Raw genomic sequence first — 56,851 nt, 5'->3', positions numbered from 1 at the left:
TCCGGGATGCGGGAGGTCAGATCGAACTTCGGATCGTTGAGATACTTGGTCGCCCACTCGTTTTGCTGGAGCTTGTTGACCTGATCCTGCGCCAACTGGACGAGCTGCGGCACGCTGTCGATGAGACTGTCGATCTGATCGCGGATGATCGGGCCTACCAGCATGATGAAAAACGTGAACAATGCCGCCAGCGCCAAATACACGATCGCGATCGCCATCGGCTTGGTGAGCCCCCTTTTTTCCAGCAAACCGACGACCGGTCGCAGCAAGTAGTACATGATCGCGGACAGCAGCATCGGCAGCAGCAGCACTTCGAGCACCGTGACGAGCGGGTTAAAAATAAATTTGACCTTGGAAGCCAGGAAGATGATCACCAGCACGACAATGATGCCGTAGCCGATCCTGAAGTACTTGCCTTGAGGCATGCAGCCCACCGACCTTTAGAAAGTTATAATAAGATATAACCTTCGTCGGCCGGCGGGAAACTCCTTCTTACTCGGTCGGCATGCCGGCCGCTTTGCGAATCTCGTTGGCCAGTCGGTTGAATTCCGCCTTATCCGCCTTTGTCGTCGCCGTGAACCATGCAGCGGACAGGAACTTGATAATTTTTTCCGCGTCCTCGGGCTTCATCGTGATCTCCTCCTCGTCGGGCTCGGGCTTCTTGCCCGGATTCGTGTCCCACCAGCCCTCGTTGCCGTAGGACTCGTTCAGGTCCAGCGCGATGCCGGATACGGTCGTGTCGATCTTGTATTGGTAAATGTTCGCTTTAGCGCTGCGTTTGCCCCGGCTCCACGCGTACGTCTGCCAGAAATGCGCGCACGCGCCGCGCTTCGCCATCTCCTCGATGACCGCATACGAGCCGTAGACGCCCGTCTCGTAGCCCGTCGCCTGCTTGGCGGCGGCCTTCAGGTAGGCCTCGATGGCGTCAAAATCCTTGGACTGTGCGTCATAATCCACGGCGAAGTAAATCACGGTGCCCTTCGGCTGCCCGACGGCGAGCGCCTCCGCGTAGGCGGCGGCTCCGTCGTTGCGCCCCGCGTCCGCCCCGCTCGCAGCGCGGTTCGCCGTCGTCTCGTACACCGAGACGATCCGCATGCCCGCCGCCGTGATCAGCTTCGCCTCGTCCGCGGTCATCCGCTTCCAGGCGTACGACGACGGCACCAGGTAACGCGCGGCAAACGCGTACCCGGCAGCCGCAAGCGTCTTGGCCTGCGCGGACGTGACGGGCGTCGCTTTGTCGATGCCTTTGGCCATGGGGGTGGCTCCTTTCTTGTATTTCTAAAAGAATGTGAGAGAAGTGATGGGATCGTACAGGTTGTATTTTATTCGAGGGCCGGAACGGGAGGCACGGCCCTTGTCTTACATATAGTTGGAGAGGTTTAAACAGGTTCCACCACAATGCTGTTCCACTTCGCCGACAGCAGCGTAGGAGCGCCGCTCTTATTTAAAATCAAACCTGCGTTTTGACCGGCTCCGATACCTGCATATTCCGAGCTGCTCATCAAATGATCGATTGCGATGTTCCCGTTCAAGTAAATCAAAACGCGCTTGCCTTTGCATACGACTTTAAGCTCGTAGTACGTATCGTTCGCAAAATCGTAACGATAAGTTTGAGGCGTAGCAAAGACGCCTGCAATGCGCTTATTCAGCTTCAAGGTAGTCGCGTCGAAAGAGATCCAAAAATGGTTGTTGGCATCGATCCGCTTAAAGGTTAAGCCCGCCATGCGTAAGCCGCCTGTCAATTGCCCCTTTACCTTGGCGGAAATCGCAAAATCGGGCTCGGCGATGGTCAGCGTAGCGGCATGGCCGTCGGTATCCGACGTATTGGTAGCCTCATTGCTGACGATGGCCCACGCGCCGGTTGTCGACCATGTACCTCCAACATTTGCGCTGCCGAGCGCAGAAGCATCCGGACGGATAAACGTATCGTAGGCGAAGCCTGCAAACTGAGTGGAGATCGCTCCTGCATCATCTACCGAAAATTTAAAAGGAACATTCTTGGGAGACCGTGCCACTGGCTCCTTGTAACCGTTCAACCGGCCAATATAGTTGTCTGCCGCAATTTCTTCCTTCGTTTGAATACCTTTCTCGAAATAATGCTTGTCCGAGGGAGAGAACGGCGATACTTCGTCATAGGTAACCATGGCGCCGCAAAAGAAAGTCGGGGCGGTCGCAGGAAGATCCGAGACCGACAGTTGAATGTATTGGCCGTCCGATGTGCGGCTGCCTCTGCCCACCGACTGAATCCACTTCGTGTAGGCGCCGCCCAAAGCATAAGGATAAATCACTTCGTTTGCTGCTGCCCCGCCTGAGATTCGAGCCGAGTATGCGCTGTTTGTGGCCCCGCCTTGAATAAAAATACTGTAAGCTACGTCCCGATTGGGATCCAGTTGAACCGGACCTTGATCGACTAGACCGGTCGTGCCGCGGAATTTAATTTTTAAATTAGGCTTGTCCACTCCGTTAGGCGTAATCTTGAATACGGAAGGGTTTTCCCCGACCATTTGTTTCATTTCGGGCGACAAAGGAACGGGAAGGGTCGAGAGATCCTGAACTTGCTCGATGGTGGCGCCCGTGCCGGCAACTCTCCAATTTCGGATATCGCTCACATTCTGAAGTAAATTTATTCCAGGCGGACTAAATAAACGTTGCTGACGTTGGTCGAGCGTCGTTTTCAAATCGAGGTTTTTATATACGTCGTCGTTTTTGGCATTAATCGTTGCCTGGCTCAAGTTAATGCCTTTCAGATTGGCACTCGCCTGCAGTTGATGAATATAGGCGGAACCGATGGCACCGGCTGCTCCCGACTTTACCAAGGCGGCGCTTCCCGCATCCATCCGTACGTTGGCTCCGATACGTCCCAGGTATGCAGCGTATTTTTGCTTTTCAGCAAGCGGCTTAAGCGTATCGGGCAACGCGAAAAACCAGCCCGCGGAGCCGTTTTGGATGGGAGAAGACCACGAAAATCCAAAGCCGTTGATGTCCAATCCGTTCGAAGAGGCATTATTGAGCAATTTAATAGCGGCTTCCCCAATTACCTCGAACTGCAGGAAGTCGAACTCTCCACTGAGGCCCACAGGATCCGTTCGAACGCCGCCGTCATCAATGCATTGGTAAATACCGTAAGGACTGAAGCCCGTATGCACGTTCCAGAAGGCTCCGCCAAGCCCGCTATTGCCCGAGGTACCGATCAAAATACCGCAGAATGTGCCGTTGATGTTGCCGCGCTCGAACGTGTAGTCGTAATTGTTCGTCTTGACATACACGCCGGCAAGCCCGCTCCATGTGCAGTCGCGGGAAGTAATGTGACCGACATTGTTATTAAGCAGGAGGCCGACTTTAATATTGCGGGTTCTCACATTCTGGAAAATCGCAGTCGAGCCCCCATACACGCCAATCGCTGCGGGTCCCGTTGCAAACATTTCGTAACGATCCTGATCGAACCATGTCTTATCGACCCAGTTAGCCAGGTTAACCAGGCTGTAGGCCGTCGGCCCCCATACCATGATATCGCGCACAACTGCGTCGGTACCTCCCACGCGGAGACATGGCATCAGGTCCGTTGGATTTACCGGAAAGAAATTGATTGTCGTACCGCCGGACCCGCTGTCTACATAGGGAGCGTCGCCCCTGAACGATCGGCAGTTGACATCGAGCGTGTCCGTAATGACGTATGTGCCGGACGGGATGTACAAATTATGCTTCTTATCGCAAGCAAGCAAAGCTGTTTTAAAGGCGTTTGTGCTGTCCGTTGCACCGGTTGGATCCGCTCCGTAGTCAAGTACGTTAAATTCCATTTTCATTTCCTCCATTCAGAATAGTTTAATTCCAGAATATATGTTCACCTTACAACTATTGGTGGCAATCGTACGACAAACAAAAAATAGCCCGGAGATCAAAATCCCCGGGCCTGTCGTCTTCTCTAGTGTTTTCCATGGTCAGAATCATTGTTAGGAGTTACAGTCATATCATCTTCCTTTTGATTAAACTGTTCTAGTCTTTTGGTAATGGATGCAGGCAACGTGACACCGAGCGCGCCAAAGTTTTCAACCAGGCTGAGGCCTTCTCTTCCCACATAAAAATAGATGGCGGCTGTCCGAAACATGGGCACGCCCGGCTGTAGCCAATCGTCAAGTTGGGCCGCGAGCGCAATAACCGTAAGAACGACAATTTTTCGAATGCCGCCCCAATAGAGCTTGTCCGAATTCAAGTTATGGTTTTTTAACGCACTGGCGACGCCGCTGACGTAATCTAGGAAAATGAGCGTAAGCAACACTTCCAACGCTTTATCCCAGCCACCTAATATAGTTGTGAGAAGCATGCCGATCGCCGCCCCCATTCCGCCTGCGAATGCCTCTTTGCCGCCGGCGGCGGTGGCATACCAGGCGTTGGATAGTAAGAGTTTCAGTTGTAGCAGGTCGACCCCCTCCAAATAAATAAAACTAATATTAATTAAGAACGTCCTATTTATCTATTCTGAATCTTTTGTTGCATTAAACCGTCCTTTCAACCGATAGAGCGTCAACATCAAGATTAGCTTGAAATTCTGCCTTTTTGTTGCCTGGTTCATCGTCATTGTCTCGGTCCGCGACAAATGCTCTGTCAGTGGATATTGATATGCAGACAGCTACTAACGCTGTTTAGGACCGGGAACAAAAAAGCAGCGACGGCGGATCGCTGCTCACATCAACCTGATATAATAACAAGTCGGCAAAGTCTTGTTCGTACTGTCCATGCTCCAGTTGCATTACGCCTATTGTGTCCGGCACACGTCCAGCCAGCATTGCGTATGCGGCAAAGTCCTGCTCGGTTGTCGTTTCAATGACATCCCCGGATCGCTCGCCGGTATCGACGATTACGTTTCCCGTTACGAGATCGTAATAGAGTTTTCTTCCAATTTGCATATTGTTATCCTCCTATTCGAATGCGAACCAGTAATAAGTAACTCCACTTGTCCCACTGCCAACAGGCAGAGAGAACCCGCCGCTTACTAAAAGTGCAGGGTTGACTAATCGTATGAACGATCCGTCTGAGTACATTAAGACATATCCATTAGCCTGTGGAGCGCCTGCATGCACGGCCGTCATCACAGCACCGGATGCTGTGTAGATGAAAACTGCTTTAGGCGTAAAGTTTAAACCAGTTACCGTGAATCTATAACCTGGTTTACCATACCCATTATCCAATGCAAAAGTTGTGGCATCGACCCCCTGTACAGCAGAACCTGAAGCGAATCGCGTTCCAGTTATCGCTGTACCCGCCACACCAAAGATAGATTTGCCCGAAAGTATATTCGCAGCGAGTAAGTTTACATCACCTTTTACTGTAATCGCCCCGTCGTATATACCTGCTGCCATCACCTGATCGGTAGTCACTGGTGTGATCGTCTGCGCCGACGCCGCGCGCGTTACGAGTGTACCGCTAACGAGCCCCATGTCCGTACCGACCGTCCTAGCGGAGCGCACGTCGCCTGCCGCAGCTGTTCCATACTCCCCCCCTTCACCCTGTAAAATAAAAGCCGTACCGTTGTATCTGAGTGTATAAATTCCATTTGTCACCATTTTCCCCGAAGTCAATGCGGCCCCTTTGGAAGTCAAAATGCTCTTAGAGCCGAGTCCATTAACGTTGATTGTCGATGCACCTGTATTATCGATATTGATCTGAACTGCAAGCGCAAGACCAGCAACAAGAGAAGATGGAGCCGGGGAAAGCGTAACGACGTAGGCATTGGCGGAACCAGTAGCGGCTGCATAAGGAATATGTGAGTTGCTAGAAATGTGAGTGGTCAAATTGCTTTGAACAGTGTTTGACTTAGAGGTTGCATCGGAGGCAGCGGTAGCAATCGCCGCATCCACGGTGTCTTTACGCGCTACATCTGCAGCAGCAGAGGGAGCAGCTACTTGTGTTCTGCCCGCGCTATCGCGCACCATCATGGTAGATGCAGTGGGATCGGATACAGCACCATGTGCCGCAGTCGCATCCATATGCGCCTTGGCTGCCTCAAGCGTCGTCGCCGGAACCGTCCGCCAGCTCGACTTGCCTGTCACCGACTTGACCATATTGGCAAGTCCCCCGAACAAGGCCGTCACAGTCCCCGTATCCGTGGTCGGCGCTGTCGTATCGCTGATCGTGCGGTTGCCGATGACCGCATCCGTGGCTGTTCCCGCGCCGCCAGCCCCAGATGTCATACCATCGAGCTTCGTTTTATCCGCCGCTGACATAAATCCGGCTACAGACGTTGTTGCCGCCGCATGGGCCGCCCCTCCAGTGCCGATATGCGCAGTAAGGTTACTTTGAACCGAATTCGCCTTGGTTGTCGCATCCGTCGCCGCCGCAGAAATCGCAGCGGACTGGGCACTGTTGGACTTAGTCGTCGCATCCGTAGCAGCCGCTGCAATCGCCGCCGCCTGTGCCGAATTCGCCTTTGTCGTCGCATCGCTCGCCGCCGTCGCGATCGCCGCGTCCACCGTGTCCTTCCGCGCGATATCCGCCGCCGCGGACGGCGCCGCCACCTGTGCGCGTCCGGCGCTGTCGCGCGCCATCATCGTCGACGCGGTCGGTGCGGATACCGCGCCGTGCGCCAAACCTGCGTCTACGTGCGACTTCGTCGCTTCCAGTGTGATCGCCGGGCTGGTCAGAGCGCTGGACTTGCCGGTAATCCCCTTCACCAAGGTAAAGAGGCTGGACAGCACCCCCGTCAGCGTCCCGGACATCGCCGGCGTAACACTGTCGGTCGCCGTGCGGCTGCCGATCACCGTGTCGTCCGCCGCGCCTGCGCCGCTCATCTGAGCGAACGTCAACGCCGTCGTTCCCAGGGTCACCGCGCCCGCATTGCTGAGCACAAAGCTTTTGCCCCCGTTAACCGTGCCTTCCCGTACGTAGCCCCACAGCCCGGCCGCCAGCTTCGCGGACGAATCCGCATCCGCAGCACGCGCCCAAGCGCCAGAGGCCGCTACATAAATGCCGTTCTGGCTGCCCGTCGTCTGATTTTTCACCAGCACGCGATCGCCCGCGGCCAGCGATACGCCGTCCACCGTCTGCAAGCCGGACAGCGTCGTGTTGCTCGCCGTCGCCGCGCGGACGCTGCCGATCGCCCCTTTTAGCGCCATCGCCGCGTCGATCTTGTCCCAGTTGTCGTTCAGCATCGTCTGGATATTGAATGTATCCGCGCCGTCCGTCGCCGGATTTTTCTTAAGCAAGTTCAGAATGCTCGTAAAAATGGCCATGCGCTATGCCGCTCCCTTCCCTTATGCATCCAGAAACGGCGCGAAGTCCGTCAGCGGATGGCTCTGCATTTGATTGATCGTCAGCCCGTTAACCTCGTTAACGGTCAAGTATCTGAATGAATAGGACACGGCCAGATGCGCAGGCACGATCGCGTTCAATGCGTCCTTGATATCGTCCAGGTTGGGCGGCAGCCCGACCGTATCGACGAACCGGATCGTCACCGTATAAAGCGATGGCTGCTGCGTCACCTCGATCGCGCCGTTGTCGAACGATTCCGCCACGCTGCGCATCAATGCGACCGTCACCGTACCGGTGCCGCGCAGCTTGGACTTGACCAGACTGCGCCGCTGATCCAGGGGCTTGGAAGGATCCGTCGCGATGCCAAGGTCGCTCTCCCAGCGATCCAGGCCCCAAGTCGCCGTGTCTACGAAAAATTGCGCAAGCGTCTCGTCCAACGCCCGCTGGAGCAGGTCGAGCTCCGTCCCTTCCGATTCCATCAGCGAGCACATGACGCGCGAGGAAGCGTAGTAGCCCGGCAAATATCCGAGCATCCCCTGTCCCCGCACGCTAGTTAACGTTACTGCCTCAGACACTGGCGTTCACCGCCCCCGGCACCGCGACCTGACCGGTCCCGACCGTCACGTTCGACGCGCCTCCGTTCATCGTCAGATTCGACAAGTCTTCGATCGCCGGAACGTCGAGTAAGAGGCTGTTCACTTTGGAATAACGAACGACCGCATCGGCAAAAGCCAACGACTTCAGGTAATCGGTCATGATCGCCTGAATGCCCGAGACGGCCTGCGCCAGTGTCCAGCCGGCGCGAAGCGTCAATTTCACGCTGATCACGATGGGCAGCTCGGTCGGGGCAGCCACGACTACGTTCGCGCCGATCGGCGCTTTGCCCGCACCCGTGCCCGCCGCCCCCGGCGCGATCGCCTCCTGCACGGCAGCCACGATGGCCGCAGAAGCCGCACGCTTGTCCTGGTTCAGCACATACACTTTCACCGTGCCCGGACCGTTCCACAACGGCTGAACCTGTGCGCCGCCGACGCCGTCCGTTCCGAGCGCCCATTGCAAATAGTCCGCCCGATTGCCGCTCGTGCCGGGATTGCGAACTTTAAGCAGGTAGCGCTCCAGCAGCGACGCATCGCTCTCGGTCTCGTCGCCTCCGCCGATCGCCGCGGCGTTCGCGATACCCGTCACGCCCGGCACCTGCTCCACCAGCACAGCGATCGCTCCGGCCGCGATGTTGCCTGACACGCCAGCCTCGACGGCCCTTACGCTCGCTTCCACCAGCCCGAGGCCGCCAATCGTAACCGCCTCAACAGTCTCGAATTCCACCGACGGCGTCGAAGTGACGGCATCGGCCGCCGTGGCCACGCGAGTTCCCGCAGGTACGACGACGCCGTTCGCTCCCGCGAACGTCACCTTTCCCGTCGCCCGCTCCGCGGGGCGCCGCTCCACGCCATGTTCGCCGCACCTGAGATCCAGGTAGGCGCCAAATGCCGTCGTCGCAAATCCGCGCCGCAGCACCTCCTGCGCCCAGCCCGCCGACAAGAACAGCTCGTACGCCGCAGGCGCAAGCGCGTCCCATATATAAGAGCCTTCGGCCTTGTCTACGTCCGCCGGAATCCGGCCCAGCATGCGCGCCAGAATGCGCTCTTCCTTTTGCTCCGTCAAATAATCCGGCAATGCCGTCATCACAAGCTCACCACGCTTCCTTCAATCGTCCCCGCCTCATCGCGAACGCTGGTCACCGAACAGGAGAACCTGCAAGCGTCCGCCTCCCACGAAAATGAAAACGTCCCGACGCGCGCCGTCCGCGGGTCGGCCAGCAGCGTTTCCGAGGCGATGCGCGCAATCTCGCTCTCGACCGCCGCACGGGAGAGGCCAAGCCCGATCAACGACTCGAACTCCTGCCCGTACAACCGCGAATAGACGAGATGGCGATATCGCTCGGTCGCAAGCGCTTTGCGGCACCATTCGAGCCATGCGTCCGTATCCTGCGCCCCCGCGATCCTCCCCGTCGGCGTCCGCACGAATTCACCCGTTTCAAAATCGAACTTCCAGCTGCGACCGAACGATGCGCCCGAAGCCTCGGTCTCGTCCGGCAGCACTTCCGCACCGATCGTCGCCGTCGGAAATAAATCAGCCACCCGCGCTCACCACCTTGCATACGACGACAGCCTGACTGCCGCCGGCAACGGGCACCGCGAGCACGCGATCTCCAGGGGCAAGCAGCAAGCCCTCCGCCTGCAAATAATCCGGCATTTCGTATTTAAAAGAATCCAGCTTCAAGCCGGCCCCCGTCATCGTCCCAAGCTCCGCGGGCACGCCTGCGACTTGCTTGGCCGCCACCCGGTTCATGCGGCTCTCCAGCGCGGCGGCAAGCTGCTTGTAAGGATCAGCCACAATAATCCCTCCTCACTTTGGCTTCGCGAGCCAGCTCCAGCTGCATATGTCCGGGCTCGCCAAGCTGGTGCCGGACGGACGTCACGAACAGCCGCTGCCCGTCCAGCTCGACCAGATCCCCCGCCCGGATCAGGTTAATATCGAGCGCCGTCACCGACATCGTTTCCTGCAAGCCCAGCAGCAGCGGCTCCGCCGCCTTGCGCGCTTGGGCGGGCGTCTCGATCGCGCAGTCCTGCAGCACCTTTTGCAAAGTGCCGTACTTCTCGATCTCGCCTTTGACGATCGCCAGCACCGGAGACAGCTTCGTCTCGCTCCCCTCGCTGCCGAGCACCTTCACCTGCGTGACGGCCCCCTCGAGCGTCCGTTTCTGACTGACCGACTCCAGCGACTCCAACTGCCAGACCTTGTCGTTGCCGCCCAGCTTCACGAGCGTCAGTCCGTTTGGCGTCATGCGCGGGCGATACAGCTCCCCGCCCTTGTTCGCCGTCTCCTTCAAATCTTCCAGAATCATGCTGAAAATGGATTGGCTTCGCTTCACGCTGCGCTTCAGCTTGATGTCGGTGTCCGGCAGCACGGCCAGCGGGATGTTCCAACCTGCCGCATAGGACGCGAGCCGCTCCGCCGCCGTCTGTCCGCCCGGCATCAGCCGCTCGTCCTCGGACTTGGACAGATACAGCGTCCGGTCGTACGCCGTGACGTTCAGGTGCTTGCCGCTGCCTGCCGACCGCTCGCTCTCGCATTCCCAGACGATCGCCGGATGAAGCAGATAGGCCATTCCCGTTGAACCGTACGGTACGCCGGAAATGCGAATCTCCTGACCCGGCGCGATCGCCGGCAGGTCCGGACGGACCGTCAGGCGAATGTTCGCGCGGTAAGCGATCTCCTCCAACGAATCTTCCAGCGCGATCTCTTCCGCCAGGTCGCCCAAATAATACTTGCCATCCAAAACCACCTCATAGCTCATGGCATCACCAGCTTCTGTCCCGGAAGGATCAGGTTCGGGTCGCTGCCGATCAGCGCTTTGTTTTTCGCGTAAACCTCGTTCCATCTCGCACTGCTGCCGAGTTCCCGTTTGGCGATGGCATAAAGCGTATCTCCTTGGCGCACCACGTACGTTTTCGGAACCGGCTTCATGTCCGTGCGGACCGTGGCGCCGGACGCTGCCTTGGTCCTGACCTTCGGCTCCCGCCAGGTGCGAATTGCGATATCGAAATAGATGTCGCCGGGCTCGCCGCCCCGCAAGCTTGTCGAGTGGGAAGAGATGTAGCCGAGTATGTTAACGCCGGCTTCCGTAATCATGAAGTGAACCGGCTGCTTGCTGACCATGTAGCTCGTGAGCAGATTCATCGAGCCGATCGGATCCTTGTCCGCCGGGAAGAAGGAGGAGAACGAAATCTCCTTCAGCTTCTCCTCCTGCGCCATATCCACCTCGCCGAGCGAGAGAATGTTGACGGTTTCGAGCTGCTTTTCGCGCCGAATCGACACCTCTTCCGGATTAACGGGAAAATGGAAAATGTTTTTGGCGGACGCGTCTTTTAAAATGAATTCCACGCTTCTCCTCCTTCCGCCGCGCGGTAATCTATATTAAGGCCGGTTCTCCAGCGTCTGCCGGATCGAGGCCGTCAATCGGGTGCTCACCTGCGCCGTAATTGCGTTGTAGTCGATGTCGGTCTCCTTGACCGTCAGTTGGACGGCGCCTGCGGGGATGTTGATGTTGATGGTTGGCGCGGGTTGAGGGGCTCCCTGTCCGCGAGCCGTACCTGGACTTGCCGGGTTAAGAGGCACGGCAGGCGTCGGGAGAGCCTGTATTTGGGAAAGGGATCGCGTCATGATCTGTTTAACAGAACGCGGTACGGGAATGCCCAAGGAGAGCCGGGAAACCGCAGCGCCGCCAAGCAAGCCGCCCGCCAGGACGGATGTTAATCCCAGCCCTCGCGTTGCAGTTGAAGACGATGCGGGGTTGTTCGAGGGCAACAACTCACCGGTAGATGAGGTGTCGGGTTTCTTCTTTTTCTTGCCTAGCCAACCAAACGCTTTATTAGCGTAAGAGCCCAGCTTTTCGCCGATGGCGCTGCCTCCGAGACCGCCGATTGCGCCGCCGACCAAGCCGCCGATCGCGGTGCCGATTCCGGGGATGACCGATCCGATGGCGGCACCCATCGCTGCGCCTCCCGCCGCGCCGGCCCAGCCGCCGGCCGCACTGCCGATCGCTTTTGCTCGCTCGTCTCCGCCTTTTGCCGTGACGATGCCGGCTACGTCGGAGATCGCGCCAAGCGGACGCAATAGCTTGCCGCCGAATTTCCCAACCTTCAGCAAACGTTTGAATACCTTGCCGGAAGCAGGTGAAGAGATCATGTCGCCGGCCCTGTCAGCCAAACCTCCGCCGTTTCGCAATTTGCCGAAGAGCGCTTTGCCCACTCCCAGGGCGCTGCTTGCCGCGCTTTTCACAGCACCGGCGGCTCGGCCGGCGGCGCCCTTGCCTTTGTCCAGCGCTTGCCCAGCCAAAGACTTCCCGCCGCTCCACAACCGGCTGGCGCTACTTTCCCCCGTGCTCCAGGCAGTGCTTGCCGCGTTTTTAACGGCGCCTGCGGCACGGCTGACAGCACCATTGCCCTTGTCTAACGCTTGGCCCGCCAGTGTCTTTCCGCCGTTCCACAGTCGGCCTGCCACGCTTTTGCCTGCACCCCAGGCGCTGCTCGCTGCAGTTTTAACAGCGCCCGCAGCCTTCCCGGCGACAGCTTTGCTCTTTTCAATCGCCTGTCCAACAGCCGCTCTGCCCTTGCCTAGTACTTGGCCTGCTGCCGATCTGCCTTTTTCCAAAGCTTTGCCTGCAACCGATTTTCCGGCCGACCAAGCTTTCCCTGCGAGCGTCTTCCCTCCGCCGAGGAGCGTCTTGACGATCAGCCCTCTGCCTACTGTACGGATGAGCCCGCCAATTGCCCTGCCCAGTCCTCCGAACGCCCGTCCGAGCATTCCGCCGGCTCTGGCGCCTCGGCCTCCGCCTCGCGAGCCGCGTCCGCCACGTCCACCTCGTCCGCCACGACCTCCGCGCCCGCCATAAGACGTTCCTTTGCATTTGCATCGGCAGACACAATTGACCTTGACGGTAATGTTGTCTTTTCCTTTTTCTTCATCCTTCTTCTCTTCGGGAAGCAATATTTTAAGCCAACCCATCAAGGGTAAGCCGGAAAGTGCCTTGATGCCTTTGTCGATCATTCGGACTGCCCATTCCTTGAGGCGATCCTTGTACACGTCCAGAATTTCCTTGCCAAGGTCCTTCACGTAGTCGAGGATGCGTTCCCACAAGGACTTGTCCTTGCCTTTATCCGGAGGCCCTTGCCCGCCGCCGGCACCGGTTCCTGCCGTGGCCTCGACCAATGCCGTCACGCGAACTTTTACGTTCACGCTGGTTTTGACCACCGTCTTGACGACTGTTTTAATGACCGTTTTGACGACTGTCCTGACGACTGTTTTGACCGAAACCTTCATCGCGGCCTTCATTTTTTCAGTGAAGCTGGCCTGCATCCGAATTCGCCAATCCTTCTTCGTCAGCGATTCGAGATGCATGCGAATCTTCCTGATCGGCTCGCACAAACAATCGCTCAGCCGGATCGGAATCACGACCCGCATTCGCGACAGCCGGTCTACCCGCCGCTGGATGCTCTCCATATACCGGTCGACCGCGCGCAGTTGCGTCACCGTTTCCTTCAACCCGTCGGCATCGATAATGTAATCGTAGGGCACAGCGTTTTCCGCCATATGTCGCCTAACCTCCTTTCCCGCCGTTCTGGCCGCGCTCGGCCTCGAGCTCGAGCTCCATGCTCGCCATCAAAAAGAGCTGCTCCCCCCGGGGAAGCAGCCAGAACTGTCCGGGGCGCAGATGGTGCCGGACCCAGATGGCATGGAGCATGCCGGCCAGCGCCCCGGAGGCGATCAGTTTTTTACGTCTTCAAGCTCCGTGTTGAAGCCGGAGAGGTCGAGCACGACGTCGCCGAGCGCCGACAGCTCGCCTGCGAGCAGGATGCGCTTCACGACTTCTTCGGCGCTGCTCGCGCTGAACTTGGCGAGCAGCTTGCCGTCGCCCCAGGCGGGCGACACGGTAGCCGCCGCGATCAGCGACACGTTAAACAGTTCTTCGTCGAGCCGCTCGACAGTCTGGCCGCGTCTTTCCTTGCGTTCCGTGCAGCGCTCGCGGATACCGAATACCTGCTTGCCCGTCAGTCCCCGGATCTTCACCGGGATGCCGAGCCGCTCCAGCAGCACCGTGCGCTCGGGCAGCGTATCGGCGTCGAGCAGCCGCTGCAGCACTTGTTCTTCCGTCATTTGACCGATCTCGATCGTCATGCCTGCGCCTCCTTTTAGTTTGCCTTGATCGGATCGAGCAGCACGTAGCCCTCAAACGTGAATGCCGTCTCCTCCGCCACTTCCTCGCCCGCGGTCCAGTTGGCCAACTGCAGCTTGTCCGCCACGCAGTTGGTAAGCTGGATGCGCTCGAAGCCGTACGCCTCCGGATCGGACAGCTTGTTGATGATATTGAACTTGGCGAAGCCGCGCGAGATCATGTCGCTCGTCACCTTGTAGCCGCTCATCGTGCCGGTGCCTTTCTTGGCGCCGAGCTTGTGCTGCGTCCATTCCGAGCCGGCGAGCTTGAGCTCCCGCTTCTCCACCTCGACCGAAGCCTCCAGGTGGTTGATATTCGTCTGCCAGTTGCCGTCGATGAATACTTGTCCGTAAGTACCGAGAATCGCTCTGGTCGGATCCATCATGTGCTGTCGTCCCCCTCGTTATTGCACGATAAACGTGCCGAAAATTTGTTCGACCACATCGGTCAAGCGCGCTTCCCACTTCAAGAAAACCTGATCCGCAGCCGCGGGAACGGACGTATCGACCGCAACGTCGTATCCGGTCGCCTCGATGACGCCGGCCGACGCCAGCGCGTCCAAGTACTGCTTGCAGGCGCCGATCAGCGCAAGCCGGCCCTCTTCCGTGTTGTTCACCTTGCCGATGTACTGGTCCTCCGCGGTGCGCTGGAGATCGGCGTTCACGCTGTCGAGCACGCGGATCGTACGGATCTTCTTCCAGGCTGCGTTCTGGCCGGAAGCCAAGGTCACGCGGCTGTTCACGCCGCGCAGCGCCTTGACCATGCGGCCGTCGTGGACGTGGAGAAATACCCCGCCGCGCACGGCTTGCTCCTGCTCGGAGCGGGTCCAGCGGCGCACGACATCCTGGAAGGGTGAAGACGCATACGTCGTCGATCCGTTGAGCGACTGGCCGGCGATCAGGCCGGCGACATACGCCGCCACCTGTGCGGAGCTGTATTCGACGTCGGCCAGCACCGCGCCGGTGCCGACGTTCACGATGCCTTCGTGATTGAAAGAAGCGCTTCGCTGTGCGGCTTTGCCGACGGCATCCGCCGCCTTGTCGTCTGCGAGCGAGCCGCCGAGGACGGCGATCGCGCCATGTCCCTCGCCGCGGATTCGCGCCACCCATGCAACGAGACTTGCTTGCAGCTGCGGGTCGGATACGCCGTCCAGCGCGACCGCGTTAAACGTCTGCGTCTCGAAGGCGGACAGCGCGTTCACGTAGTCTGCGTTCGCGATGCCCGAGATGCCCGACGCGCCGCCTGTCAGCGCGACGCCGGAGACCGGTGCCAGCGAGCCGTTGCCGGCCGCGATCTTGGAAGCCGTCACCCATACGTTGGCCGCATCCTGATTCACGGCGTCGACGGCCGCTTGCACCGTGCCGTCGGCGAAGGTGAAGGTACGCAGGAGCGTATTGCCCTCGAACAGCTTGAGGTCCTTCAAGGCGGCATCCGCCGGATTGACCTGCACCGTCACCTTGAAGTTGTTGCCCCGCGCGCCGGTCTGCTTCGCCTCGAGCTTCAGCACGTCAGCCGGCGTGCCCGCCCCGTCCTTCAGTGTCTTGGACGCCTTCGACTCTGTCCCGTCCGACAGCCGGTAGGCCAATACCTTGCTTGCACCGCCGAGCAGCGCAAAGCGAAGCGACGTGTACGCCGTCGCGCCGCCCGTCTCGTCGATGGCGTACAGGCTCGCGATGTCGGCTTCGCTCGTCACCTCCGCGAATCGCTTGACCGGCCCCCAGTGGGCCTTGACGGGCATGATGACCACGCCTCGTTCTCCCGCTTGCACCGCGGCCGCAGCCGCCGAGCGAAATGCCATATAAAAGCCGGGCAATACCGGCAGATCCGTCTGATTCCAAGTGCCTCCAGCCATGCTCAGTTCACCTTCCTGTTCATAAATTTGTCGACGAGCGCTTTGGCGCTCCCGATGTCGAAGCGTTCCCCGCTGTCCGTACCGTACAGGGCGCCTTGCACCGCCTCCGGGCTGACGCCGAACAGCTCGCCTGCATAGGCGATCAGCTCATCCTTGCCGTACGTTGCGACCGTGTCGTCGCTTTGTTTTTTCCCCGCCATTCGCCGGCCACCTCTATCCTTCTTTTTGTTGAAACGCGACTTCTCGCATCAGCGGCGCCGTCTCGGACGGACGTCGGTTTTTCCGGCTCAGCGCCACGCTCAGCTGGCCCGTCGCGACCGCGTCCGCCTTAAGGTCGGCAACCGTCTCCCCGACCAGCAGATACCGCCGCTGCGCCGCGTCGAGCGGCAGCTTGATCGCAGCGCCGAGCGCGCCAGTCAGCCGTGCGACCGCGTCCGCTTCCTCCGCGGGGTCCCGCCCGAGCACATGCCCGGCGTAGCGCCGCGTTTCCTCGCCGTAGGCTGCGTTGCCTGTCTTCTTCTCAACGCCCGCCAGCCGCCACAGCATGGCAGGACGCTCATAATCGGCGGGCCAAGCATTCGCGTACACTTGCCACTCGACATCGTCAAGCGCCTGTACCGTCCAGCTCGCGAGCGCCTGCATCCAGCCTTCGTCTCCGCTCACCGAAGCACCCTCTCCTTCATGCCGCCGCGCCGAAGCGTCCTGCCGCATTCGTTATTTTCGAGAACGCATGTTCGCTTTCTCATCTATAGGTGGCATCCGTACGACAAGCTATCCGACGCTGCTGCCGCCGCCTTCGCGCAGGTTTGTTTCAATCTTGCGCCTGGCCCTTAACAGGTACGTGCCCGCACTGGACTTGCTGATCTTCAGCACGTCCGCCACCTCGGCAAGCGTGAAGCCCTCGGCCTGGGACAACCTGTAGCAATCGCGCTCCCTTTCCGTCAAGCCTCCGAGCGCGCGTTCGAGCGCCAGGCTTGGCGCCTCGCATCCGCCCGCCGCATCCGGCAGCGCAGCGTCGCGTCTCGCTTCCAGCACGGCCGACAGCACCGAGGGGTCGGTCGGAATCTCCCGCTGATAGCCGGCCCGCCTTTCGATGCCCCTGCGATTGCCTGGCATGCGTCCGGTGTCCAGCCATTCGATAATATAAGAGCAGCTTGCGATCATCTCGATTACCAGGCGACGCTGCCTGTCCAGCTCGGACCAAGCCATGCCCGTGACGCCCTTTTTCCCCGCATTCGCTTCAAGTTCTCCGATCTTCACGGTTAGCTTGTCTGCCGCGATCAGCAGCAGCCGACGCGTATGACGATAGCTATCACCAGTCGCTTGATTCGCTTCTAGCGTCATGAATAAACACCCCCGCTTTGCCATTTTGGCAAATTATTTTCTCAATTAGGCCTCTTGTTCTTCATTTCACGGCCATTTCCCCTTATATCAAGTCCATCCTGCACGAATCCAGCATCGCCGCACAAAGGAAACATATGTTCGCATTTCCGGCACAAAACCATCATATATTACCAATGCGGCAACTGTCAATTCCCATTTTAACGGTTTACTGGAAACAAATTTGCCAAAAAGGAAAACAAGTCGTATACTATAAGGAAGTTCTTACCGGAAGGAAGATGGGTAATGACGTTGGGAAGCCGGCTCAGAGAACGGCGCGAGCGTCTCGGCAAGACGCAGTTGACCGCCGCCAAGGAATTGGGGATCAGCAATGTCCAGCTGTCACGCTACGAATCCGACGATCGCAAACCCGAGCCCGACATGCTAGGCCGATTTGCCGAATATTACAAGACAACCGCCGATTACCTCCTTGGACTTACGAGCGATGCGACGCTGGAGGGACCGTCTCCTGCTGCCTCCGAAGCTGCGGCGTTCGAGGAATTCATACGCAACCCGGAGCACGGACTTTTTTTCAAAGATTACTTGGACGCGCCCGAAGCCCGGCAGGAGGAAATGCTGCGTTTCTGGACGTTTCTCAGGGAACAGGAACGTCTTCGCAAAGCGGATCGCAATAACGAATAGTCAGACAGCGCCTTAAAGGCGCTTTATTTTTCGCCGTTCATCCGAACGTACATTCTCATTCCGAGGTGCATGGATGCTCCAATATTATCAGCCGACGCCGCTCGAGCAATGGATCGAGGCGCTATGGCTCAGGGCCGGAATCGTGACACCCGACCAGTTGACCATCGAGGAAGTGTCGGACCGGTTGGACGTATGGGTTCATTATATGAGCCAGTCCAGCAAAGCGCTTGAGTGGATGGGTATACGTTCCGTGCTCATCGACCTGCGCCTGACGGCCGAGCAGCAATGGGAGGATTATTTGCACGAACTTTGTCACATTCTCCGGCACGCCGGCAATCAGACGGTGATGCCGCGGTCTTTTCTGGAACACCAGGAGGCTGAGGCCAAGCGGTTCGTTCTTTATGCTTCGATGCCCTTTTCGATGGTCAAGGATATGAAGCTCCCTTCTATTCGCGGCGAGGCGGTGCAGTTGCTGGCCAGCAAGTTCGGCGTTACCTGCGAACTGGCGGACGTGCGGCTCGACCAGTTTCAGCGCCGGGCGTTCGAGGCGGTTTTATGGGAGGAGATCGGCAGACTGAACCGGGAAGCGCCCAAGGCAGAAGGCGTTCACGAGAAAAATCAGTTGTTCGTTTCATGCGACGAATCGCTTCTCTGACGCAAAAAAGGATGCCTTCGGCTAGTCAGCCGAGCATCCTTCCCTTCTCCTTTATCCTCGCGTCAAGCTCAATAAGCCGACACGCCGATCTTCGCGATCGTCTCGCGGATAAAAGCCGGCTCGTCCTCAGGCTTGCGCGAAGTAATCAGGTTCCCGTCCACGACGACTTCCCGATCCACGAACACGCCGCCGGCGGCTTCGACCTCCTCTTGGATGGACGCGGTCGCCGTCAGCGTCTTGCCGCTTAGCACGCCTGCCTTCGCAAGCACCTGCGGACCATGGCAGATTGCCGCGATTGGAATGCCGGCGCCGTCCGCTTCGGCCACGAACGCAATGACGGCCGGATCCTCCCGGAGCTTGGCAGGCGAGCCGCCGCCCGGAATGACGATGGCTTCATAATCCTCGGCTTTCGCATCGCCTGCCGCCAAATGGGACGTATACGTCACCGTACCCTTCTTTCCCTTGAGCTCCTTGCCCTTTTCCGTGCTGATAATGTCGATATCGTTGCCGTTCTCGACTAGCGCGTCGTACGGGTTTTGCATTTCCGAGTCCTCGTAGCCTTCCTCGAGCAAAAATGCGACTTTGCGAAGGCCTTGCTTGACGGTTGCCATATCGGATCACCTCTTCTTCGACTCATTTATGTACGGAAGCAGACCGCGGCTTGCGTTGCCGCGATCTGCTCACTGACTTCTATAAGAATGGTCATCCTCGACAACAACAATTCGTACGTTCGCTTCGCGCGGGTGCCGGGAACACTTGAGACGGTTGCCCGATTGTAAAGCCCTGCCTCATTCGAACCGAGGATTGTTGCGGGCTGTGGCGGTGACCTAAGCAAGCGTCAACTCGAACCCTTGGCCGTGGTGCTGCGGAGCACTAATTGAACTCCGCGATTCCGCGCTGCATTTTCTGGTTCAACGGAATCACATCCTGTCCTTAGGCGATAGCAAGCATGCCATGCCATTCGTATCCGGGAATCACTGCCTGACATCTTCAGCGTTCGCTCGCGTACCGGCCGTGATCGTCACGAACCTGGTTCCCGATATTCGGCTGCAGCCCGGCCCTTTGATCCCATGATGCCCTTGATTCAGCATTTGCGCGTCCCAACTCTTCGTAGTCGTGTTCACGATCCGGAGATCTTGCCCTCGCTTCTCCGCCGTGCATGTTGGCTTTGCGCCTCGTGCTGACGTCTGGATCTGCTCGTGCCATTTGAATCACTCCTTCAAGGGTGGAATGGCCTTGCTCTTATTATTACCCCCAGGGACAGGTACGAACCGGATTTAACCGTTTTCAATCATTAAACAATTTTAATGCTCCGATAACAAAAGCGGCTCCCGTTTAAAGATTATAATCGTTAACTAACGATGTGGCTCCTTCGGGTCTAACTAACTTTTGCGGAAACGGGTAATCTTAATCAGAAGAAGACGATGACAAGGAGGAATTGGAACGATGAGAAAATGGTTCATGCCCGGCCTACTGACCGCATGCTGCTTGTTCGCCATTCTAATGGTGTATTTTTCCCTCAGAGCGGACGAACCGTCTACCGGTCCAAGCGAGGCCGCGCCTTCGGCTTCCGCTTCCGGCGAAGCCCCGGCTACAGTCGACGCCGAGGCGGCTACGGCCATTTACAAGAGCAATTGCCTGGCCTGCCACGGCGATCAATTGCAAGGCGGCATGGGTCCGGCGCTGGCGAAAGTCGGGGCGGATATGTCCGAAGCGGACATTCACAAGCAGATCCTGAACGGCGGCGGCGGCATGCCGGCCTTCAAGGGAACGCTGACGGACGAGCAAATTGCCACGCTCACCGCCTGGCTGGCTTCCAAGAAATAAGCTTTGCGAGTCGTGACCCCCAGCGGGTCACTTTTTTTTCGCGCAAAAATAAAACAGCCTCTCGCATTGCGACACGTGCCGCGGGCAAGAGGCTGAACGACTGCTTACGCCATCCCGGGGTAACGACCGCCGAATGCAGTCGGGCTGACGGCGTCGATTCGGAAGGGGATATTTAATGACATCAACGGCCGACTGTTGATTATGCAGGACGAGCTGCTGCGCGGCATGTTTAACGTAAAATATTTGATGACCCATCAATTGACGGTACAGCAGGTGCTGTCCGGCTACTATCAACTGAAAAAAATTCAGCTATTCAGGCCGGAAAAGCTGCCCGCAATCGACGATACCAAAATGGAACCGACCAGCTCGCATTTGACGCAGAAGATAACGAAAAACTCATTTTGAATGGAACACGCAGCGTGCTGCGTGTTTATTGATTTGGAGGGGCGCGCATGACGGCTGCCGATTCAACAGCAAACGAGAGAACAAAAAAGACGCGACCCCCAATCTCGGGAAGCCGCGCCGTTGCTGGCGTCTTATGGTGCTGATGAAGGGATTCGAACCCCCGACCTACGCATTACGAATGCGTTGCTCTACCAGCTGAGCTACATCAGCGAGCACTTTTACAGAATACCGAATTCGTCCTCCAGAGTCAAGCCTTTTTTTGTTTTTTTTGATTCCCCCCCGCGGGGGCTTCGATAAGGGTGAAATGTGCCTTATAATGAGGCTCAAAGGGAGTGAACGCGGGTGTATAGGATCTTAATCGCCGACGACCAGACGCTCATGCGTGATGGCCTGCAGACGATCATACAGCTCGAAAACGACATGGAGGTCGTCGGGACTGCCGAGAATGGCGAAGATGCTTGCGCGCTGGCGATTCGTCACAGGCCGGATCTGGTACTGATGGACATCCGCATGCCCGTGATGAACGGCATCGAGGCGGTCAAAAAGCTCCGGCAGGATGCTCCGGACGTCAGGGTTCTCATGCTGACCACCTTCGACGAGGATGACTACATTATCGAAGCACTCGCGAACGGCGCCGTCGGGTTCCTGCTCAAGGATATCCAGAGCGACAAGCTGCTCCAGGCGATTCGCGACGCGTCCCGCGGCGAGATGATGCTGCCCGCCGGGATCGCGGCCAAGCTGGCGGCACGCCTCTCTTCCCCGCATGCAGGCAAACCGTCGAGTTTGCGCGCACGCGGCCGGACGGACGGGCTCAAGTTCACGGACCGCGAGCTCAGCATTATTGCGCTGATGGTCGAGGGACGAACGAACCGCGAGATCGCCGGTCAGCTGTTTATGAGCGAAGGCACCGTTAAAAATTACGTCAGCACGATCTACGACAAGATCGGGACGAACGATCGCACGCAAGCGGTTATTTGGCTGAAAGAAATGGCCAACGGTTGAACCGGCCGAGCGGGATGCGACTGCGGCGTTCGTCAAGAAAGGAAAACGTATGAAATCCAACGTCCCACCTGCTGCCCCCGGCCGAACGGCGCGGGGGCTCATCGCGCTGATTACCGCACTGGCGGGCGGTACCCTGATGCATGTATTGAACTGGCCGCTGCCCTGGCTTCTCGGGCCGATGATCGGCGCATTGATCGGATCCTCGATTTGGAAGGGCAAGTATCACTGGCCGAGTCCCGTACGCAATGCAGGCATGATCGCCGTCGGGTATACGATCGGCTTGTCGCTCACCGGCGCCGCGCTGCGGGAGATGGGCGCGCAGCTGCCTACGATGCTGCTGATGACCGCGCTGCTGCTCCTGCTGTGCGCCACGCTCGCCGCCGTCGTTGCGAAGCTAGGCGGAATCCCTTATCTCACCGCGCTGATGGGCAGCATACCTGGTGGGCTCACGCAGGTACTCATTTTGGCGGAGGAGACCAAAGGCGTTAACTTGACCGTTGTCACGATTATCCAAGTCGTGCGACTGATGTTGATCGTGATCTGCATCCCGCTGCTGATCTTCAGCCCGATCTTCGGCTTTCAGGCCGGCGAAGCCGCAGGCGCGGTTGCGGCCCCTGGCGTGCATACGGATTGGGCCGGACTATGGCCGGCGCTTCCGATTTACGCGGCAGTGTGCACGTTGTTTGCAATCTTGGGCAACAAAGTCCGTTTCCCGACCGCTTTCCTGCTCGCTCCCGCGCTCGGTGCGGCGCTGCTTCAGGCGGCCGGCCTGCATGGACCTTCGCTGCCCGCGCCGATCATCGATGCGGCGCAGCTGGCCATCGGGACGTACGTCGGACTGCTGCTAAAGCCAGCGCAGCTCGAGCGTAAGCTGCGGACGTTAACGCTCGCGGCGCTGAGCGGAGTCGGCTTGCTTGTCTGCGCGATCGGCTTGAGCTTCCTGCTGACCAAGATCCATCCTTTATCGCTGCCCACAGCCTTGCTCAGTCTCGCGCCAGGCGGCATGGACCAAATGGGCATCGTCGCCCACGAGATCGGCGCGGATCTGTCGACCGTGGCGGGATACCAGCTTTTCCGCACGTTTTTTATTTTCTTCGCCGTCCCGCCGTTGCTCAGATGGATCATTCGACTCGCCTCACATCGCGCCAAGGACGACCAATCGGGGCAGAAGACGTCTTAGAGGCTTGCTTCCGGAAGCACTTTGCGGGCTGGCGAGCCTCCTGGCCGCAAGTGCTTTTCCTCGAAAGCACTCTGCGTCGGGACCCCCCACTCCGATCACAAGTGCTTTCCATCGAAAGCACGCTGCGTCGGGACACCTCACTCCGCTCACAAGTGCTTCCCCTCGAAAGCACTTTGCATCGGAATACCCCACTCCGTACACAAGTGCTTCCCTTCGAAAGCAAATTAACCCTCCTCTCCGCTCGCATATGTTCTTTTTCAAAAATCCGCATCTCCGCACTCCCCATACTGACCAACTGGTAACCATCCATTCTTTACTCCTCTCCCGAATTCTGTTATCCTAAAACAGGAACAAACGTTCTCCTTTCATTTAAAACACTTCCTCGGAGGAGGTCCCCAGGATGAATCCGACTCAATATTTGCCCATGCGGGCCAAGACGATCCTAAACGCGGTGACCGCCCACTCGATGCCCTTCGATTGGTCGATCAACCCGTATCGCGGCTGCCAACACGGGTGCAGCTTCTGCTACGCGCGAAGCACACACGCCTATCTCGGCGAGGCGGCGGACGACACGTTCCAGCATCGGATCTTCTACAAGGACGACGCGCCTGCCATCTTGCGCGCCCAGCTGCAGCGCATGCGCGCGCGGGGCAAGCTTCCGTCGCACGTCGCGATCGGCACCGCGACAGACCCTTACCAGCAGCTCGAGGCCAAGACCAAGCTGACGCGCGGATGCCTGGAGACGCTCGCCGAGTTCGGCGTAGGCGTCAGCATGACCACCCGCTCGCCGCTCGTGCTGCGGGATCTGGATCTGCTGCGCGAGCTGCCCGGCGCCTCGGTGAACATCAGCATCCATACGCTGGATGCCCGCATCTGGCGCACGTTTGAGCCGTCGACGCCGTCACCCGCGCGGCGTCTCGAATGCGCGCGCACGCTGAACGAGGCCGGCGTTCGCGTCCACGCCTTTGCTGCGCCGATTCTTCCGCTGCTTACCGACGGCGAATCCGACACCGAGGCGCTCGTCCAAGCGCTCGCAGACGCCGGCGTTCGCCATATGATGTCGTCGTTCCTGCGGCTGTCCACGCCGGAGGTCAAAAGCTGGTTTTTCTCGGTGCTGCGTACGGCCTACCCCGAGCTCGCCGAAGCTTACGGCAAGCTTTACTGGCATTCAGCGCGTCTCCCGGACAGCTACCGGCGGCCGGTCTACGCCCGAATCGCGGCGCAGATGAAGCGCCACGGCTTATCCGAGATTGGCGCACTGGAAGTGCCTAAGGGCGATGCCGCATATGCATTGGGCGCCGCTCCCTCCGCTGAACGAACAGCCTCGCCCTCTCGCCCGGAGACGACCGATTCGCCGTTCCCGAGCGTAGACGGCGCTTCGCCGTGCCACCCCGTGCAGTTGGCGCTTTTCTGACTAAAGGACCGCGCCTCCAACATCCGTGCCCGGCACCCCCACTTCCCCCGGCGCATAAGCTGTGAAGACAATCGCCTAGCGCAGGCAAAGGGGAATGAAAATGAACGTACAGACCTTAATGCTTCCGATCTCGATCGAGCGGACCGCGAAGCCCCCGCTCAAGCTCAGCACGCCCGTCATTACGGGCGGCACGGGCGAGGAAGCCCGCAAGACTATGAACGAGGCGATCAAGCGGGAAGAAGCTTCGCTGATGTCCACCCAAGGCTATCCGTCTCCCGACGTACAGGAGATGGACGGCACGTTCGAGTTGAAGACGAACCAGCGCGGCGTCCTCAGCCTATCGCTGCTTAATTATGTGTTCACGGGCGGCGCGCACGGCAATACGATTCAAAAGTCGCTGACCTTTGACGCGGACACGGGCCGTTCATACAAGCTTAAAGACTTGTTCAAAAAAGGCGCCGACTACGAAAAGAAGCTCAATGCGCTCATCGAAGCCCAGATCAAGGCGCGCAAGCTCCCGCTGCTGTCCTCCTATCCGGGGATCGCGCCGGACCAGGATTACTACATCGCGGACAAAGCGCTCGTCATTTATTTTCAGCTCTACGATCTGGTCCCTTACGCCTGGGGCTTTCCCTACTTCCCGATCTCCGTCTACGCCATCCAGGACATCATCGACGAGGACGGACCGCTCGGCGCCATGATGTATTGAGACCAATCGGCAGACATCCCGCCGCGAAAAAAGGAAGGCCGCCTTCGCCGCGGATGCGGTTCGGCAGCCTTCCTTTCAAAGCTGTCCGGCGCAATAGCCGCCCCCAACATCACGAGGCTTGTATGCGCCGATCCATTACCATCTACTTGGATCGATATCCTGCGGCGTCAGGCCGGCCCAGACGTTCGGCACGTCCACCGAAGCCGGATCGTTGAATACCAGGAAAGCCGTCGGCAAGTATCTCCCGCCTTCCCCCTTGGACGAAGGCTTATTTACAAGCTCGCCGCCCTCCTTGACCAGCACGGTGGACGAGCCGCCGTCGAGATTAGCCGCGATGACCGCCCCGTGCTCCAGCATGATCTGCTGGCAATCGTACAAGTCGGCGCCGATGCTGTAGCCGATCTGCCGGCCGTCGATGATGAGGAACAGAATCTTGCCGTCAGCCCGCTGGCCCATGACCGACCGCGGCGCGATGCCCCAGCCGTTCGCGTGGTTTTTGATCAGCCCTTTGCCGTTGACGATGATCCGGGGCTCGAAGCTGACCGCCTCGGAGATGCCGAGATCCATCAGCTCCTTGACCGAATAATGCCCGGCGATCATCTTGCCGTTCTTGTCCAGCCCTACGATCTGCGTGCTGCCGTTCTTGCTGTCCAGCCCGTTGTAATAAATCTTGCCCTGCGTAATGACGAGGCCGATCGGCTGGAAGCCGTTGCCCTGCCAGTTAGGATCCGCGAAGCCGCCGGCATTGACGCCCGCAATCGCGCCGGTCCGCTTGACCATACTCGGCACCTTCTCGCCTTTGCCCGCCTTCGCCGGCACCACGAGCCGGATCTTGGTCGGATCCGATACGGTCAGCAGATAGCCATGGAAGCCCTTCCCGTCCACTTCTTCAATGGACGTGAGCGGCTCCGTCGCAGATGACTCGTTCTCATGGGCGTCGTCCGCGGGAAGCGCGATCTCATGGGTATCTTTTTCTTCGCCCATGTCCTTAAACTGCTCGGCATAGGCGGCTACACGCTCCTTGAGCCCTGCATCGCCGATCAGATACTTCGCGTATTCGCGGTGCTGCGTGGTGATGATGACGTCCGCCATCCGATAGCGAACCGAAGTGCCCGAAGGCGTCACGAAAAACCAAACGGCAAACGACAGCGCAAGAAACGCCATCGTCCAGAAAAAAGCGACGAAACGCCGCCATGCTTTATTTTTCTTGCGGCGCGGGCTTGGACCCGACCGCGTTGACTTGTTGGCATAAACCTCCGCCCGGGAACGCCCTCCTGGCGAACCTCCCGGTGTCGATACATGAGGATTAGGAATGATGACACGCTCCTGTCTGTTGGCGAATCTACCGAAGTAGACGATTCATGCGTACGAAGTGTTGCATTTCGCGACAAATTGGGTATACGGTCCGACCATTCCGCCGGCGTCCGACACCATTGCCCAGGAAATGACAGTCTAAAATGTCGTTCAACCTTCGCATTTGCCGTCATATTCGGTTACCATAAGGCGGACGAACTTGTTATAATGGACCGAAAGCCGCCATGCAGGACTGCTGCGGCACACGGGATCGGAGGCCTGCTCAATGAGCGACAACATTCAAACGAAAACCTACGGAATATCAAACCGCACCGATACATATGTCGTCTACGAACTGACCGACAGCGCGACGGACTCCCAAGTCACCATATGCCCGCAGCGAGGGGGAATCGTCATCGGCTGCCGCCTGAACGGCGAAGAGCTGCTTTATCTGGACCGCGATACGTTTATCGACCCGGCCGCGAACATTAGGGGCGGGATTCCCGTGCTGTTCCCCATTTGCGGACAGCTCCAAGGCGGCGCCTACGAATGGGAAGGACAAACCTACCGCATGCGCAACCACGGCGTCGCCCGCACTTCCGCCTGGGGAGTCGTGAACGCCTACGCGGACGAAGACGAAGCTGCGCTGACGCTCGAGCTACATAGCAATGAAGAGACGCTCGCGTCTTATCCCTTCGAGTTCGAGCTTCACTTCACCTACCGGCTGAAGGCTGGCAAGCTCTATATCGAGCAATCCTACAACAACCTGTCCGATCGCGACATGCCGGTCCATGCCGGGTTCCATCCTTATTTTATATCGGCCGACAAGCAGCTCAATTACACCTCCGATGCAACCAAGACGCTCGATTACAATGACGGCCAAGTCAAGCCGTTCGAAGGTACGATCGATCTCGCCGGTCTGGTCGAATCGATCGCGCTTCTTGATCCGAAGACGCCGGAAATTGCTTTTCCGTCGCCATCCGGCCGCAAGATCAAGCTGAGCTACAGCGATGTTTTCGGCGTCGTGGTGCTCTGGTCCGTCGAAGGCAAGCCTTTCGTCTGCGTCGAGCCTTGGACCGCGACTAACGAAGCGTTGAACCGTAAAGAAGGTCTCATCCTAGTGCCGCCCGGCGACAGCCTGGACGCCGACTTCACGATCGAGACCGAAGCCTGATCCCAGACTTGCGAGCCTGATCCAAAATTGCGAACCTGCGCCCGCACTGCAAAGCGGCCTGCCGCGCCTGATCATCCCGGGGGATGACGAGGGCGGCAGGCCGCTTTTTTTACGGTTCGAGCTTGAGCATGGCGCCCGCCGCTTCAAGACGGGCGAGCCATGCCGGCAGACAAAGCGCCTTTAGATAGGCGTATAAACTGCGCGCGATAATCCGGTCCGGGATCGGCTGGCCGATCTCCTCGATCAGCCTGCCGGCCGCCTCGAGCAAATCGGAGCGCCGTTCGGGTTCAAGCTCGTCCGGGCCGCTTTGATCTACGATGCGAACGAACTCGCGCAGCGCAGCGACGTACTCGCCGTCCAGTCCGCGCTTCTTCCCCTCGTCGTCCATAAGCGGCGTTGCGCCGCGTCCGGCAAATCCGGCCATCACGTCGTCGAGCCGGTCAAGCAGATAGTCCCCGAGCCGATCGCCTTTTATATTCCGCTTTTCCAGCAGGCAGGTATGCATGATCTCGTTCAGCATGCCGCTGAGCAGGTGCGCGCCGTCCCGGCCGTATGCAGCCGCAGTCTCGCCATAGATCGCAACGATGTACTGACGCTTCCACATCAGCAGCCGATCGCGCAGCTCGTGCAGCAGCTTGGATTTTTGCTCCTGCCCGATATTGACCTGCGGCTCCTGCATAAGCATCATGAGGAATTCCCAGTTGTTCTGAAAATACTCGAAATGTCGAATGAGCTGCCGCCTGAACTGCTCGCGCGGACCGAGCTGCCGTTCGTCCGGCAGCACGGCGAGCTCGGCCATCATCCGTTCGACGAAGTGCCAGATGACGGCCAGCAGCAGCTCTTCCTTGCCCTTGAAGTAAAAGTAAATCGAACCTTTCGCCATCCCGAGCTCGTCGACGATCTCCTGAATGGACGTCGCGTGGAATCCCTTCCGCGCGAAGCAGCGCATGGCCGCTTCTATAATCTGAAGCTTGCGGGCACTCATGTCTGATCCTCCCTAGCGGAAGAAGCTTGCTTAGAAGCTGCTGGCCTTGGACTTGCGACTCAGCTTCGCGCGCAGCTTCATCAGCGTCTCGTAGGCAATCGGCACGATTAGCAGCGTGAGCAGCGTGGAGCTGACCAGACCGCCGATGACGGTGACCCCGAGTCCCTTGGAGATGATGCCCGCGCTCTCGAAGCCGAACGCCAGCGGCAGCAGCGCGCCGATTGTGGCGAGCGCGGTCATGAGGATCGGACGCAGACGCGTGCCCGCCGCTTCCAGGATAGCTTCCCTCGTGGAGAGGCCTTCGTTTTCCTTATGAATGACCCGGTCGATCAAGACGATCGCGTTGGTGACGACGATGCCGATCAGCATGAGCGCACCCATCAGCGCGGATACGCTGAGCGTCTCCCCGGTCAGCCAGAGGGCGACCAGACCGCCGATGATCGCAAACGGCAGCGAGAACATGATAGCGAACGGCGCCAGACCGCCGCCGAACGTCAGGACGAGTACCAGATAAACGATCGCGATCGCCGCGGCCATAGCCAGGCCGAGCTGCGTGAACGTCTCGTTGATTTGCTCCGTGACGCCGCCGTAACTGACCTCTACGCCTTTAGGCAGCTTCAGCTCGTCTACTTTGTCTTGCAGGTCGGACGATACCTTGGCGACGTTGGACGCCGTAATCTCGGCGCTGACCGTTGCGACCAGGCGTCCGTTCTCCCGGGCGATCGAGTTCGGCGCCGTGCCTTCCTTAACGTCCACTACATCCTTGATCGGCACCTGGATGCCGAGCGGAGACTGCAGCTTGACGTTGCCGATATCCTCGATGCCGCCGTAAGTCGCGGTTTCCTTTTCCACGAAGACGTCGTACTTCTTGCCGTCCTCCTGGATCCGGGCCAGCGCCTGGGATTGCTGCTGCGGCATAAGCGCCATCGCGACTTGGCCCGCCGTCAGGCCGTATTGGCTCAGCTTCTGCTGATTCGCCGCGAGCGTGTACTGCTCGTACGTCTTGGACAAGCTCGTATCGACTTTCTTGAAGTTGCTGTCCTGCTTCATGAGTTCGGCCACCTGGTTAGCGGCCGTGCCGACGGCCGTCAGGTCGTCGCCGTAGATGCTCATGCTGAACGTGCTGCCGCCGACGCCGCCGGAGAAGTCCATCTCGGACCAGGTTCCTTCCGGCACGAGCGCCTGCAGATCGGTTATCATCTTTTCCTTTTTGTCCGCAAAATGCTTTGTTTCGTTCTTGAATTGCAGGTAGAACAGACCGCCCTTGGAAGGGCCCGGCGACAGCGGATTGCTGCCTCCGATCGAGTACTGCATATTCGTAATATCCGAATCCTTGAGCAGCGCCTCTTCGACCTTGAGCGCGCGAGCCTCGACGTCGGACAGCAACGCGCCCGGTTCCGGAGAGTAAGTGATCATCGTATACTTCTCTTCCTCCGCCGGGAGGAAGCTCGCGCCGATGACCGGGATCAGGAACAAGCTTGCAACGAGGATAACGAGCGAGATAACGACCGTGATTACCTTGTGGCGCAGCGCAGCCGACAGAATCCGGCGGTAGCCCAGCGCCATCTTGCCCGGCTTGTCTTCATGATCATGTCCCTTGCCTGGCTTCACGCCGTTCTTGAACAAAGTGTGCGCCAGCATCGGCACGACCGTGATCGCCACGAGCAGCGAAGCGAGCAGAGCGAATACGATCGTTAGCGCGAAGGGCAGGAACAACTGTCCGACCATCCCGCTGACCGTGCCGAGCGGCAGGAATACCGCAATCGTAACGATGGTCGACGACATAATCGGCATAAACATCTCGCGCGTCGCCTCCAGCACGAGCTCCTTGCCTCTCAGTTTCTCCCCCGTAAGCGACATCCGTCTGTATATGTTTTCGATAACGACAATGGAATCGTCTACGACCCGGCCGATCGCGACGGTCATCGCGCCCAGCGTCATGATGTTAAGCGTGATGTCGAACTGCTTGAGCAGCAGCACGCCGATAATGAGCGACAGCGGGATCGACAAGATGGAGATCAGCGTCGTGCGGATATTGCGCAGGAACAGCAGGATGATGATGACCGCGAACAGCGCGCCGAACAGCGCCTTGCTCAGCATCGTCTCGACCGACTTCTCGATCGGCTTGCCTTGGTCGAGCAGCGTCGTCAGCGACAATTCCGGATGGTCGGCCTTGATTTGCTCGGCCTTGTCCTTGACGGCATTAACGACATCCACCGTGTTGGCGTCGTTCGACTTGACGATCTGGATCCCGATCGAGTCCTTGCCGTTGGTGCGGGATATAGACTCGGATTGGGACACGAGCTCCACGTTGGCAAGCTCGCTCAGCTTGACGGTCGGAATACCCGTCGCTGCGCCGCCGGCCCCATTAGCCGTGCCTGCAGCGCCGTTAGCGCCTGTGCCGCCCGCAGCCGCACCGCCCTGACCGCCTTGTCCTGCGCCGGTTGCGCCTGCGCCAGCCGAAGCGGGTACCGCCGGGATCGCCAGGTTTTTCAGGTCGTCCAGCGTCACGACACCGCCGTCAACCAGGATCGACTTTTCCGTTTTGCCCATCGTAAAGATGCCGAGCGGCACTTCGACGGCATTCGCTTGGATCATTTGCTCGACCGACGCTTCAGTCAGGCCGTATTGCGCGAGCTTGGCTTGGTCGAAGGCCAGCTTGACCTCTTTGACCGATTGACCCGAGATCTGGACGGACGCTACGCCCGAGATGTCCTCAAGAGCGGGCTGCACCACATCGCTCACGATCTTGGTCAGGTCCTCCAGACTGCCTTCGCCCGACGCACTGAGCGACATGACTGGGAACGTATTGATCGAAAACTTGGAAATGGTCGGCGTCTGTGCGCCTTCCGGCAGCGTCGTCGCCGCGATCGCTTCGCGGACGTCGCTCATCGCTCTGTCCATATTTTGGCCGAAGTCGAATTCCAGCGTAATGTTGGATACGTTCGACATCGACGTGGACGTAACGTTTTTAACGTTTTCGACGTTTTGCAGACGCTGCTCCAGCGGCTCCGTCACTTGCTCGATGACGCCCTGCGGGGCAGCGCCAGGCATGACTGTCGTGACGCTCAAATACGGAAACGACAGGTTGGGCAGGCTCTCCTGCTTCATGTTCAGACCTGAATACAAACCGGCCACCAGGACGATAATGGTAATCATCCAGACGGCGAATTTGTTTTTCAACGAAAACCCGATGATGCTCCTCATGCACTCCGCTCCTTTGATCTCTTTAACTGTCGGTCGCAGCCTGCCGTCACTCATGCAGCGCCGCAGCAACACGCTTCTTTTGCCATCCTATCGAACGATTGGTCAAATGTCAAACTATGCGTTCTATCAATGTTCGCCTGCCACTTCCGCCTCAAAAACCAGAATACGATCACTCCCCATTCGAACATCCGTTCAATTCACGCTGGCGGCCTCCTTCTCTTCTGACTCACCCGTTCGCGACGCGTCTTTTTTCTATACGCCGCCTTTGACCAAGCCGTTTCAGAATAACCGTTCCGGATCGGCCGGCCAGACCTCTCACCCGCATGCATATCTAAAAAAACGCGCTTCTCCGGTAGCCGACCACCGAAAAAACGCGTCCTTTATGCTGCGATTATATCCTGTTGTCAAATCGGCATCGCCTTGCCCGTATAATCGACGAACCAGGTCTCGGCCGGCACCACGGTCGTGCCCTCGATCAGATCGATAATGCCGAGCGCGCTCTCCGACGGGGACAGCGGCGCCGATTGTCCGCCCATGTCCGTGCGTATCCATCCCGGATGCACGGCGAGCGCCCGGATCCCCCTTGGCTTCAGCTCTTCGTTGAGCTGCTTCGTGAACATCGACAGCGCCATTTTGGACAGCGCGTACGGATAATCTCCGCCGTACGCGCCCGCGAAGCTGCCTGCGTCCGAGGCGATGTGCACGACGATCTCCGCGCCCGACAAGCTCTCCCGCATGAGGGGCGTCAAATGCTTGGCTACGATCAAAGGACCGTAGAGATTCACCTCGAACGTGCGCTTCAGGTCGTCCAGCTCGAGCGAAGCGATTCCGCCGCCACGGCCCAGCAGAATACCTGCGTTGTTCACGAGCGCGTCCAGGACGAAGCCCTCGTCCCGCAGCTTCGCGGCGAGCGCCTGCGCCTGCGACTCGTCCGCTACGTCGAGCGCCTCGATGCGCACCAGGCCCGGATAGCGCTCAGCGAGCTGCGCAAGCCCGTCGGCGGAGCGGCCTGCGTCCCGCACGCAAGCGACTACCGCGTGGCCACGGGCGGCCGCGATCTTGGCCAGCTCATATCCGAGGCCTCGTGCAGCACCGGTTATTAGCAGATTCATCGGTCGTTCTCCAGCAGCTCGACCAGCAGCTTCAGCTCGGACGACGTATCCATATAGGCATAGCGCCCGCCGGTATATTCGCCCTTTTGCAGCAGCTTGTGGCCATGGCGGCCGAGCAGTTCGATTTTTTCTTGCATCCCTTCGATAACGAAAGCGATATGGTGAAATCCCTCGCCGTCCCGTTCGAGCGACTCGCGCCAGGTGCTCGGGTGTTCATCCGGTTCGATCAGCTCGAGCTGCAGGGAGCCCATGTCGAAAAACGCCAGCTTCGCCCGCGCCTGGGAAGGCTGTCCGCCGTACTCGGTGCGCGCGATCTCCGGCGCGTCCGTCCAGAACCAGGACGGCTTGTCGATACCGAAAAATTCGGCGTAGGCTTGCGAGGTTTTCTCGATATCGCGGACGACCAGTCCGATTTGCGTTATCGTTTTGTTGCCCGGCAAGTTCTTCTTCACATTTAACCTCTCCTCTGTCGCTTAATGTCGGCCGCTTGCTGTCTGTACTTATTGCGCAATCGGACGGCAGGACTCCCGCCGGATGAGCTTGGATCTGGACATGTAACGAATCGCCGTTCCGTCGGCCCCCTCAATATGACCGATTACGTAATCCGTCAGACTGCTCATCATCTCGCCGAAATCGATCGCCACCGTCGTCAGGGCCGGCCGGTACCTTGCGCTCAGCGCATGATCGTCGAAACCGATGACGGACATATCCGCCGGCACCGACATGCCCGCCTCCTGAAAGGCGCGGATCGCGCCGAAAGCCACGCTGTCGTTGGCCATGATCATGGCCGTAGGCAGCCGCTTCTCTTCTTCCAGCAGCTTGCGGACCGCCTGGTAGCCCGCCTCTTCATGAAAAGATCCCGGCCGTACCCAAGGCTCATGTACCTCCAAGCCATGCTTGCGCATGGCGGCAAGGAAGCCGTTGTACTTGTCGACGCCGGAATAGCGGTTCATGTCGCCGTTCACGATGCCGATGTCGCGATGCCCGAGCTCGCTGAGGTAGTCCACTGCCAGGCTCATGCCGTGGGCATTGTCGAAGTTGGCGACGATCCGGTTGCCTTCGTTCTTGCCCGGCAAGTGCTGGTCCACGATGCCGATCGTGAAGCCCTCCGCGATCAGCTCCTCGATGAATGGCTCCTCGTTGGAAGCGCCGATGAAGATGCCCCCGTCCACGCGCCGCTGATAAAAAGCGTCCTTGACGCCCCGCACGTTGTCCGCGTCCGACGTGTTGCGGATAATATAGGTCAGCACGTAGTACCCTCGCGAAGACGCATGCTCGACGACGCTCGCGAGCAGCAGGTTGGTCAGCATGTCTCCCGAGACGCGGCCGGCTTCGATAACGAACAGGCCGATTGTCCGGGTGCCTTTGCCTGCAAGCACCTGCGCCGACAGGTTCGGCACGTAATGGTAGGCGTCGATGACCTCCATGACCTTCCTGCGCGTCTCGGACGGCACGTTGGCGTAATTGTTGATGACGCGGCTGACCGTGCTTCGGGACACGCCGGCGAGCCTGGCGATCTCGACCGAGTTGATTTCTGTTTTCTTCATGTATAGCCACCCTTTTTGGAACGCGATTCCGGGGTTGTAAACACGTGTTCACATTGTTATTCTAACGAATCTGTCTTTCGCGGTCAATCCCCGGCCTGGCGTTTCGACATTGACAATATGCATTGCCTTCATGTATTATAATATATTAGACAAGTGTTAACCCTCCTATTTTTCCTCTCAATAGGGGTCGATCCCCTCCCGTTCCCACACATCAATCCTTTTTACCAAGGCTGCTGGAAGGACACGAATTCAAGACTGGCGCGGTCATTGGAGCCGCAAGAACGACTGAGAGGCAGGGCTTTCGTTGCTTTCGTGCATGTGATTTACAGGAAAAATTGCGCGGTTTCGCTTGTATTGTCGGTTCAATTGCATAGCAATAAAAATTAGACCCCCGCAGGTACCCTGCGGGGGTCGTCCAATTAGGCAGGAAGCTGTCCGCGCGAACGCAGACAGACACTCGTTAGCCGACGATCATGTGCATTTCGGCTCCGGCTTTCCCTTCGGGCAGCGGATTCTTAGGTTTGGAGAGCAGCACGCCGAGCACCAGGCCGACGACGGCTACGCCGGTCAGCACGAGGAACGTGAAGCCGAACGCATCCGAGTACGTATGCAGGTCAGGCGCCTGCAGCTGCTTATCGGTCATAATATCCTTCATCCGCGACGCGGACAGCGTCGTAAGTCCCGCAACCGCGAACGACATCATGACCTGCTGCGCGGCGTTCGTGAGCGAAGTCACGCGGCCGACGAGATTTTGCGGAGCGGATTGAATCAGGTACGTGTTGAGCGGCATCATGAACAGTCCCATTCCTGCGCCAAGCAGCGCCAGTGGCAGGATAATCGCGCTCACGCCGGCTTCGGCGGAGATGCCGGACAGCAAGAAGGCGGACGCCGTAGTAACGATCATGCCGGCGAGCACGAGCGGGCGGGCGCCGAACTTGTCGCTCAGCTTGCCGCCGATCGGCATCATGATCGCCGAAGCGAGCGCCTGCGGAATCATGATCAAGCCGGTCTCGAAAGCCGTATATCCCTTAGCCTGCTGCAGGAACAGCGGGACGAGGAACATCGTGCCGAACAAGGCGATCTGCGATACCCATTGGACGATGATGCCGCGTGTAAACGTGCTGGAGCGGAATACGCGCAGCTCGAGCAGCGGATCGCGGCGCTTGAGCTCTACGATGATGAACAGGATGAGCGCTACCACGCCGATGCCGATACCCGCCAACGTAGAAGGCGCCGTCCAGTTGTTGCCCGTCGCGACCGTCTTGCCGCCTTCGGATACGCCGTAGACAAGCGCGGCGAAAGCGATCGGCGCAAGGATAATCCCGAGCATGTCGAGCGAAGCGACGGACTGGCGATCCATCTTGGGCAGCGTGCGAATGCCGAGAAAGATGCCGATGATGCCGATCGGCAGGTTCAGCAGGAAGATCCATTCCCAGCTTGCGTAGTCGACGAGCCAGCCGGCGATAACCGGGCCGAGCGCAGGCGCGAGCAGGATCGGGATACCGAGCATGCCCATGACCTGGCCGACCTTGCCGGGAGGCGACAGTCTGTAGATAAAGGCCATGGCGATCGGGCTGACGACGCCCCCGCCGAGACCTTGAAGAATGCGGAATGCGATGAGCATCTCGACCGAATTGGACAACGCGCACAGAAGCGAACCGATCGTGAACAGGCCGATCGCGATCAGGAACACCCGCTTGGCGCCGAAGCGATCCGACAGCCAGCCCGCAAGCGGGATAACGGCGGCCTGGGCCAACGCGTAGCCGGTGACCGTCCATTGGACAAGAGACAGGCTGTTCTGTTTGAATTCGACCATCAGCTGAGGCAGGGCGACGTTCACGGCCGTCCCGTCCAGGATGACCATAAATATGCCGACGATGATGGCGATCAGCGGCGCGAATACATCCCGGATGGATGTCGGCTGACCTGTCGATGCAGCATTGGCTTGCATTGTAGCGCTCCACTCTCCCTTTAGAGTAGCCGCTTGCCCCTGCGCCTCTCTCTGGACCTATCGCGCCGTTGACCGCCGAGAGGCTTCAACGTTACAATAGACTCACTTAAGGCTATAAAGGACGACGGCTTCTTTAAGCGGACATCTGTCCGCTTTTCAATGCCATGTTACCGGACAATTGTCCGTTTGTCAACGCGAAGTTCTATTCAATCTGGAAGGAGCGTCCCTCGATGATCAAGCCGCGCAAACGCAGCGACGCCGCCGAGAATTGCCGCCTCATCCTGCAGGCCGCGAAGAAGCTGTTCGCGGAGCAGGGCGTCCAGACGGTCAGCATGCATCAGATCGCCAAAACCGCAGGCGTCGGCCAAGGCACGCTCTACCGCTGTTACGCCCACAAGGGCGATCTGTGCGCCGCGATCGCCGAGCAGGTCGGCATGGATACGGTGAAGCAGCTGGAGGCGTTTCTGCTGACGAACAAGGACCGGCCTGCCTCCGAGCGGATCGGCGGCGTGCTTCAATACATTATTCAGTTCATCGATGAAAAATTTCAGCTTCTGCTGCCGATTCACACCGTCCATGACTGCGAGGACGAGTCCGCCTACTTTCGCTCGCCGATGTACCGCCTGGTCTGGGATAAGCTGACCGGCATGTACGCAGAACTGGATCCTGACTATGACTCGAGCGGGGCAACGGTGCAGACGGGCAATGCGAACGACGCCGCATGGGAGCGTGCCACCGCCAAAGCGCATATCCTGCTCAGCTCCCTGCATCCTGCCGGCATCATCCATATGCGCGAAAGCATGGGTCTGACCCGGGAGCAGATTACGCGATATTACTGCGAGCTACTCGCTCGGTAGGCAATATACCGCACCTATGCAAAAAAAAGCTGCAACTCCGTCGCGAGGACGGGAGTTGCAGCTTTTTCATATTCATCATCAGGAACTGTAGTACGAGCGCTTGGCCGTTTGTTTGGTCGTCCGCTTGGCTACCGATACGTCTCTGGCGAACCAGCGCTCGGCCAACACGACCGTCGGCAGCACGAGCTCGACGAGCATAATCGCGGCGACCAGATCGAGCAATACGTGCTGCTTGATGAACTGCGTCGACAGGATGATCAGCCCCGAGCCGATGCCGATTAGCGTCAGGCTGCGGCGGGTCTTGAAGGTGCTGCTGGCGAGAATGCGGAAAACCATGTAACTGGAGAAGCAATGGATACTCGGGAAGCAGTTGAAAGGCTGATCGCGATGATAAATGTATGCCACCAGCCGTGTGAACGGGTCGTTGCCGCTGAGCTGCGGCCGTGGCACGGTCGTCTGAAAAACGCTGTAGACCAAATAACAAAGGAGCGCGCACACCGTATAAGTAATGACCCCGCGGTAGAACGTCCGTACGTCCTTCACGAAAAAGTAAAGCAGGCACACGTAGATAAATACGATCCAAACCGAATACGGCAGTGCAAACCACTTGATAAAAGGAACGGCCCGGTCGAGCGGCGTCACGAGATTCCACACGCGGCCGTCCACCTGGTTCACCGCCGCATACATCATCCCGAGCACCGGGAATACCAGCATCGCGAGCAGCGGCGCGAATCGCTTGGCATACGCCTTTATATTTTTTTTCATAATCGACACCCTCCCCCGATCCGCTACTTGCGCTCCGGCAGGGAACGCACGTACCCGTCGGACATGCTGAGCAGCTTCATCGCGTTGTCATAGTTCGTGCGGCTGTTGCCGCCCGTCGTCTCTCCGCCGTCCTTGAAGCCGAGCGTACGCCCGTCCTCGAAGCCCGTGCCGGAGATGAACATCCCGCTGTCGTCGATATAGGAGCCCGTCGGCAAATAATAGCGTTCCGGCAGCATGTTGCCGGTTGAATTGAGCAAATCTTGGCCAAAATGAAGATGATCGGCCATCGACAGGCCGGCGAGGTTCGCAATCGTCGGAAAAATATCCGATTGACCGCCAAGCGTGCCGATCGTGCGATGCTCGGCCGCTCCTGCCGGCAGCTTGATCAGCAGCGGGATATTGAGCATATCGGTCAGCGCGTAGTCGCGGCCGAGCAGCTCCTTCATGAGCTTCTTCTCGCCGGACGTCAGCGAGTAGATGGGCAGGCCCTGATGGTCGCCGTACAGCACGACCGTCGTGTCGTCCCACAGCCCGCGCGCCTTCAGATCGGCGATCAGCTCGCCGAGCGCGTAGTCCGCATAGTTCTGGGCGCGGATGTAATCGCCGACAAGCGTGCCCTTGAAACGATCCGGCAGCTCCATCTTGTACTTGCGCGACGGAATCTTGTACGGATGGTGGCCGGACATGGAGATCAGCTGCGCATAGAACGGCTGGCCGCTCGCTGCCATCTCCGCCAGCTTTGCCGTGGACTTGGCGTACAGCACTTCGTCCGAAGCGCCGAACATGACCGTGTCCTCGTCGCCGAACAGCTTTTTATCGTAATACGTCTGCCAGCCGAGCGCCGGGTACAACTCGGTGCGGTTCCAGAACACGGCGTCGTTCGTATGGAACGTCGCGGTATCGTATCCGTTCGCGCCGAACAAACGCGGCATGCTGGGCAGCTCTCTGTCCGCGTATTCCTGCGAAGCCGCACCGTGGCTCGGCACGAACATCGACGTGTTCACGACGAACTCGGCGTCCGCCGTGTTGCCCTGGCCGACCTGCTGATAGAAACGGTCGAAGTAGAGGCTCTCGCCGACGAGCGCGTTCAGATTGGGCGTAATGACCTGGCCGTCCACGGACTTGCCGATGAGGAAGTTCTGCAGCGCCTCCATCTGGACGACGAGCACGTTTTTGCCGCTTGCCTTGCCCCAATAGAGCGGTGTGCCGGCCGGCGGCTCATAGCCCTTGATCTGGTCGATCTGTGCCTGCGTGATGCCCGAGACGTCGACCTGCTCGTCTTTGGAGGGCGCGAACGCCGCGTAGACCTCGTAGTTGATGATGCCCATCTTTTCCGCCTGCACGACCTCGTTCATGCTATGCCGGTAAGGCCAGACGGTGAAAATGCAAGCCGCCAGCGACAGCACGCCGATGACGGACAGCACGCTGCGCCGCTCGCGAATCTTGAGCCCGCGCCCCCATGCGCGGAACGACTTGCTCAGACACAGCAGGAGCAGCAGCACGACGAAGTCGGTGTAGATGAGCAAGAAATAAGGATGGAGCAACGAGAAGACGCTCCCCTTGACCTCCGTGACCTGGTTCACCTGCTGAAGCGCATGGTAGGTGACGATGACGCCGAAATACTTATAATACATAATCACTGCAAAATAGACCGATGTCAGAACGCCGTTCGCGGTCAGATACAAGCCGAGCTTGCGCCTGGGCGCGAGCAGTTCGATCAGGCAGAAGACGACCCACACGGACGGCAGGCCCGTCGCGAGCGGCGGCCACAGCCGCCAGCCCTCGAAGATGACGTACCCGGCCAGGTACATTTTCAGAATCATCAGGAGGGAAAACAACACAAACGGCTTCGTGAGCCAAAACCGTACCCGCTGCCATGCCATCATAAACACAAGACCGTCCCTCTAATTAATATAAATCGCAGGCCAAAAATGCCGACAAAATGTAAACTGCAAGTAAAAGCCGACCAAATCAACTTCATCATTATAGTCCTTTGCCGCCTTCAAATAAAGCGGTGCATGCAATTGCCAGCCGCCGCCCGAATCATGCCTGCCGCACGCTTCGCGCGTGGAAAAAATAAGCTATAATGTGGACATAACGAAAGGAAGTGTGCGAACGTGGCCATTCGATATACAAGACCCTACGATGAGATTTTGGATGAGCTGTCCGAGGCGCTGGCGACCATCCCGGACTGCTACGATACGTTCGAGATGGAGGCGCAAGATTGGGCGGACCTGACTCAGGCGGAAAAAGACGTGTGCATCCGCACGCTGGCCGACGACCTCTTCTACGTATTGGGCGCGGAGAAGACGGCGAGCGCGGGCTCCGGCAGCGTCGAGTACGACAAGGCGCATCATGTGATCAAGGTCGTGTCGACGCCGCAGCTCGTTCATATCGTGGGCCTCAGAGAAAAGGCCTGATTCTGTCCAGTCCTCTGCGATTCCGGCGCTGTCCTGGCACTGTCGGGCCAAATGCAAAAAGCCCTCCGCCACCTACGGCGCGAGGGCTTATGCTCGTTGCAAATGAAGTTTGAAAGCGATCCCACTCCGATTACGTCCCTGACTGAACGATCCGACACGGCCTGTCCAAAGGATTGTGCACGGCGCAAGCTTCGACGGCGCCTTCCCGCCAGCTCATATCCAAGCTGAAGCCGCCTCTCAGCCGCAGGCCTTCTTCTCGGCGGCCTCGGCCTCGCGCCCCGCCGCGATGAGCTCGCGGATAATCGGCAGACGCGGAGCCATCGCGATCGGTTCGGTTCTTGGTTGAAGGGGATAAACAGCCGCTCGTGCGACAAAACGATTCGCTCCGATGCGGCCTCCCCCATCACGATCGCCCCGATCGTGCCGTTGCCGCACAGCAGGCCTTCCTCCCAGCGCGCCGCCGGCCTGGTCAACGTATATCCATCCCGGTTCATGTAAGATGCTCCTTCAGGTTAACTATTAACAAGGCTGAATATTAATGAAGCTGAGTATTAATAAAGCTGATGATCGATAAGGCTTAATTTTTATACGCTCGATCGTTAACGCGGCTGACCACTTACGAAGCGAATCGACTTGCAAGGCCGTCCCCTGCGCGTCTCCCTACATCCAGGCACCTTAAAGCGCTTTCTTTTCAGTATAGCATGTTGAGGAAGCTGGGGCGCCGTCTAAAAGCGTTCAGGGCTGTGGTATAATGAAATATTACCATTCGCGCGCGCTGCCGCGGGGAAGGAAGCTCACGCATGATTTATCATCCGTCCCTCCAGCAGATCAAGCTGCTGTGCGGGCAAACCGCGTACGAGCGCGGCATGAAGCTCGATAAAGCGGGCAAGGCATTGGCGGCCGACGAGCAGAAGGACGAACGCCGGTACGACGCTTACGTATGGGGAGCCGAAGGGCGCCGAAGCGTGCGCATCGACCTGGGCGACTCCGGCATCGTAGACGCAAGGTGCGATTGCTCGGCCGCGCATTCGCAATATTATTGCGAGCATATCGCGGCCGCGCTGATCCAGCTGCACGAAGAGCGGGCGCCAGAGCCGGAGGAGCGTCCTTTTCCCGCGATGCCCTCGGTCAAGCGCGAAGCGCTGATCCCGACCCGCGACCTGCTTTTCACAAAAGGGTTGATCTCGTTGTTCGACGGTCCCTCCGGGGCGTCCGAGGCGATCGAAGATAACGGGGCCGAGGCCGGGGAGATCGTCCCGCTCGACGTCGAGTTCATCTGCAAAGCCGTCACCGAGAACACCCGCTCTCCGCTGCTCGCCGTCGAAATGAAGGTCGGCCCGAAGCGTCTTTACGTCGTGCCCAAGCTCAAGGAGTTCCTCGAACGAATCGAGCTCGGGCAATCTTGCGTGTTCGCCAAGCATTTCATCTACGATCCCGCCGTTCACATCTTCAAGCCCGAGGACCGCGCGATCGTCGACAAGCTTATCGTCGTCGCGCGCAGCGAGGCCGCGTACCGCGACGCCTTCCGCGCCGCTCCCGGCGGCATGGCCCTGTCGATGGACCGGCTGCTCATCCTGCCGCCGCTCGCCTGGGAGGACCTGCTGCCGCTGTTCGCGCAAGCGAACGTCCGCTTCGAGTACGGCATGCGAACGGCCGACACCGTCACCGTGACCGAGGAGCCGCTCCCCCTCGTCTTTGAGCTGGACAGCGCCGAAGATCTCGAAGGCTACCGGCTGGACATCCGGGGTCTCGAGAAGCTCGTCATCCTCGAAAATTACGGCTGCGTGCTCGCGGACGGAACGCTCCACCGCACGGGCGATGCGACGATCCGGCGGCTGGAGGAGCTCAAGCGGATGTTCGCCTACAAGCCGGCCAAGCAAGCGCTGATCGCGCCTGCCCAGATGGAGTCTTTTCTGGATCGCGTCGTCCCCTCCCTCAAGCGGATCGGGCGGGTCGACATCGCGCAGCCGATCGCGGACCGCATCGTCAGCCCGCCGCTCGCGGCGCGGCTCGATCTCGACTGGCTGAACGGCAGGCTGCTCGCCCGGCTCACTTACCGCTACGGCGACAAGGAGATCAACGCCCTGCAGGCGGACAGCCCGCTGCGGCGCGATGCCATCGACACTGACGCCATTCTCGTTCGCGACGTCGATACCGAGCACCGGATCATGGCCTTGATCGAGCGCGCTTCGTTCAAGTACAACGGCAGCGAGCTGTATCTGGAGGAAGAAGACCTCATCTATCGGTTCCAGTATCGGCTGCTGCCGGAGCTCGAGCGGCTCGTCCAGGTCAACGCGACGGCGCCGATGAGGCGGCTCATCCAGGATCTGCCCCCTGCGCCGCGCATGACGATCGACTACGACGCGCATGCCTCCTGGCTCGAGGTGCGCTTTGACGTCGAGGGCATCGAGGACGACGAGATCCGGGACATCCTGCGCAACCTGGTCGAAAAGAAGCCTTATTACCGCCTGTCCGGCGGCGGCCTGCTATCGCTGGAGGACGCCAGTTATACCGAGATCTCCCGGCTCATGGACGAGATGGGCATCCGCAAGGCCGAGATCAAGGGCGCCCGGCTCGATCTCGCAGCCGTACGCGGCCTGCCGCTCATGGATGCGGACGTTCGCGGCGGCAGCGTCAGGCTCACGCGGGCGCTGCGCGAGCTGCTGGACAATATGCGCAATCCGGACAATCTCGATTTCCCGATCCCCGACAGCCTTACGGCAACGCTCCGCGACTATCAGAAATTCGGCTACCAGTGGATGCGCACGCTCGCGCACTACCGGTTCGGCGGCGTGCTCGCGGACGACATGGGCCTCGGCAAGACGCTCCAGGGCATCGCCTTCATCGCATCGGTCGTAGAGGAGATCCGCGCCTCCGGACGCCCCGCGCTGATCGTGTCGCCGGCTTCGCTCATCTTCAACTGGAAGCACGAGCTCTCCCGCTTCGCGCCCGGCCTTCGGGTCCGCATGGCCGCCGGCGACAAGCAGGAACGCGCCGACACGCTATCCGGCATGGAGGACGCCGACGTCGTGATCACCTCCTATCCGCTGCTGCGCCGCGATATGGAGCTGTACGGGGAGCTCAAGTTCTACTGCCTCTTCCTGGACGAAGCGCAGGCGATCAAGAACCATGCGACCCAGACCGCGCAGGCTGTGGGCCGTATCCAAGCGGGCATTCGCTTCGCGCTCACGGGCACGCCGATCGAGAATTCGCTCGACGAGCTGTGGTCGCTGTACGACGCCGTTTTCCCCGACCTGTTCGGCAGCCGGCGCGAATTCGCCTCGCTCTCCCGCGAGCTCGTGGCGAAGCGCGTGCGCCCTTTCCTGCTGCGTCGGATGAAGCGCGACGTGCTGAAGGAGCTGCCGGACAAGATCGAGACGCTGCAGCACTCGGAGCTGACCGACGACCAGAAAAAGCTGTATGTCGCGTATCTCTCCAAGCTGCAGACCGAGACGCTGCAGCAGCTCGAGCACGACGGCTTCCAGAAAAGCCGCATGCGCATTCTGGCCGGGCTCACGCGGCTTCGGCAGCTGTGCTGCCATCCCGCGCTGTTCGTCGAAGGCTACGACGGCAGCTCCGGCAAGCTCGACCAGCTGCTCGAGATCGTCGGGGACGCGCTGGATGCGGGCAAGCGAATCCTGCTGTTTTCGCAGTTTACGTCCATGCTCGCCATCATTCGCGAAGAGCTGTCGCTGCGCGGCTTGCCCTGGTTCTATCTGGACGGCCAGACGCCGGCGGCTGAGCGCGTAGAGCTGTGCCGCAGGTTTAACGAGGGCGAGAACGACATCTTCCTGATCTCCCTGCGCGCGGGCGGCACGGGATTGAACCTGACCGGCGCCGATACGGTCATTCTGTACGACCTGTGGTGGAATCCCGCGGTCGAGCAGCAGGCGGCGGACCGGGCGCACCGGATCGGGCAAAAAAACGTCGTGCAGGTGATCAAGCTCGTCGCGGAAGGGACCATCGAGGAAAAGATGGTCGAGCTGCAGCAGCGCAAACGCGACCTCATCGCGGAGGTCATCCAGCCGGGCGAAGAGAGCCTCTCCGCCATGACCGAAGACGAGATTCGCGAGCTGCTGAACATTTAATCCAATATTTGTTGTCTCATATTGATTGCAAATCAAAACTTCGGGGTATAAAATTCATGAAATATTCGCCACTAACACTGGCGTACTACATATCATCCTACTAAGGAGTGATTTTTCATGAAACAGCCCATGAAGAAGACCGCCGCATTGCTGCTTGGCGCCGCCATCGCATTGTCCGCCACAGGTGCCGCCGCTTACGCGGAGGATACTGCGCCAATGCCTTCGAAGCTGTGGTTCCAGGTCGGCAACTACAACATCGGGATTGACGACAGCGTGGAGAAGCTCGACACGACGCCATATATCGAGAACGGCGTGACGTTCGTGCCGTTCGCGGTCATCGCCGCGAAGTCCGGCGCCCGCATTAACTACAACGGCAAGAAGACGATCTACATGAAAAAGAGCAACAACAAGGATACGTACACGTTCACGATCGGCTCCGACAAGTACGTGTTCAACGGCGAAGAAAAGACGCTGAACGCCAAGCTAACCGTCAAAAACGGCCGCGTCGTCGTCCCGCTTCGCGACATCGGCACGCTGCTGGGCTGGAAGGTCGCATCGTACGATAACGAGAAGAAAATCGTGCAGATGACGATGTAAAATGTAAATCTTATTCAATGTGAGTATCGTAAACTACAGGCACCCCCATGGGTGCCTGTTTGTCATGGACGCCAAGTGCAAAAAGATTGCTCCATGTTGATTGGTTCTAACAGAATAGGCGCTGCTCATAGGCTCAAACAAGCATCTTGCGTCTGTTATTTTACGGTAAAGGAAAGCGGGTGTCTGCATGACGACCGAGACGACAAGCCAAGCGCTTTGTTTGCGCCTTGAGGAGACTATCCGGCAAGCCGCAAAATATCAGGAAGAGGCGATCGCCGGCTTCGTTCGGGCAGCCGCCCTGCATCTGCAAATTTGCACATGCTCGATTGCAGACGTCCACAACGGCGCAGGAAAGCCGCCGAGCGCCAAGCCGCTCGCCGATGCGGCGGCGGCCGCAGCTGAACGCGCCCGGAAGCTGGACGAGCTGCAGCGGCTCGCACGGGAGATCGCGCACGATCTGAACGTCTCGCGGCCGCCGTCCTCCCCCCGGCAGACTTCCGCAGCGAGCGAAGCGGCTGTTTCGAATGCTCGATTGACCAACCCGGAAAAAGCGGCTCCGGCCTGGTTCGCATCGCCGAACATGCGAAAAAAGTGACAGCACTGCTCACTCGATTACGAGTCGTCAAAAATAAAGAAGTCTCGTCCCGCGAATCGAATTCGCCCGGGACGAGACTTCTTTTAAACTTTATTTGGCTGCAGCATCTTCCGCTTCCACAGGCGCGACGTAAGCCTTTTTCGCCACGAACACGCCCTTCGCGTTGATCAAGCCTTCCCAATCGCCCTTGATCGCGTGCGCCAATCCGTCCTTGAACGCATCCGCCTGGTCGAACGCCGGCTCGATGACGACCTCACCCTTTTTGTTGATATACCCGTACTTGCCGTCCTGCGCAAACGCCGCCAGGCCTTCGCTGAAGTCGCCGACCTCGTCGTAGTCCGCCTCGAATGCCGTCTTGCCGGTCTTGTCGATGAATTGAACGATGCCGTCTTTAACGACCGCTGCAAGTCCGTTGCTGAAGGAGTAGCCTTCCTCATACTGCGCAGGGATCGCCCATTCGCCCTTCGCGTTCAGGTAACCGAATACGCCAGTCGATTGCTCGACGCCGTCGGCTTCGGTGCTCACGAGCGTAGATACGAGCGCCAGACCGTCCTTGAAGTCCGATACGGACTGATACTTCGTGGGAATGACGAGCTTGCCCGTCTTGTCGATAAAGCCGTAGTTGCCGTCGATCTGCACGGCCGCGAGACCGCCGCTGAAGTAGAAGGCGTCTTCGTACTGGGCGGGAATGACGAGCTTGCCCGTCTTGTCGATGTAGCCGAAGTTCTCGCCGCTGCGTACCGCCGCCAACCCTTCGGAGAAGTCGAACAGTTCGTCGTAAGCCGGGCTCAGCACGACTTTGCCGGACTTGTCGATGTAGCTCTGCGTCCCGTCCTTCGACGTAACGAGCGCCAGGCCATCGGAGAAGTCGTACGCGCTGCTGTATTGCACCGGAATCGCGATCTTGCCGCCGCGATCCTCGTAGCCGAACGCGTCGCCCTGCTGCAGCAGCGACAGTCCGCCGCTGAACGCGCTCGCCGTGCCGTACGTCGCGCCGATGACGGACTCGCCGTAGACGTTGACGAACGAGGTGTATCCATCCTTGGTGAAAGGATGCAATTGCGTGTTCACCTCGTAGGCGCCGGCCGCAGCGTTCCACGAGAGCGAAGCGCCCAGCGACTCGGCGACGAAGCGCAGCGGCACATAAGGCACGCCTCCGATGAGGATCGGCGCCGCGACGAGCGTGCTTTTCACGCCGTTCACCTTTGCCGTCTTCGATTCGGGCTGCAAAATGATCAGGCGAGTGCCCTTTTTAATCGAGATCGTGTTCGTCTTGGCGTCGTACTTGCCGGCTGCGCCTAGTGCGGCAGAGACGCCCGCAAGCGGGCCGTACGTCGCGCCGTTTTTCGTGACGGGCGCCCAGAGGGATTGCTGGCTCGTGCCGTCCACCGACACATAAGGCTTCGCGGCAGGCGCCGCGTAGGCGCCCGGAGCTGCGGCGAAGGCGAGCGCTTGCGCGCCGATGGCGAAGGCGAGCGCGGTTTTGGCGATACGTTGTTGGATGCTGCGGCTATGGAACATCTCGGTTACCCCTTCATATTGGAAGATGACTGCATGTTGAGCGTGAACGCTGTCGCACCGGCTTATTTTTTCAAATAAATCTGGTCGAAAGTGCCGCCGTCGGCAAAGTGCGTCTTCTGCGCCTTATCCCAACCGCCGAAGTCCTTGATCGTGACGAGGTTGAGCTTCGGGAACTGCTTGGAATACTCGAGCGCGACCTTCGGGTTGATCGGACGGTAAAAGTTGCGTGCCGCGACGCGCTGGCCTTCCTCCGTGTACAGGTAGTCCAGGTAGGCGGTGGCGACTTGACGCGTATCGTGCTTTTGCACGTTTTTCGTGACGACGGCTACGGTCGGCTCGGCGAGAATGCTGAGCGACGGCGTGACGATCTCGAACTTGTCGCCATACTCCTTTTTCGCGAGATAAGCTTCGTTCTCCCAGGCGAGCAGCACATCGCCGATGCCCTTCTCTACAAACGTCGTCGTGGAGCCGCGGGCGCCGGTATCGAGAACAGGCACGTGCGTGTAAAGATCCTTGACGAACGCCTTGGCTTTGTCGTCGCTGTTATTGTTGTGCTTGAGCGCGTAAGCCCAGGCAGCCAGGTAGTTCCAGCGAGCGCCGCCGGACGTCTTCGGATTCGGCGTGATGACCTTGACGTCGTTTTTCACGAGATCGTCCCAATCCTTGATACCCTTCGGATTGCCCTTGCGTACGAGGAAGACGATCGTCGACTTGTAGGGCGCGCTGTTGTTGGCCAGTCGGCTCTGCCAGCCCTTGCTGATCAGGCCCTTCTGTTCGATCGCCGTGACGTCGTATTCCAGCGCCAGCGTGACGACATCGGCTTCGAGGCCGTCGATGACGGAGCGGGCCTGCGCGCTGGAGCCGCCGTGAGATTGCTTGACGGTAACGGTCTGCCCGGTTTTCTTCTTCCAATACTTGGCGAACACCGCATTGTAATCCACGTACAGCTCCCGCGTCGGATCATAGGATACGTTCAACAGCGTGATGCTTTTCTTTTCATTCTTTTTCGATACCGCCGCGAACGCGCTGGAAGTCGTCAGCGCGAACGCCAGAATCACGAACATGGCGATTTGCAGGCTTCTTTTCATCTTCATTTTGCATTCTCCCTTTGTCCCCATTTGGTTTTTTTATCGGAAAACAAAGAGGCCGCGATCCGCTTCTCCGCACGCAGAAGATGAACGACGCTAAGTCGCGTCCGTTCGTCCTCATGTCCCTTCGATCGGCGATGCGGCAGGTTGGAGGGCCAACCGCGATGAATCGAAGGACGCAGCCTTGCGCCCCGTTCGGCGCTGGTCGGTCTGCGGCGGAGAAATGCATATCGGGCCTCCGGTCGTCCGGTAGGTGAATCCATTTCCTGGAACGATCATACAATTCATTAATCCAACCTGTCAACTAGGTTTTATAAACTTTATTTTACAATTTTCTATTGACACTTTTCAGCTGCAGTTGCTACAATCGCTCCGTTAAACCTATTTTTCCAATTGGAATTAACATTTGGGCTTGAAGGGGCGTCATACCGATGATGAAAAGAAAAAGAAGGCTTCCCATCTTGTCTGCCGCGCTGCTGATCTCGTCCGCATTGGCCTTGTCCGCTTGCGCTTCGGGGGACGGCCAGCCGATGGACGCCGCTGCGGACGCATCGCCTTCCGCTAGCTCGGACTACAGCAAGGCGCTCACGCTGAACGGCGTTTCGCCGGACGGAACGGAGTCGCTGTTCGCCGCGTTAAACGCCGCGTTCTCCGCCGACTGGAAGACGAAGACCGGGCAGGACGTCTCGGTCAAGCAGACGACGGGCCCATCCTCCGCAGAAAAGGACGCTGTCAACGACGGCACGCAGAAGGCCGACTTCGCGGTGCTCGGCGTCGGCACCGATATCGACGCGATCCAGGCCGCGGGCCTGGTCGAGGAGGGCTGGCAGCAGCGCTATGACTACAACAGCTCTCCCTTCTATACGACCGTAGCGTTCGTCGTCCGTACGGGCAATCCGAAGGGCATCAAAACGTGGGACGACATCGCCGGAGCGGGTGTTAAGCTCGTGACGGCAAACCCCAAGACGTACAGCGATGCCAGGTGGACCTATACGGGGGCGTGGGCGTATGTCTTCGACCAAGCGGGCGATGAGGAAGCTGCCAAGACTTTTGTCAAAAGCGTGTACGCGAACGCCGGCGCGCCGGATGCCGACGAAGCGGCCGCGCAGGCGCGTTTTCTGGGCGGGGAAGGCGATGTCTGGCTCACGACCGAGGCACGGGCGCTCGCGCTGGCCGCCGGCGAAGCGAAGGGCAAGATCGACGTCGTCGTGCCGCCCGTAACGCTCGCCGTCGAGCCGATCGTGTCCGTCATCGACAAAAACGCGACGGAAGCGGGCACGCGCGAAGCGGCCAACGGCTACGCGGACTTTCTGTTTACCGAGCCGGCGCAGCAGATCGCCGCGGAGCATTACTACCGTCCGCGCTTCGCGTCCATCGCCGAGCAGTTCGCGACGCAGTTCCCGGAAACAACCGTGCTCACGGTCGACGACAACCTCTCGGGCTGGGAAGATCTCAACAGCACGCAATTCGCCGACGGCGGCTTGTTCGAGCAGCTGACGGGGAAATAAGCGAGCGGCACGCAGGGTGCTAGAATGCTCAAGTATGTGGGTAACTTACGAACATCGCATGCCCCGGCCGCGCAAAGCGAACAACGCTCCTCGAGGAGGAGCGTTGTTCGTTGTTTTATGCCGTTAGCTGGAAGCTGAGAGGGGAATTATGTGGCATCGCCTGCTGTAGAGCGGCGATCGGCCAATCTGCACGCGGTCGAGCGCCATCGCCTGCTGTAGAGCAGGCGATGGTCCAATCTGCACGCGGTCGAGCGCCATCGCCTGCTGTAGAGCAGGCGATGGTCCAATCTGCGCGCGGTCGAGCGCCATCGCCTGCTGTAGAGCAGGCGACCGTCCAATTTGCACGTGGTCGATCGCCATCGCCTGCTGTAGAGCAGGCGTTCGTCCAATTTGCACGTGGTCGAGCGCCATCGCCTGCTGTAGAGCAGGCGTTCGTCCAATCTGCGCGCGGTCGAGCGCCATCGCCTGCTGAAGAGCAGGCGATCGTCCAATCTGCACGTGGTCGAGCGCCATCGCCTGCTGTAGAGCAGGCGTTCGTCCGATTTGCGCGCGGTCGAGCGTCCTCGCCTCTCCTTGTGCAGGCGATCTCCCCTCGCCCACCAGACCCCAGCCGCTCCGCGGACACTCCGTCGCTCAGACCGGATTCACCTTCACAGCGGCCTGCTTGCCGCTGACTTGGATCCCGGTCTCGCGTGAGCCGAGCGGCGCGAGCTCCTTCAGCATTCGCTCGATGAGCGCCTTGGCGCGCTCGCCTTCTTTGGCGCCTGCCAGCTTGACCGTGAGCTGCACGGCGTGCCCCGAGGTCAGCAGCTTCTCGGCCTGGCGCAGTTTGGTCTCGTAGTCGTGCTCCTCGATCTGAGCGGTCAGACGCAATTCCTTGGTCTTGACCGCGCCACCCTGAATGCGCTCCGCCTTCTTTTCCTGCGCGGCCGTCTGCTTGGCGGCGCCCCGGGCGGCCAGCTTGCACGGCGGCGGGCTGCTGAGCAGCGAAGTGCAGACCAGATCTGCCTTCGCCTCTCTCGCCATCGCGAGCGCCTCCTCCCGTCCGACGATGCCCAGATCCTCTCCGTGCAGTCCCGTCAGCGCTACCTCGGAGGCTTTTATTTTCTCGTTCATCAGCAGCATGCTGCTTCTCGCCCCTTCCCGCCTACACTTATCTATTAAAGATTCAATACGCCGTGCTGCGCAGCCGTATGCAGGTCGCGCCACACGCGATTGACCGCTTCCCGCTGCATCAGCGCGGTCATGCCCAGCATCGGCCATATTTCATGCGCAGCTGCAATGGCCAAGCGGGCCGCTTCGACACAAGCTTCGCCGACCCGTTGTACCGCTTCATCCGGCAACACGTGCGTATCGGCGAACGTCCGCCAGGACGATTCGGCTTCCCCATAAAAACGATCGGCAGCAGCGGCAAGCAACCGCCTCTGACCCGCGATCGCATCCGACACCCGTCCATGTCTGCCTGCATAGGCACGGTCCCACTCGACTCGTTTCGCATCTGCGAGCGCGACGGCTTCATCGAGAAAACGCCGTCCCAGTCCAAGAACGACCGCCGCAAACGAAACCTGTGCGAACGGCAAAAACGGATAGCGGTAAATCGGATCGTCATACCGCGGCTCGGACGCGATATCGAAGGTCTGCGCATCCGGCACGAATGCGTCCGGGACGCGAATCGTATGGCTTTCCGTCGCCTGGAGCCCCATCGCGTTCCAGTCCCGGACGATCTCCACCTGCTCGGGCAGAAAGGCGAACGATCGGATCTCGGGTGCACGCGGAGAACCGACACCGACAGCTGCATCGTTCTCATCGCCTAAGCGCTCAGCACTCCCGCTCCGTTCCACGATGCAATTCGCAGTATAGAAGCTGGCATACCCTGCTCCGCTGCAATATTTCCAGCTGCCGTTCACGTGGTAGCCGCCCGGCACCACCTTGGCGACGCCCGTCGGATGGCCGCTGCCGGCAATAACTGCGCGTCGGTCCTCGAACAACGCCCCCGCGGTCTCCTCCGGCAGCGTCGCCGCGAAAAAGCCGCCGCCCGAGCCTATGGTCACGAGCCAGCCGAAGCTGCCGTCCGCGTAAGCCGCCTGCTCGAAAATACGCGCGGCGTCCGGCAGCGGCGTCATACGCCCGTCAAGCTCCTCCGGTACGAACAGCTTGAACAGCCGTTCCTCGTAGATCCGCTCCAGAATGTCCGGCGGCAATCGGCCGTCCCGTTCAATTACAGCCGCCGCTTCCCCGACTTGCGCCAGCAGCGCTTCCGAAATGCCCTTGCCCGTTTCCCCCATGATTGCACGCCCCCCCATTCGCTGTTGCCTCTAAAGTCCTTGTCTCTCTCGCCTTCAACCGTCTTCGTGCACCATTCTTATGCACGATCCCGTCGTCGCACCCCGGCATGATCGCCTACAACCGCCTTCGTGCACTATCCTTGTGCACGATCGGTCCCGGCGCAACGCTACGCCACGACTGCTCCGAGCTTCCCTCACGTCTTCCCCTTCGCCCGTCCCTCGCGTATGCGAACGCCGATCTCGCGGACGAGCTCGTTTACGTTCACCGGCTTGGTCATATAGCCGTCCGCTCCCGCGCTCAGGCATTCGTCGCCGTCCTCCGCGAACGCCTTCGCCGTGAGGGCGATGATCGGCAGCTCCTTGCGTCCGGGCATCGCCCGAATTCTGCCGATCGCTTCCAGGCCGCTCATGCCGGGCATCATGATGTCCATGAGCACGAGGTCAATGGTCGCGTTCCCGGACAGCAGACCCAGCGCTTCGCCTCCGGAGGAGGCGGTCACGACGCCGAAGCCCTTCGCCGCCAGCGCAACCCGCAGCGAATAGACGTTGTGCTCGTCGTCGTCCACAAGCAGCAGACGATGCGCCGCCGGCACGCCGGACGCCGAACTGCCCGCTCCAAGCCGCCCCTGTCTTAATCCTGCCTCTGGTCCCCGCCCTCGTCCCTGTCCCTGCTCCTGTCCATATCCCGGCCCCTGCAACGACGGCGCCTCCATGGACGCGGCCTGCTCCATCGCGGCCGAGTCCCGCCCCGACGGCGCCATCGTATCCGCCGCCGAGGTGACCAGCGCCGGCCATGGCAGGAGCAGCATGAACCGGCTGCCGCGTCCCAGCTCGCTCTCGAGCCGGATATCGCCGCCCAGCAGCATCGCGAATTGCTTGGCGATGGACAGGCCGAGCCCCGTCCCGCCGTACGCGCGGCTGATCGAGCCGTCTGCCTGGAAGAAGGCGTCGAATATGGCATCTTGCTTGTTTGCCGCAATGCCGATGCCGGTATCCTCGACCTCGAAGGCCAAGCCGCCTTCCGCCAGCAATCCGCCCTCGGGCACGCGCGATACGACGAAACGCACATGGCCCTCTTGCGTGAACTTCAAAGCGTTGGACAGCAAATTGTTGATAATTTGCTTCAGCCGCTGCTCGTCCGTATGCAAATATTCGGGTACGTCCGGCTCGCTGCACAGCGTAAAAGACAACCGCTTGCGCGCCGCGATGGGCCGGAACAGCTCGTCCATATGGCCCAGAAGCTCGCGCACGCTGAACACCGAGCGGTCGAGCTCGAGCCGGCCCGCCTCGATTTTCGACAAGTCCAGCACGTCGTTGATAAGACCAAGCAGCTCCTTGCCGGAGTGATGGATGATGCGGGCATAGCCGACCTCCTCTTCGCTGAGCCGGTCGTCGATGTTCTCCTCAAGCAGCTGCGCCAGCACAAGCACCGAATTAAGCGGCGTTCGCAGCTCATGGGACATATTGGCGAGAAATTCGGACTTATAACGGGAAGCCGACTGGACCTGGGCATACATCGTATCCAGCTCCTGCTTCGCCTGCTCGAGCGAGCGTCCCTTTTCCTCCGAGATACGGTACTGCTTTTCCAGGCGCGCCGTATAGATCTTCAGCTTGTGCGACCGCTTGTCCTCCGTCATGAATTCCCGCAGGATGAACATGAAGGCAAAGCTTAAAAACAGGCTGACGAGAAAGGTACCAGGCGCGATATCCACGAGATAGTGCCTGCGCGGGATGATGCCGAACAGCGCGATAAACAGCACGTTGCCCATGTTGACGGAAATGATGATCGTGACCATCTTGCGAAGCTCCGGCCAGCGCCTGCGGCGCGACAGCCACAGGATAAAGAGGACGAGCAAGCTCATCGCGACGACGTTCAGACAGCCGACTAGCGCCGCCTGGTTTAAGCCGAAGGACAACCGCGCGAGGCCGATGCCGAGCCCGATCACCAGGATCGACAGCCGGTTCCGTACGAAAAGCGGCGCTACGATGACGGCCAGAAAGCGCATGTCGAACATGACCGTCTCCGAAAAATGGAACGCGAACCGGATCGTCGTCCATCCGCACACGATCGTGAGCATGATGAACAGCGTTTCTTTCCATGCAGGACTCCATTTATAGACGACATATTTATAAAGCAAGCTGGCCAGGTAGAGTAGCGTCAGCATCGTGCTGACGTTAATAAAAAAGGTTCGCAAAAATGCGCTGATATCGTTCACGGTGCACCGCCTCTTGGGGAGCTTGACTCCATTATAACAAATCGTCCCCCCCTGCACGCGGTCGAACGGTTGTTAGCCGGGGGCGCTGCGGCAATTATCGTCTCATGCATCACTCATGCATCCGCAAATAGGCGTGATCGCATGCGATCACGCCTACCGAAGCCGCCAGTGGGACGCTCTACAGGAACGGCACTGCCTTCAGCTGCCCTATGCGAGCAGATTAATGCCTTCCAACGCCAATCCGATGAGAAAACCGCAGACCGCGCCGTTAACGCGTATCCACTGCAGATCGCCGCCGATCTTGTCCTCCATCATCTCGATCAAGGCAGCGTTGTCCAGCTTGTCGATATTCTCCTTGACGAGCTTGCCGATCTTCCAATGATTGCGCTCGACGAAGCCTGTGATCCGCTCCTGCACCCACGTCTGGAACAGCTCGATTACCTGAGGATTCGCCCGGAGGCTGGCAAGCAGGCCGGAGAGGGCCGGAAGCACGTAATCGTCCTTGAATCGCTCCTCGCGCACGAAGTCCAGCGCCTTGTAGCGCAGCCCCTCCAGCCAGCCGGACAACTGCCGCTCGATCGCGCCGCCGTCCGCCAGCCGCGCCTTCCAGCCCTCGAGCTCGGCCAATACGGAAGGCGACTCCGGCAGATTGCGGATAGCGCCCCGCAGCGTCTCAAGCAGCATCTCGCGCAGCGGATGGTCCTCTCTCTGCTGCATCTCCGCCAACGTGCCGACGATTGCGTTCTGCAGCAGACCGCCGATCTTTTCTTCGTCCATGAAAGAGATGAACGCATTCACGGCAAAGCCCATCAGCCCGCCGACCTGCAGATTCTGCAGTGCCGCGGCGCCGATGATGCCGAGCTGCCGCCGCGTCTCTTCGCGGGAGGCGAGACCGCCCGCCTTGTCGATCAGGAAGGCCAGCGCCTTGTCTTCGTAGCCTCTCGCCAGCGCTTCTTCGCTGATCTTGCGCAGCAGGCCGGCCGTATCGAGCTCGCGCAGCTTCGATTCGAGCCCGCGGGCGAGCATCGGTACGATCCGGTCCATCGGCAGCCGCTCGAGCGCGAATTCGCTCACGCGAACGGCCACGGCGGCGGCGTCCTCGCGATGCGTCTCCAACAGATCGAGCAGCCGCTCTCCGATCTTGAACTCGGTTGTCTTGGTGACGATGCTCTCCTTGGTGAGCAGCTCCGTCTCGATCGCCTGAATGAGCGAGCGGACGACTTTGTCCCTGTTGCGCGGGAGCAGCGCCGTATGCGGGATCGGGATCCCGAGCGGATGGCGGAACAGGGCGGTAACGGCGAACCAGTCGGCAAGTCCGCCGACGAGCCCCGCCTCGAAGCCGCCGTGGAGCAGCGCGCCGCCCCAGCCGCCGACCGGGAACGTGGCCAGAAATCCCGCTCCCATGATGCCAAGAGATATGGCGGCCGTATGCTTAGCTTGTCCGGGCATGTTCGGTAGACTCCTTCGACTTCAATATTCTATGTCTATATGATACCCAAAAAGAGAACGGACGGGGAAGTACGGGTTTGGTCCCGTCTTCTCCGTCCGTCGATACGAATCGTCACTTCGATTCGGCGCCCGATACGGGACCGCCGTCTTGAGGCAGAGCAGGCAGCTGCTCGACGTAGCTGTCCGACATGTTCAGCAGGCGAAGCGCCGCGTTGTACTGTGCCTCCGTCGAACCGTCCGCGCTGATGCTGTTGTCCTTGACGTTGTAGTTGGTGCCGTCCTCGAATCCGACGCCCGGCAGGAACACCGAGGTGTCGTTGACGAACGAGCCGGTCGGCAGGAAGTGACGCATCGGCAGCAGGTTGCTCGTGCGGTTCAAGAGATCCTCGCCAAAGTGGATCTGATCCTTGGTGGACACGCCCAGCAGGTTGGCGACCGTCGGCAGGACGTCGATCTGACCGCCCGTCTGCTCGAGCGTCTTGGAGTACGTGACGCCCGGCGCGTGGACGATAAAAGGAATGTTGAACATATCCGTATAGCCGTACTCGCGGCCGAAAATGCCTTGCATCAGTCCCTTTTCCTTGTTGTCCAGCGAGTACAGCGGCAGGCCCTGGTGGTCGCCGTAGAAAACGATGACGCTGTCGTCCCACAGGCCGCTGGACTTCAGCTCCTCAAGAAATTGACCCATCGCATAGTCGGCATAGTTCTGAGCCAGAATGTAATTGCCGACAAGCGTGCCGTTGTACGCCTCGGGCAGCTTGATCTTGTCCTTGGCCTCGGGAATCTTGTACGGGTGATGCGCGCTCATCGAGATGACCATTGCGTAAAATGGCTTATCCTCCGCGTCCATCTTGGCGAGCTCCGGCACCGTCTTGGCGTACAGCACTTCGTCGGAAGCGCCGAACGCGATATGGTCGTCGTCGCCGTAGAACGCTTGATCGTAATACTTGTCGAACCCGATCGCCTTGTACAGCATCGAGCGGTTCCAGAAATCTACGCTATTCGTATGGAACGTCGCCGTGTTGTAGCCGTTGGACGACATCAGCCGCGGCAGGCTCGGCAGCGCCTTATCCATATAGTCCGAAGACGTGGCCGCTTCGTGATGCG

54 protein-coding genes and 1 tRNA gene (2 of these 55 cut by a window edge) are annotated in these 56,851 nt (G+C 59.4%); 15 read left to right on the top strand and 40 right to left on the bottom strand.

Going from position 1 to position 56,851, the window contains the following annotated elements; all coding sequences use genetic code 11:
* From ACFSR7_RS14185 to ACFSR7_RS14090, 20 genes are all read right to left on the bottom strand, one after another.
* A protein-coding gene (locus tag ACFSR7_RS14185; protein ID WP_378162537.1) for an AI-2E family transporter crosses the window boundary here: on the bottom strand, positions 1–425 show its 5' end (the start). The gene continues 658 nt to the left of window position 1, outside the view; 425 of the gene's 1,083 nt are visible here — the first part of the coding sequence; its start codon is at positions 423–425; the stop codon falls past the left edge of the window.
* 67 nt (positions 426–492) lie between these two features.
* Positions 493–1,254, bottom strand: coding sequence for a DUF1906 domain-containing protein (locus tag ACFSR7_RS14180; protein WP_378162535.1), 762 nt, complete (start codon positions 1,252–1,254; stop codon positions 493–495).
* Positions 1,255–1,379: 125 nt separating this feature from the next.
* Entirely contained in the window at positions 1,380–3,797 is a 2,418-nt protein-coding gene (locus ACFSR7_RS14175) for a glycosyl hydrolase family 28-related protein (RefSeq protein ID WP_378162533.1), read from the bottom strand.
* A 125-nt stretch (positions 3,798–3,922) separates the two neighbouring features.
* A complete protein-coding gene (locus ACFSR7_RS14170) occupies positions 3,923–4,432 on the bottom strand; it encodes a phage holin family protein (protein ID WP_378162531.1) in 510 nt (169 codons plus the stop codon).
* A gap of 208 nt (positions 4,433–4,640) precedes the next feature.
* Positions 4,641–4,904 carry a hypothetical protein gene (locus ACFSR7_RS14165; RefSeq protein ID WP_378162529.1) on the bottom strand — a complete coding sequence of 88 codons (264 nt, stop codon included), beginning with the start codon at positions 4,902–4,904 and terminating at the stop codon, positions 4,641–4,643.
* 12 nt (positions 4,905–4,916) lie between these two features.
* Complete coding sequence (locus tag ACFSR7_RS14160) at positions 4,917–7,226, bottom strand: hypothetical protein (RefSeq protein WP_378162527.1); 2,310 nt, start codon at positions 7,224–7,226, stop codon at positions 4,917–4,919.
* Positions 7,227–7,247: 21 nt separating this feature from the next.
* Positions 7,248–7,820, bottom strand: a complete 573-nt coding sequence (locus tag ACFSR7_RS14155; RefSeq protein WP_378162525.1) for a YmfQ family protein — start codon at positions 7,818–7,820, stop codon at positions 7,248–7,250.
* Positions 7,813–8,928: a baseplate J/gp47 family protein gene (locus tag ACFSR7_RS14150; RefSeq protein WP_378163050.1), complete on the bottom strand. Its 1,116-nt coding sequence runs from the start codon at positions 8,926–8,928 to the stop codon at positions 7,813–7,815. The genes ACFSR7_RS14155 and ACFSR7_RS14150 overlap by 8 nt, the downstream gene beginning before the upstream one ends.
* Positions 8,928–9,383, bottom strand: coding sequence for a DUF2634 domain-containing protein (locus ACFSR7_RS14145; RefSeq protein ID WP_378162523.1), 456 nt, complete (start codon positions 9,381–9,383; stop codon positions 8,928–8,930). Before ACFSR7_RS14145 ends, ACFSR7_RS14150 begins: the two co-directional genes overlap by 1 nt.
* Entirely contained in the window at positions 9,376–9,639 is a 264-nt protein-coding gene (locus ACFSR7_RS14140; RefSeq protein WP_378162521.1) for a hypothetical protein, read from the bottom strand. The genes ACFSR7_RS14145 and ACFSR7_RS14140 overlap by 8 nt, the downstream gene beginning before the upstream one ends.
* The gene (locus tag ACFSR7_RS14135) at positions 9,632–10,603 is read right to left on the bottom strand and encodes an XkdQ/YqbQ family protein (protein ID WP_378162519.1); all 972 of its coding nucleotides are present in this window, start codon (positions 10,601–10,603) and stop codon (positions 9,632–9,634) included. The genes ACFSR7_RS14140 and ACFSR7_RS14135 overlap by 8 nt, the downstream gene beginning before the upstream one ends.
* Entirely contained in the window at positions 10,600–11,190 is a 591-nt protein-coding gene (locus tag ACFSR7_RS14130; protein WP_378162517.1) for a LysM peptidoglycan-binding domain-containing protein, read from the bottom strand. The genes ACFSR7_RS14135 and ACFSR7_RS14130 overlap by 4 nt, the downstream gene beginning before the upstream one ends.
* Before the next feature lie 33 nt (positions 11,191–11,223).
* Positions 11,224–13,398 carry a TrbL/VirB6 family protein gene (locus ACFSR7_RS14125; RefSeq protein WP_378162515.1) on the bottom strand — a complete coding sequence of 725 codons (2,175 nt, stop codon included), beginning with the start codon at positions 13,396–13,398 and terminating at the stop codon, positions 11,224–11,226.
* 7 nt (positions 13,399–13,405) lie between these two features.
* Complete coding sequence (locus tag ACFSR7_RS14120; RefSeq protein ID WP_217596574.1) at positions 13,406–13,549, bottom strand: hypothetical protein; 144 nt, start codon at positions 13,547–13,549, stop codon at positions 13,406–13,408.
* Between the two features lie 23 nt (positions 13,550–13,572).
* Complete coding sequence (locus ACFSR7_RS14115) at positions 13,573–13,983, bottom strand: phage tail assembly chaperone (RefSeq protein ID WP_378162513.1); 411 nt, start codon at positions 13,981–13,983, stop codon at positions 13,573–13,575.
* Positions 13,984–13,997: 14 nt separating this feature from the next.
* Entirely contained in the window at positions 13,998–14,405 is a 408-nt protein-coding gene (locus ACFSR7_RS14110) for a phage tail tube protein (protein WP_378162511.1), read from the bottom strand.
* Between the two features lie 18 nt (positions 14,406–14,423).
* A complete protein-coding gene (locus ACFSR7_RS14105) occupies positions 14,424–15,872 on the bottom strand; it encodes a phage tail sheath family protein (protein WP_378162509.1) in 1,449 nt (482 codons plus the stop codon).
* 2 nt (positions 15,873–15,874) lie between these two features.
* On the bottom strand, positions 15,875–16,072 hold the full coding sequence (locus ACFSR7_RS14100; RefSeq protein ID WP_378162508.1) for a YqzN/YkzM domain-containing protein: 198 nt from the start codon (positions 16,070–16,072) through the stop codon (positions 15,875–15,877).
* Between the two features lie 13 nt (positions 16,073–16,085).
* On the bottom strand, positions 16,086–16,535 hold the full coding sequence (locus tag ACFSR7_RS14095; RefSeq protein ID WP_378162506.1) for a hypothetical protein: 450 nt from the start codon (positions 16,533–16,535) through the stop codon (positions 16,086–16,088).
* A 108-nt stretch (positions 16,536–16,643) separates the two neighbouring features.
* Complete coding sequence (locus tag ACFSR7_RS14090; RefSeq protein WP_378162504.1) at positions 16,644–17,216, bottom strand: sigma factor-like helix-turn-helix DNA-binding protein; 573 nt, start codon at positions 17,214–17,216, stop codon at positions 16,644–16,646.
* Positions 17,217–17,498: 282 nt separating this feature from the next.
* Here ACFSR7_RS14090 and ACFSR7_RS14085 point away from each other — a divergent pair, with 282 nt between their 5' ends.
* Positions 17,499–17,894, top strand: coding sequence for a helix-turn-helix domain-containing protein (locus ACFSR7_RS14085; protein ID WP_378162502.1), 396 nt, complete (start codon positions 17,499–17,501; stop codon positions 17,892–17,894).
* Positions 17,895–17,967: 73 nt separating this feature from the next.
* Entirely contained in the window at positions 17,968–18,549 is a 582-nt protein-coding gene (locus ACFSR7_RS14080; RefSeq protein WP_378162500.1) for an ImmA/IrrE family metallo-endopeptidase, read from the top strand.
* 68 nt (positions 18,550–18,617) lie between these two features.
* Here the strand turns inward: ACFSR7_RS14080 and ACFSR7_RS14075 are convergent, their stop codons facing one another.
* On the bottom strand, positions 18,618–19,160 hold the full coding sequence (locus ACFSR7_RS14075; protein WP_378162498.1) for a type 1 glutamine amidotransferase domain-containing protein: 543 nt from the start codon (positions 19,158–19,160) through the stop codon (positions 18,618–18,620).
* Positions 19,161–19,995: 835 nt separating this feature from the next.
* On the opposite strand from ACFSR7_RS14075, the gene ACFSR7_RS14070 reads away from it, so the two are divergent.
* Both ACFSR7_RS14070 and ACFSR7_RS14065 read left to right on the top strand, forming a co-directional pair.
* The gene (locus ACFSR7_RS14070; protein ID WP_378162496.1) at positions 19,996–20,376 is read left to right on the top strand and encodes a c-type cytochrome; all 381 of its coding nucleotides are present in this window, start codon (positions 19,996–19,998) and stop codon (positions 20,374–20,376) included.
* 225 nt (positions 20,377–20,601) lie between these two features.
* Entirely contained in the window at positions 20,602–20,781 is a 180-nt protein-coding gene (locus tag ACFSR7_RS14065; protein ID WP_378162494.1) for a hypothetical protein, read from the top strand.
* Between the two features lie 134 nt (positions 20,782–20,915).
* On the opposite strand, the gene ACFSR7_RS14060 is transcribed toward ACFSR7_RS14065, so the two are convergent.
* Positions 20,916–20,991: transfer RNA gene (locus ACFSR7_RS14060), tRNA-Thr, on the bottom strand.
* A gap of 132 nt (positions 20,992–21,123) precedes the next feature.
* Here ACFSR7_RS14060 and ACFSR7_RS14055 point away from each other — a divergent pair.
* From ACFSR7_RS14055 to ACFSR7_RS14040, 4 genes are all read left to right on the top strand, one after another.
* A complete protein-coding gene (locus ACFSR7_RS14055; protein ID WP_378162492.1) occupies positions 21,124–21,783 on the top strand; it encodes a response regulator in 660 nt (219 codons plus the stop codon).
* 49 nt (positions 21,784–21,832) lie between these two features.
* Positions 21,833–22,963, top strand: a complete 1,131-nt coding sequence (locus ACFSR7_RS14050; protein ID WP_378162490.1) for an AbrB family transcriptional regulator — start codon at positions 21,833–21,835, stop codon at positions 22,961–22,963.
* A gap of 400 nt (positions 22,964–23,363) precedes the next feature.
* Entirely contained in the window at positions 23,364–24,377 is a 1,014-nt protein-coding gene (locus ACFSR7_RS14045; protein ID WP_378162488.1) for an SPL family radical SAM protein, read from the top strand.
* A 100-nt stretch (positions 24,378–24,477) separates the two neighbouring features.
* The gene (locus ACFSR7_RS14040) at positions 24,478–25,086 is read left to right on the top strand and encodes a DUF3298 and DUF4163 domain-containing protein (protein WP_378162486.1); all 609 of its coding nucleotides are present in this window, start codon (positions 24,478–24,480) and stop codon (positions 25,084–25,086) included.
* A 135-nt stretch (positions 25,087–25,221) separates the two neighbouring features.
* Here ACFSR7_RS14040 and ACFSR7_RS14035 read toward each other — a convergent pair whose 3' ends face one another.
* A complete protein-coding gene (locus ACFSR7_RS14035) occupies positions 25,222–26,250 on the bottom strand; it encodes a phosphodiester glycosidase family protein (RefSeq protein WP_378162484.1) in 1,029 nt (342 codons plus the stop codon).
* Between the two features lie 415 nt (positions 26,251–26,665).
* On the opposite strand from ACFSR7_RS14035, the gene ACFSR7_RS14030 reads away from it, so the two are divergent.
* Complete coding sequence (locus ACFSR7_RS14030; RefSeq protein ID WP_378162483.1) at positions 26,666–27,553, top strand: aldose epimerase family protein; 888 nt, start codon at positions 26,666–26,668, stop codon at positions 27,551–27,553.
* 109 nt (positions 27,554–27,662) lie between these two features.
* Here ACFSR7_RS14030 and ACFSR7_RS14025 read toward each other — a convergent pair whose 3' ends face one another.
* The 6 genes from ACFSR7_RS14025 to ACFSR7_RS14000 all read right to left on the bottom strand — a co-directional run bounded on the left by ACFSR7_RS14025 (position 27,663) and on the right by ACFSR7_RS14000 (position 36,355).
* A complete protein-coding gene (locus tag ACFSR7_RS14025) occupies positions 27,663–28,538 on the bottom strand; it encodes a TetR/AcrR family transcriptional regulator (RefSeq protein WP_378162481.1) in 876 nt (291 codons plus the stop codon).
* Between the two features lie 30 nt (positions 28,539–28,568).
* Positions 28,569–31,745 carry an efflux RND transporter permease subunit gene (locus ACFSR7_RS14020; RefSeq protein ID WP_378162479.1) on the bottom strand — a complete coding sequence of 1,059 codons (3,177 nt, stop codon included), beginning with the start codon at positions 31,743–31,745 and terminating at the stop codon, positions 28,569–28,571.
* Positions 31,746–32,149: 404 nt separating this feature from the next.
* Entirely contained in the window at positions 32,150–32,857 is a 708-nt protein-coding gene (locus ACFSR7_RS14015) for an SDR family oxidoreductase (RefSeq protein WP_378162477.1), read from the bottom strand.
* On the bottom strand, positions 32,854–33,309 hold the full coding sequence (locus ACFSR7_RS14010; RefSeq protein ID WP_378162475.1) for a VOC family protein: 456 nt from the start codon (positions 33,307–33,309) through the stop codon (positions 32,854–32,856). The genes ACFSR7_RS14015 and ACFSR7_RS14010 overlap by 4 nt, the downstream gene beginning before the upstream one ends.
* Positions 33,310–33,357: 48 nt before the next feature.
* Positions 33,358–34,404 carry a LacI family DNA-binding transcriptional regulator gene (locus ACFSR7_RS14005; protein ID WP_378162473.1) on the bottom strand — a complete coding sequence of 349 codons (1,047 nt, stop codon included), beginning with the start codon at positions 34,402–34,404 and terminating at the stop codon, positions 33,358–33,360.
* 460 nt (positions 34,405–34,864) lie between these two features.
* On the bottom strand, positions 34,865–36,355 hold the full coding sequence (locus ACFSR7_RS14000; protein WP_378162471.1) for a DHA2 family efflux MFS transporter permease subunit: 1,491 nt from the start codon (positions 36,353–36,355) through the stop codon (positions 34,865–34,867).
* 230 nt (positions 36,356–36,585) lie between these two features.
* Here ACFSR7_RS14000 and ACFSR7_RS13995 point away from each other — a divergent pair, with 230 nt between their 5' ends.
* Entirely contained in the window at positions 36,586–37,212 is a 627-nt protein-coding gene (locus ACFSR7_RS13995; protein ID WP_378162469.1) for a TetR/AcrR family transcriptional regulator, read from the top strand.
* Between the two features lie 78 nt (positions 37,213–37,290).
* On the opposite strand, the gene ACFSR7_RS13990 is transcribed toward ACFSR7_RS13995, so the two are convergent.
* The gene (locus ACFSR7_RS13990) at positions 37,291–37,977 is read right to left on the bottom strand and encodes a phosphatase PAP2 family protein (RefSeq protein ID WP_378162467.1); all 687 of its coding nucleotides are present in this window, start codon (positions 37,975–37,977) and stop codon (positions 37,291–37,293) included.
* A 23-nt stretch (positions 37,978–38,000) separates the two neighbouring features.
* On the bottom strand, positions 38,001–39,863 hold the full coding sequence (locus tag ACFSR7_RS13985) for an LTA synthase family protein (protein ID WP_378163048.1): 1,863 nt from the start codon (positions 39,861–39,863) through the stop codon (positions 38,001–38,003).
* A 231-nt stretch (positions 39,864–40,094) separates the two neighbouring features.
* Here ACFSR7_RS13985 and ACFSR7_RS13980 point away from each other — a divergent pair, with 231 nt between their 5' ends.
* Positions 40,095–40,397: a hypothetical protein gene (locus ACFSR7_RS13980; RefSeq protein ID WP_378162466.1), complete on the top strand. Its 303-nt coding sequence runs from the start codon at positions 40,095–40,097 to the stop codon at positions 40,395–40,397.
* On the opposite strand, the gene ACFSR7_RS13975 is transcribed toward ACFSR7_RS13980, so the two are convergent.
* Positions 40,367–40,891, bottom strand: a complete 525-nt coding sequence (locus tag ACFSR7_RS13975) for a glycoside hydrolase N-terminal domain-containing protein (RefSeq protein ID WP_378162464.1) — start codon at positions 40,889–40,891, stop codon at positions 40,367–40,369. The two genes, ACFSR7_RS13980 and ACFSR7_RS13975, sit on opposite strands and share 31 nt — an antisense overlap.
* A 306-nt stretch (positions 40,892–41,197) precedes the next feature.
* Between ACFSR7_RS13975 and ACFSR7_RS13970 the strand changes: the two genes are divergently transcribed.
* The 3 genes from ACFSR7_RS13970 (at position 41,198) to ACFSR7_RS13960 (ending at position 45,677) form a co-directional block, all read left to right on the top strand.
* Positions 41,198–44,485, top strand: coding sequence for a DEAD/DEAH box helicase (locus ACFSR7_RS13970; RefSeq protein ID WP_378162462.1), 3,288 nt, complete (start codon positions 41,198–41,200; stop codon positions 44,483–44,485).
* A 117-nt stretch (positions 44,486–44,602) separates the two neighbouring features.
* Positions 44,603–45,082 carry a copper amine oxidase N-terminal domain-containing protein gene (locus tag ACFSR7_RS13965; protein ID WP_378162461.1) on the top strand — a complete coding sequence of 160 codons (480 nt, stop codon included), beginning with the start codon at positions 44,603–44,605 and terminating at the stop codon, positions 45,080–45,082.
* Positions 45,083–45,269: 187 nt separating this feature from the next.
* Positions 45,270–45,677 (top strand): hypothetical protein, encoded by a 408-nt coding sequence (locus ACFSR7_RS13960; RefSeq protein ID WP_378162459.1) that lies wholly within the window; start codon positions 45,270–45,272, stop codon positions 45,675–45,677.
* Between the two features lie 90 nt (positions 45,678–45,767).
* Here the strand turns inward: ACFSR7_RS13960 and ACFSR7_RS13955 are convergent, their stop codons facing one another.
* Positions 45,768–47,198, bottom strand: a complete 1,431-nt coding sequence (locus ACFSR7_RS13955; protein WP_378162457.1) for a WG repeat-containing protein — start codon at positions 47,196–47,198, stop codon at positions 45,768–45,770.
* Positions 47,199–47,260: 62 nt separating this feature from the next.
* On the bottom strand, positions 47,261–48,292 hold the full coding sequence (locus tag ACFSR7_RS13950) for a sulfate ABC transporter substrate-binding protein (protein WP_378162455.1): 1,032 nt from the start codon (positions 48,290–48,292) through the stop codon (positions 47,261–47,263).
* A 425-nt stretch (positions 48,293–48,717) separates the two neighbouring features.
* Between ACFSR7_RS13950 and ACFSR7_RS13945 the strand changes: the two genes are divergently transcribed.
* Positions 48,718–49,794, top strand: coding sequence for a sulfate ABC transporter substrate-binding protein (locus ACFSR7_RS13945; RefSeq protein ID WP_378162454.1), 1,077 nt, complete (start codon positions 48,718–48,720; stop codon positions 49,792–49,794).
* 123 nt (positions 49,795–49,917) lie between these two features.
* On the opposite strand, the gene ACFSR7_RS13940 is transcribed toward ACFSR7_RS13945, so the two are convergent.
* The 6 genes from ACFSR7_RS13940 to ACFSR7_RS13915 form a co-directional block, all read right to left on the bottom strand.
* Positions 49,918–50,394 (bottom strand): hypothetical protein, encoded by a 477-nt coding sequence (locus ACFSR7_RS13940; RefSeq protein ID WP_378162452.1) that lies wholly within the window; start codon positions 50,392–50,394, stop codon positions 49,918–49,920.
* Between the two features lie 33 nt (positions 50,395–50,427).
* Positions 50,428–50,919, bottom strand: coding sequence for a translation initiation factor IF-3 (infC, locus tag ACFSR7_RS13935; RefSeq protein WP_378162451.1), 492 nt, complete (start codon positions 50,917–50,919; stop codon positions 50,428–50,430).
* A gap of 35 nt (positions 50,920–50,954) precedes the next feature.
* Entirely contained in the window at positions 50,955–52,079 is a 1,125-nt protein-coding gene (locus ACFSR7_RS13930) for an acyl-CoA dehydrogenase family protein (protein WP_378162450.1), read from the bottom strand.
* A 194-nt stretch (positions 52,080–52,273) separates the two neighbouring features.
* A complete protein-coding gene (locus ACFSR7_RS13925) occupies positions 52,274–54,295 on the bottom strand; it encodes an ATP-binding protein (RefSeq protein ID WP_378162448.1) in 2,022 nt (673 codons plus the stop codon).
* 207 nt (positions 54,296–54,502) lie between these two features.
* The gene (locus tag ACFSR7_RS13920) at positions 54,503–55,744 is read right to left on the bottom strand and encodes a DUF445 domain-containing protein (protein ID WP_378162446.1); all 1,242 of its coding nucleotides are present in this window, start codon (positions 55,742–55,744) and stop codon (positions 54,503–54,505) included.
* A gap of 112 nt (positions 55,745–55,856) precedes the next feature.
* Positions 55,857–56,851, bottom strand: the 3' portion of a protein-coding gene (locus ACFSR7_RS13915) for an LTA synthase family protein (RefSeq protein ID WP_378162444.1). Its footprint extends 898 nt past the window's final position; 995 of the gene's 1,893 nt are visible here — the last part of the coding sequence; its start codon lies off the right edge, out of view; its stop codon occupies positions 55,857–55,859.

The organism is Cohnella sp. GCM10020058 (genome assembly GCF_042683485.1).
Classification (GTDB): domain Bacteria; phylum Bacillota; class Bacilli; order Paenibacillales; family Paenibacillaceae; genus Cohnella.
The sequence above is the reverse complement of the archived record's forward strand: the minus strand, read 5'-3'. Positions and strand labels throughout refer to the sequence as shown.

Excerpts from the sequence above, each read along its gene's own strand:
- ACFSR7_RS14075 (WP_378162498.1), bottom strand. The coding sequence starts at position 19,160 with ATGGCAACCGTCAAGCAAGGCCTTCGCAAAGTCGCATTTTTGCTCGAG.
- ACFSR7_RS14120 (WP_217596574.1), bottom strand. The coding sequence starts at position 13,549 with ATGCTCCATGCCATCTGGGTCCGGCACCATCTGCGCCCCGGACAGTTC.
- ACFSR7_RS13950 (WP_378162455.1), bottom strand. The coding sequence starts at position 48,292 with ATGAAGATGAAAAGAAGCCTGCAAATCGCCATGTTCGTGATTCTGGCG.
- ACFSR7_RS13930 (WP_378162450.1), bottom strand. The coding sequence starts at position 52,079 with ATGGGGGAAACGGGCAAGGGCATTTCGGAAGCGCTGCTGGCGCAAGTC.
- ACFSR7_RS14000 (WP_378162471.1), bottom strand. The coding sequence starts at position 36,355 with ATGCAAGCCAATGCTGCATCGACAGGTCAGCCGACATCCATCCGGGAT.
- ACFSR7_RS14150 (WP_378163050.1), bottom strand. The coding sequence starts at position 8,928 with ATGACGGCATTGCCGGATTATTTGACGGAGCAAAAGGAAGAGCGCATT.
- ACFSR7_RS14070 (WP_378162496.1), top strand. The coding sequence starts at position 19,996 with ATGAGAAAATGGTTCATGCCCGGCCTACTGACCGCATGCTGCTTGTTC.
- ACFSR7_RS14100 (WP_378162508.1), bottom strand. The coding sequence starts at position 16,072 with ATGGCGGGGAAAAAACAAAGCGACGACACGGTCGCAACGTACGGCAAG.
- ACFSR7_RS14035 (WP_378162484.1), bottom strand. The coding sequence starts at position 26,250 with ATGGCGTTTCTTGCGCTGTCGTTTGCCGTTTGGTTTTTCGTGACGCCT.
- ACFSR7_RS14165 (WP_378162529.1), bottom strand. The coding sequence starts at position 4,904 with ATGCAAATTGGAAGAAAACTCTATTACGATCTCGTAACGGGAAACGTA.
- ACFSR7_RS14020 (WP_378162479.1), bottom strand. The coding sequence starts at position 31,745 with ATGAGGAGCATCATCGGGTTTTCGTTGAAAAACAAATTCGCCGTCTGG.
- ACFSR7_RS13965 (WP_378162461.1), top strand. The coding sequence starts at position 44,603 with ATGAAACAGCCCATGAAGAAGACCGCCGCATTGCTGCTTGGCGCCGCC.
- ACFSR7_RS13920 (WP_378162446.1), bottom strand. The coding sequence starts at position 55,744 with ATGCCCGGACAAGCTAAGCATACGGCCGCCATATCTCTTGGCATCATG.
- ACFSR7_RS13945 (WP_378162454.1), top strand. The coding sequence starts at position 48,718 with ATGATGAAAAGAAAAAGAAGGCTTCCCATCTTGTCTGCCGCGCTGCTG.
- ACFSR7_RS14045 (WP_378162488.1), top strand. The coding sequence starts at position 23,364 with ATGAATCCGACTCAATATTTGCCCATGCGGGCCAAGACGATCCTAAAC.
- infC (WP_378162451.1), bottom strand. The coding sequence starts at position 50,919 with ATGCTGCTGATGAACGAGAAAATAAAAGCCTCCGAGGTAGCGCTGACG.
- ACFSR7_RS14005 (WP_378162473.1), bottom strand. The coding sequence starts at position 34,404 with ATGAAGAAAACAGAAATCAACTCGGTCGAGATCGCCAGGCTCGCCGGC.
- ACFSR7_RS13995 (WP_378162469.1), top strand. The coding sequence starts at position 36,586 with ATGATCAAGCCGCGCAAACGCAGCGACGCCGCCGAGAATTGCCGCCTC.
- ACFSR7_RS14015 (WP_378162477.1), bottom strand. The coding sequence starts at position 32,857 with ATGAATCTGCTAATAACCGGTGCTGCACGAGGCCTCGGATATGAGCTG.
- ACFSR7_RS13975 (WP_378162464.1), bottom strand. The coding sequence starts at position 40,891 with ATGAACCGGGATGGATATACGTTGACCAGGCCGGCGGCGCGCTGGGAG.
- ACFSR7_RS14025 (WP_378162481.1), bottom strand. The coding sequence starts at position 28,538 with ATGAGTGCCCGCAAGCTTCAGATTATAGAAGCGGCCATGCGCTGCTTC.
- ACFSR7_RS13955 (WP_378162457.1), bottom strand. The coding sequence starts at position 47,198 with ATGTTCCATAGCCGCAGCATCCAACAACGTATCGCCAAAACCGCGCTC.
- ACFSR7_RS13970 (WP_378162462.1), top strand. The coding sequence starts at position 41,198 with ATGATTTATCATCCGTCCCTCCAGCAGATCAAGCTGCTGTGCGGGCAA.
- ACFSR7_RS14160 (WP_378162527.1), bottom strand. The coding sequence starts at position 7,226 with ATGGCCATTTTTACGAGCATTCTGAACTTGCTTAAGAAAAATCCGGCG.
- ACFSR7_RS14050 (WP_378162490.1), top strand. The coding sequence starts at position 21,833 with ATGAAATCCAACGTCCCACCTGCTGCCCCCGGCCGAACGGCGCGGGGG.
- ACFSR7_RS13985 (WP_378163048.1), bottom strand. The coding sequence starts at position 39,863 with ATGATGGCATGGCAGCGGGTACGGTTTTGGCTCACGAAGCCGTTTGTG.
- ACFSR7_RS14040 (WP_378162486.1), top strand. The coding sequence starts at position 24,478 with ATGAACGTACAGACCTTAATGCTTCCGATCTCGATCGAGCGGACCGCG.
- ACFSR7_RS14105 (WP_378162509.1), bottom strand. The coding sequence starts at position 15,872 with ATGGCTGGAGGCACTTGGAATCAGACGGATCTGCCGGTATTGCCCGGC.
- ACFSR7_RS14115 (WP_378162513.1), bottom strand. The coding sequence starts at position 13,983 with ATGACGATCGAGATCGGTCAAATGACGGAAGAACAAGTGCTGCAGCGG.
- ACFSR7_RS13990 (WP_378162467.1), bottom strand. The coding sequence starts at position 37,977 with ATGAAAAAAAATATAAAGGCGTATGCCAAGCGATTCGCGCCGCTGCTC.
- ACFSR7_RS14175 (WP_378162533.1), bottom strand. The coding sequence starts at position 3,797 with ATGGAATTTAACGTACTTGACTACGGAGCGGATCCAACCGGTGCAACG.
- ACFSR7_RS14090 (WP_378162504.1), bottom strand. The coding sequence starts at position 17,216 with ATGACGCTAGAAGCGAATCAAGCGACTGGTGATAGCTATCGTCATACG.
- ACFSR7_RS14030 (WP_378162483.1), top strand. The coding sequence starts at position 26,666 with ATGAGCGACAACATTCAAACGAAAACCTACGGAATATCAAACCGCACC.
- ACFSR7_RS14135 (WP_378162519.1), bottom strand. The coding sequence starts at position 10,603 with ATGAGCTATGAGGTGGTTTTGGATGGCAAGTATTATTTGGGCGACCTG.
- ACFSR7_RS14125 (WP_378162515.1), bottom strand. The coding sequence starts at position 13,398 with ATGGCGGAAAACGCTGTGCCCTACGATTACATTATCGATGCCGACGGG.
- ACFSR7_RS14180 (WP_378162535.1), bottom strand. The coding sequence starts at position 1,254 with ATGGCCAAAGGCATCGACAAAGCGACGCCCGTCACGTCCGCGCAGGCC.
- ACFSR7_RS14110 (WP_378162511.1), bottom strand. The coding sequence starts at position 14,405 with ATGATGGATCCGACCAGAGCGATTCTCGGTACTTACGGACAAGTATTC.
- ACFSR7_RS13960 (WP_378162459.1), top strand. The coding sequence starts at position 45,270 with ATGACGACCGAGACGACAAGCCAAGCGCTTTGTTTGCGCCTTGAGGAG.
- ACFSR7_RS14085 (WP_378162502.1), top strand. The coding sequence starts at position 17,499 with ATGACGTTGGGAAGCCGGCTCAGAGAACGGCGCGAGCGTCTCGGCAAG.
- ACFSR7_RS14080 (WP_378162500.1), top strand. The coding sequence starts at position 17,968 with ATGCTCCAATATTATCAGCCGACGCCGCTCGAGCAATGGATCGAGGCG.
- ACFSR7_RS14065 (WP_378162494.1), top strand. The coding sequence starts at position 20,602 with ATGTTTAACGTAAAATATTTGATGACCCATCAATTGACGGTACAGCAG.